Origin of the sequence: Phytohabitans sp. LJ34 (assembly GCF_052068095.1) — a bacterium.
Lineage (GTDB): Bacteria > Actinomycetota > Actinomycetes > Mycobacteriales > Micromonosporaceae > Phytohabitans.
In genome coordinates, this window is sequence record NZ_JBQHDG010000026.1 from 112,255 (window position 1) to 169,925 (window position 57,671).

The 57,671-nt window shown below is 70.0% G+C and carries 38 protein-coding genes and 1 tRNA gene (2 of these 39 only partly in view); 15 read left to right on the top strand and 24 right to left on the bottom strand.

What is annotated here, in order from left to right:
• A protein-coding gene (locus ACTMTJ_RS37285; RefSeq protein WP_441223421.1) for a stress response protein crosses the window boundary here: on the top strand, window positions 1-226 show its end. Its footprint begins 1,217 nt before the window's first position; the window shows 226 of its 1,443 coding nt (coding positions 1,218-1,443); its start codon lies off the left edge, out of view; it ends in the stop codon at window positions 224-226.
• A gap of 10 nt (window positions 227-236) precedes the next feature.
• On the opposite strand, the gene ACTMTJ_RS37290 is transcribed toward ACTMTJ_RS37285, so the two are convergent.
• Window positions 237-1,838, bottom strand: coding sequence for a sensor histidine kinase (locus ACTMTJ_RS37290; protein ID WP_441223422.1), 1,602 nt, complete (start codon window positions 1,836-1,838; stop codon window positions 237-239).
• Between the two features lie 29 nt (window positions 1,839-1,867).
• Window positions 1,868-2,554, bottom strand: a complete 687-nt coding sequence (locus ACTMTJ_RS37295) for a response regulator transcription factor (RefSeq protein ID WP_441223423.1) — start codon at window positions 2,552-2,554, stop codon at window positions 1,868-1,870.
• Window positions 2,555-2,765: 211 nt separating this feature from the next.
• Between ACTMTJ_RS37295 and ACTMTJ_RS37300 the strand changes: the two genes are divergently transcribed.
• The 4 genes from ACTMTJ_RS37300 (at window position 2,766) to ACTMTJ_RS37315 (ending at window position 6,956) form a co-directional block, all read left to right on the top strand.
• Complete coding sequence (locus tag ACTMTJ_RS37300) at window positions 2,766-3,521, top strand: DUF3152 domain-containing protein (RefSeq protein WP_441223424.1); 756 nt, start codon at window positions 2,766-2,768, stop codon at window positions 3,519-3,521.
• Window positions 3,522-3,607: 86 nt separating this feature from the next.
• Entirely contained in the window at window positions 3,608-4,246 is a 639-nt protein-coding gene (locus tag ACTMTJ_RS37305; protein ID WP_441223425.1) for a hypothetical protein, read from the top strand.
• Between the two features lie 236 nt (window positions 4,247-4,482).
• Window positions 4,483-5,220, top strand: coding sequence for a hypothetical protein (locus ACTMTJ_RS37310; protein ID WP_441223426.1), 738 nt, complete (start codon window positions 4,483-4,485; stop codon window positions 5,218-5,220).
• A gap of 851 nt (window positions 5,221-6,071) precedes the next feature.
• Complete coding sequence (locus ACTMTJ_RS37315; RefSeq protein ID WP_441223427.1) at window positions 6,072-6,956, top strand: hypothetical protein; 885 nt, start codon at window positions 6,072-6,074, stop codon at window positions 6,954-6,956.
• On the opposite strand, the gene ACTMTJ_RS37320 is transcribed toward ACTMTJ_RS37315, so the two are convergent.
• The 4 genes from ACTMTJ_RS37320 to ACTMTJ_RS37335 all read right to left on the bottom strand — a co-directional run bounded on the left by ACTMTJ_RS37320 (window position 6,932) and on the right by ACTMTJ_RS37335 (window position 13,106).
• On the bottom strand, window positions 6,932-8,326 hold the full coding sequence (locus ACTMTJ_RS37320; RefSeq protein ID WP_441223428.1) for a hypothetical protein: 1,395 nt from the start codon (window positions 8,324-8,326) through the stop codon (window positions 6,932-6,934). The two genes, ACTMTJ_RS37315 and ACTMTJ_RS37320, sit on opposite strands and share 25 nt — an antisense overlap.
• A gap of 44 nt (window positions 8,327-8,370) precedes the next feature.
• Complete coding sequence (locus ACTMTJ_RS37325; RefSeq protein ID WP_441223429.1) at window positions 8,371-9,081, bottom strand: YqeB family protein; 711 nt, start codon at window positions 9,079-9,081, stop codon at window positions 8,371-8,373.
• A gap of 193 nt (window positions 9,082-9,274) precedes the next feature.
• Entirely contained in the window at window positions 9,275-11,953 is a 2,679-nt protein-coding gene (locus ACTMTJ_RS37330) for a cellulose binding domain-containing protein (protein ID WP_441223430.1), read from the bottom strand.
• A gap of 271 nt (window positions 11,954-12,224) precedes the next feature.
• Window positions 12,225-13,106 (bottom strand): LysR family transcriptional regulator, encoded by an 882-nt coding sequence (locus ACTMTJ_RS37335; protein ID WP_441223431.1) that lies wholly within the window; start codon window positions 13,104-13,106, stop codon window positions 12,225-12,227.
• A gap of 79 nt (window positions 13,107-13,185) precedes the next feature.
• On the opposite strand from ACTMTJ_RS37335, the gene metE reads away from it, so the two are divergent.
• Window positions 13,186-15,309 carry a 5-methyltetrahydropteroyltriglutamate--homocysteine S-methyltransferase gene (gene metE / locus ACTMTJ_RS37340; protein ID WP_441223432.1) on the top strand — a complete coding sequence of 708 codons (2,124 nt, stop codon included), beginning with the start codon at window positions 13,186-13,188 and terminating at the stop codon, window positions 15,307-15,309.
• Here the strand turns inward: metE and ACTMTJ_RS37345 are convergent.
• The 5 genes from ACTMTJ_RS37345 to ACTMTJ_RS37365 all read right to left on the bottom strand — a co-directional run bounded on the left by ACTMTJ_RS37345 (window position 15,306) and on the right by ACTMTJ_RS37365 (window position 32,697).
• Window positions 15,306-16,508, bottom strand: coding sequence for a cysteine desulfurase-like protein (locus tag ACTMTJ_RS37345; RefSeq protein WP_441223433.1), 1,203 nt, complete (start codon window positions 16,506-16,508; stop codon window positions 15,306-15,308). The genes metE and ACTMTJ_RS37345 overlap by 4 nt on opposite strands.
• Window positions 16,509-16,533: 25 nt before the next feature.
• Window positions 16,534-17,133 carry a dihydrofolate reductase family protein gene (locus ACTMTJ_RS37350; protein WP_441223434.1) on the bottom strand — a complete coding sequence of 200 codons (600 nt, stop codon included), beginning with the start codon at window positions 17,131-17,133 and terminating at the stop codon, window positions 16,534-16,536.
• Window positions 17,134-17,227: 94 nt separating this feature from the next.
• Window positions 17,228-20,020 carry a BTAD domain-containing putative transcriptional regulator gene (locus ACTMTJ_RS37355; protein WP_441223435.1) on the bottom strand — a complete coding sequence of 931 codons (2,793 nt, stop codon included), beginning with the start codon at window positions 20,018-20,020 and terminating at the stop codon, window positions 17,228-17,230.
• 234 nt (window positions 20,021-20,254) lie between these two features.
• Window positions 20,255-26,005, bottom strand: a complete 5,751-nt coding sequence (locus ACTMTJ_RS37360) for an RHS repeat domain-containing protein (protein ID WP_441223436.1) — start codon at window positions 26,003-26,005, stop codon at window positions 20,255-20,257.
• Window positions 26,002-32,697 carry a LamG-like jellyroll fold domain-containing protein gene (locus ACTMTJ_RS37365; protein ID WP_441223437.1) on the bottom strand — a complete coding sequence of 2,232 codons (6,696 nt, stop codon included), beginning with the start codon at window positions 32,695-32,697 and terminating at the stop codon, window positions 26,002-26,004. The genes ACTMTJ_RS37360 and ACTMTJ_RS37365 overlap by 4 nt, the downstream gene beginning before the upstream one ends.
• 175 nt (window positions 32,698-32,872) lie before the next feature.
• On the opposite strand from ACTMTJ_RS37365, the gene ACTMTJ_RS37370 reads away from it, so the two are divergent.
• Window positions 32,873-33,499, top strand: a complete 627-nt coding sequence (locus ACTMTJ_RS37370; RefSeq protein ID WP_441223438.1) for a heme oxygenase (biliverdin-producing) — start codon at window positions 32,873-32,875, stop codon at window positions 33,497-33,499.
• A gap of 129 nt (window positions 33,500-33,628) precedes the next feature.
• Here ACTMTJ_RS37370 and ACTMTJ_RS37375 read toward each other — a convergent pair whose 3' ends face one another.
• On the bottom strand, window positions 33,629-34,177 hold the full coding sequence (locus tag ACTMTJ_RS37375; RefSeq protein WP_441223439.1) for a hypothetical protein: 549 nt from the start codon (window positions 34,175-34,177) through the stop codon (window positions 33,629-33,631).
• A 53-nt stretch (window positions 34,178-34,230) separates the two neighbouring features.
• Window positions 34,231-36,996, bottom strand: coding sequence for a helix-turn-helix transcriptional regulator (locus tag ACTMTJ_RS37380; protein WP_441223440.1), 2,766 nt, complete (start codon window positions 36,994-36,996; stop codon window positions 34,231-34,233).
• Window positions 36,997-37,173: 177 nt separating this feature from the next.
• On the opposite strand from ACTMTJ_RS37380, the gene ACTMTJ_RS37385 reads away from it, so the two are divergent.
• Window positions 37,174-37,641 carry a DoxX family membrane protein gene (locus tag ACTMTJ_RS37385; protein WP_441223441.1) on the top strand — a complete coding sequence of 156 codons (468 nt, stop codon included), beginning with the start codon at window positions 37,174-37,176 and terminating at the stop codon, window positions 37,639-37,641.
• A gap of 76 nt (window positions 37,642-37,717) precedes the next feature.
• Here ACTMTJ_RS37385 and ACTMTJ_RS37390 read toward each other — a convergent pair whose 3' ends face one another.
• Window positions 37,718-38,290, bottom strand: a complete 573-nt coding sequence (locus ACTMTJ_RS37390; RefSeq protein ID WP_441223442.1) for a hypothetical protein — start codon at window positions 38,288-38,290, stop codon at window positions 37,718-37,720.
• 383 nt (window positions 38,291-38,673) lie between these two features.
• On the opposite strand from ACTMTJ_RS37390, the gene ACTMTJ_RS37395 reads away from it, so the two are divergent.
• A complete protein-coding gene (locus tag ACTMTJ_RS37395; RefSeq protein WP_441223443.1) occupies window positions 38,674-40,182 on the top strand; it encodes a PKD domain-containing protein in 1,509 nt (502 codons plus the stop codon).
• 184 nt (window positions 40,183-40,366) lie between these two features.
• Here ACTMTJ_RS37395 and ACTMTJ_RS37400 read toward each other — a convergent pair.
• Window positions 40,367-40,438, bottom strand: a tRNA-Lys gene (locus ACTMTJ_RS37400).
• 482 nt (window positions 40,439-40,920) lie between these two features.
• Window positions 40,921-41,889, bottom strand: coding sequence for a hypothetical protein (locus ACTMTJ_RS37405; RefSeq protein ID WP_441223444.1), 969 nt, complete (start codon window positions 41,887-41,889; stop codon window positions 40,921-40,923).
• 222 nt (window positions 41,890-42,111) lie between these two features.
• On the opposite strand from ACTMTJ_RS37405, the gene ACTMTJ_RS37410 reads away from it, so the two are divergent.
• Window positions 42,112-42,243 (top strand): hypothetical protein, encoded by a 132-nt coding sequence (locus ACTMTJ_RS37410; RefSeq protein WP_441223445.1) that lies wholly within the window; start codon window positions 42,112-42,114, stop codon window positions 42,241-42,243.
• A 95-nt stretch (window positions 42,244-42,338) separates the two neighbouring features.
• On the opposite strand, the gene ACTMTJ_RS37415 is transcribed toward ACTMTJ_RS37410, so the two are convergent.
• The 3 genes from ACTMTJ_RS37415 to ACTMTJ_RS37425 form a co-directional block, all read right to left on the bottom strand.
• Window positions 42,339-43,103, bottom strand: coding sequence for a hypothetical protein (locus ACTMTJ_RS37415; protein ID WP_441223446.1), 765 nt, complete (start codon window positions 43,101-43,103; stop codon window positions 42,339-42,341).
• A 434-nt stretch (window positions 43,104-43,537) separates the two neighbouring features.
• Window positions 43,538-47,167 carry a WD40 repeat domain-containing protein gene (locus ACTMTJ_RS37420; protein WP_441223447.1) on the bottom strand — a complete coding sequence of 1,210 codons (3,630 nt, stop codon included), beginning with the start codon at window positions 47,165-47,167 and terminating at the stop codon, window positions 43,538-43,540.
• Between the two features lie 529 nt (window positions 47,168-47,696).
• Entirely contained in the window at window positions 47,697-48,431 is a 735-nt protein-coding gene (locus tag ACTMTJ_RS37425; protein ID WP_441223448.1) for a hypothetical protein, read from the bottom strand.
• A gap of 552 nt (window positions 48,432-48,983) precedes the next feature.
• On the opposite strand from ACTMTJ_RS37425, the gene ACTMTJ_RS37430 reads away from it, so the two are divergent.
• The 3 genes from ACTMTJ_RS37430 to ACTMTJ_RS37440 all read left to right on the top strand — a co-directional run bounded on the left by ACTMTJ_RS37430 (window position 48,984) and on the right by ACTMTJ_RS37440 (window position 51,346).
• On the top strand, window positions 48,984-49,634 hold the full coding sequence (locus ACTMTJ_RS37430; RefSeq protein WP_441223449.1) for a hypothetical protein: 651 nt from the start codon (window positions 48,984-48,986) through the stop codon (window positions 49,632-49,634).
• Window positions 49,635-49,766: 132 nt separating this feature from the next.
• Window positions 49,767-50,204, top strand: coding sequence for an Rv0361 family membrane protein (locus ACTMTJ_RS37435; protein WP_441223450.1), 438 nt, complete (start codon window positions 49,767-49,769; stop codon window positions 50,202-50,204).
• Between the two features lie 602 nt (window positions 50,205-50,806).
• On the top strand, window positions 50,807-51,346 hold the full coding sequence (locus tag ACTMTJ_RS37440; protein ID WP_441223451.1) for a GNAT family N-acetyltransferase: 540 nt from the start codon (window positions 50,807-50,809) through the stop codon (window positions 51,344-51,346).
• A 574-nt stretch (window positions 51,347-51,920) separates the two neighbouring features.
• Here ACTMTJ_RS37440 and ACTMTJ_RS37445 read toward each other — a convergent pair.
• The 3 genes from ACTMTJ_RS37445 to ACTMTJ_RS37455 all read right to left on the bottom strand — a co-directional run bounded on the left by ACTMTJ_RS37445 (window position 51,921) and on the right by ACTMTJ_RS37455 (window position 54,020).
• Window positions 51,921-52,361 (bottom strand): hypothetical protein, encoded by a 441-nt coding sequence (locus ACTMTJ_RS37445; protein ID WP_441223452.1) that lies wholly within the window; start codon window positions 52,359-52,361, stop codon window positions 51,921-51,923.
• A gap of 266 nt (window positions 52,362-52,627) precedes the next feature.
• Entirely contained in the window at window positions 52,628-52,933 is a 306-nt protein-coding gene (locus ACTMTJ_RS37450) for a hypothetical protein (protein ID WP_441223453.1), read from the bottom strand.
• A 67-nt stretch (window positions 52,934-53,000) separates the two neighbouring features.
• Window positions 53,001-54,020 (bottom strand): fibronectin type III domain-containing protein, encoded by a 1,020-nt coding sequence (locus tag ACTMTJ_RS37455; protein ID WP_441223454.1) that lies wholly within the window; start codon window positions 54,018-54,020, stop codon window positions 53,001-53,003.
• A 543-nt stretch (window positions 54,021-54,563) separates the two neighbouring features.
• On the opposite strand from ACTMTJ_RS37455, the gene ACTMTJ_RS37460 reads away from it, so the two are divergent.
• A complete protein-coding gene (locus tag ACTMTJ_RS37460) occupies window positions 54,564-55,031 on the top strand; it encodes a hypothetical protein (RefSeq protein ID WP_441223455.1) in 468 nt (155 codons plus the stop codon).
• A 92-nt stretch (window positions 55,032-55,123) separates the two neighbouring features.
• Here the strand turns inward: ACTMTJ_RS37460 and ACTMTJ_RS37465 are convergent, their stop codons facing one another.
• Both ACTMTJ_RS37465 and ACTMTJ_RS37470 read right to left on the bottom strand, forming a co-directional pair.
• Entirely contained in the window at window positions 55,124-55,723 is a 600-nt protein-coding gene (locus ACTMTJ_RS37465; RefSeq protein WP_441223456.1) for a hypothetical protein, read from the bottom strand.
• Window positions 55,720-57,042, bottom strand: coding sequence for a glycosyltransferase (locus ACTMTJ_RS37470; RefSeq protein WP_441223457.1), 1,323 nt, complete (start codon window positions 57,040-57,042; stop codon window positions 55,720-55,722). The genes ACTMTJ_RS37465 and ACTMTJ_RS37470 overlap by 4 nt, the downstream gene beginning before the upstream one ends.
• A gap of 159 nt (window positions 57,043-57,201) precedes the next feature.
• On the opposite strand from ACTMTJ_RS37470, the gene ACTMTJ_RS37475 reads away from it, so the two are divergent.
• Window positions 57,202-57,671 carry the 5' portion of a TetR/AcrR family transcriptional regulator gene (locus tag ACTMTJ_RS37475; RefSeq protein WP_441223458.1) on the top strand. The gene runs 103 nt beyond the window's last position, so the window shows 470 of its 573 coding nt (coding positions 1-470); the start codon lies at window positions 57,202-57,204; its stop codon lies beyond the right edge, outside the window.

The following is a 57,671-nucleotide window of genomic DNA, read 5'->3' on the forward strand; positions in this document are numbered from 1 at the left end:
AAACCTGAAGCCCTGGATGCCGGCGCCGCCACGCCTCCGCACAGCTGAAGACGTCCAGCCCGTCGAGCCGGTCTCGCCCAGCCTGGTGTCCACGGCGATTTCCTCCCAGGACGGCACCACCACCGTTACGACGGACGTAGATCGAAGGAAGTCCGACGAGCCGCAAGTGCCCGCCGAGCCGGTGCATGTCGGAGCCGCCCCGCAAAGCGAGAGTGACGACGTATAAGTAGAGAGCGCTACGTACGCAGGGCGGGGAGGGTGATGGTGAAGGTGGTGCCGACGCCCAGCTGGCTGGCGACCGTGATGGTGCCGCCGTGGTCGGTGACGATCTGGCGGGCGATCGACAGTCCCAGCCCGCTCCCACCAGTCCGCCGCCCGCGGGCCGAGTCCGCGCGCCAGAAGCGGTCGAAGACGTAAGGCAGCGACGCCGGCGCGATGCCCGTGCCGGTGTCTGCCACGCGCACCACGACGGCCGTGCGGTCGACGGCGCTGGAGAGGGTCACGCTGCCGCCGGCCGACGTCGCGCGCAGGGCGTTGGTGACGAGGTTGCCGAGCACCTGGCGCAGGCGGTCGGGGTCGGCGTACACCTGGGCCGGGCCGGGCGTCGCCACCACCAGCTGCACGCCGGCCGACTCGGCGACCGCGTGGTGTGCGGCGCGGGTGGTTTCGAGCACCTCGGCCAGGTCGATGATCCCTCGGTGGTACGCCAACGTGCCCGCCTCGGCCAGCGCCAGGTCCTGAAGGTCGTTGACGATGCGTTGCTGGAGCACGGCCTCCTCGTGGAGCGAGGCGAAGAGCTCGGGGTCGGGCTCGATCACGCCGTCCTTGAGCGCCTCCAGGTAGCCGCGCAGGTTGGCCAGGGGTGTCCGCAGCTCGTGCGCGACGTCGGCGACCAGTCGGCGCTGGCGTTCCTCACCACGCTGAAGCGAGTCGGCCATGCGGTTGAACGAGCGGCCGAGCTGGGCCACCTCGTCGCTGCCTGCCACCGCGACCCGGCTCGTGAGGTCGCCCCGCCCGAGCCGGCCGGCGGCCGCGGTGAGGCTGGCGATCGGGCGGAGGACACGGCGGCTGAGCAGGGCGGTGCCGGCGAGCGCGAGCAGGGCGACGCCGGCGGCCGCCGCGAGTATCGGGCCAACCGAGAGCGGCGTCTGCGGTTCACCCTCGAAACCGAGAGTGATGAGGAGCGGCACCGGGCCCACCTGGCTGATGAGGTCGGTGAACGCCTGCGACAGGCAACCGGCGGTGGCCGGTTTGCCGATGTTCGGGTCGCGGCACGCCTCGGTCCGCTGCCTGATGGACAGGTTCTCCTCGCCGGTCGTCGCCGAGCGGAAGGCGCAGTCCTTGACGATCGCGGGATCGCTCTCCCCCGCCGGCTGGAAGGTCGGCACGCCGAGCGCACCGGTCACCTTCGACACGAGGAAGCCCGCGCGCGTGAGGCATGCGGCGAACCGCACGCCGGACCGGTAGGTGCTGACCGCCCTGTTCGTCGCGCCGAAGGGCTCGGCCACCTCGGTGAGGTCGAGCTTGGGGCGGGGGTCGACAAGGGTTTTGGAGCTGCCGAGCGGGCGCGCGGTGATGCCGTCCAGCGTGTCGGTGTCCGACACCACTTCGCCCTGTTCGGTGGCGAGGTGGATCCGCTGGCCGGTACGCGAGCCGAGATCGAAGACGAGGCTCGGCACGCCTTCCCAGGTGCCGTGCGTCTCCCCGTACTCCCGCAGCTGGTTCGTGATCTGGTCGATCACCACGCGGTCGGCAGTCTCCGAGTCGGTGATCTGCTGCGACGCCTGGCGGAGCACGATCCAGGCGGTGGCGCCCACGGCCGAAACGGCCACGAGCATCACCAGCACCAAAACCCGGACGCGAAAACTCAAGACTCGGCCAAGCGGTAGCCACGCCCGTAGACGGTCTGCACGTAGCGCGGCTCGGCCGCATCCTCCTCGATCTTGCGGCGGAGGTTCATCACGTGCGCGTCGACCGTGCGCTCCAGCACGTAGTGGTCGAAGCCGAACGCCCGGTCGATGATCTGCGCCCGCGTGAACGCCCGCCCCGGCTCGCCCGCCAGCACCTCCAGGATTCCGAACTCCTTCGCCGTCAGCACGATGGGCCGCCCACCCACCCGTACCTCGAATCGCCCTGGATCGATCTCGAGGTCGCCCACCTTGAGGATGGCCTGGTTACCGGCGGTGACCACACCGGAACGGCGCAGCAGCGCGCGGACGCGCGCGGCCAGCTCCCGGGGGCTGTACGGCTTCGTGATGTAGTCGTCCGCCCCCACGTCGAGGCCGAGCAGCATGTCGTCTTCCGTGGTGCGGGCGGTGAGCAGCAGGATTGGCACCTCCGACTCGCCGCGCAGGATGCGGCACACGTCGAGGCCGTCGACCTGCGGCATCATCACGTCGAGCACCACGAGGTCGGGCTTGCGCACGCGAGCCTGCTCCAGCGCGGTGCGCCCGTCGCCGACGACCAGCACACTGTGGCCCTCCCGCTCCAGGTAGACCCGGACCAGGTTGGCCTGCTTGGGGTCGTCCTCCGCGACCAGGATGCGCGCGCTCATGGTGTTCCATAGTGCCTGGTACAGCGATGAAGATGCAGTGAAGAACGTTCCGCAGACAGCTTCTTCAATGGTTCTTCACGACCGCCTCCGTACGGTTCGGGCATGGGACGCGCACGGGAGGAACGGTGGCGACGCGCCGCCCGCCGGCGGATCAGGGAGACGCTCGCGTTGCGGCGGGCCGTCGCGGCGGTCCAGGAAGAGGAGCAGCGGCGTGCGGCATAAAAACCGCGTGCTGGCCTACATCCTGGTGAGCGTGGGCGCCGTCGTGGGCGGCCTCATGTTCGCGGCCGGCGGCTTCGCGATTCGCGACAATTCAGATTCATCCCCTGGTACCGGCGCGTGGTCCGACACGACGCCGCCGGCTCCTCCGACGACCAGCGAGTCGACGCAGGTGCCGCCGCCCACGACGGCTCCGCCGACGTTTCCACAGAGCGGGGAGGGCACGTTCCGCCGCGCGACCGGGAGCGCCAAGCGGGTCGGCACGGGCAAGCTGCTCCGCTACCGCGTCGAGGTCGAGCGGGGGTTGGAGCAGCAGCCGGGTGAGTTCGCGAAGTGGGTGGACCGCATCCTGGCCGACCAGCGGGGGTGGACGGCAGGCGGTCAGTGGGCGTTTCAGCGGCCGGCGGCCGGATCGGTCGACTTCGTCGTGCGGCTGGCCAGCCCGGACACGGTCGACAAGATCTGCGGCCAATACGGCTTGGACACCGGCGGCGAGGTCTCCTGCCGCGGCGGGGAGAACGTCGTGATCAACGTCAAGCGGTGGGTCCTGGCCACCCCGGCGTACACCGGCAATGTCGATATGTACCGCCATCTTGTGGTCAATCACGAGGTGGGGCATTTCCTCGGCCACAGCCATGTGACGTGCCCCGGCAAGGGACGCCCCGCACCCGTCATGCAGCAGCAGATCTACGGGATGGGCGGATGCGTACCGAACGGCTGGCCCTTCCCCAACGGCCGCCGGAAATAGCTCCCGGCTAGGCCCGTTGCGGGGGTTCGCAGCGGTCGCGAGACGGGCCTAGCCGGGCTGGCTGGTTGCGCCTATGCTCCGAAAACGTGTCTAGCGTCGGCGGGGGGCCGGGCGCGGGCCCGCGAGGGCTCGGCGCCCGTATTGTCGCTATCCCACTGCGGTGGCTCGGCCTGAGCGCCGGCGTAGCCGCTCTCGCGGCGTCCGGACTCTTCGGCGGCCTGGAGCCCGCAGGCAAGCCCGAGGTGCCAGCCGCCAAGGTCAACGAGCTAAACAAGGGCGAGCCCTGGAACGTGACGGTCACGGGCGGCCGCCTGGTCGGCGACGGCCTCCCCGGCCTCCGCCTGCAAAACTCCGCCAACCGCTGGGTCGTGGTGCTCGCCACGGTCGAGGTCACCGCGCCCGAAAGCCGCAACGACATGCGCGACATCGTCGACATCTCGGGCGTCGAGGGCCTGGTCAAAGACCCCATTTCGAACAGCCTGGAGCCGCAGTACGTAATCGGCCTGCGCGACGAGGTCGCGGTCAGCTACCTCCAGCCGGCCATGCCGGAAAAGCTCGCCTTCTTCTGGGAGCAGGAGAGCACCGCGCCGGTGCCGACCGAGATGGCCGTGATCATCAACAAGAAGACCTACCGCGTCGACACCCTCGCCGGCCACAAGGCCTGGCTAGACCTCGAGCCACGCGCCGAGCTCACCGTGCCCATCGAAGATCGGCGCGGCAAGTGACCACCCCACCCGAGCAACCACCGCCCGGCTGGCCCGCGCAGCCACCGCCCGGCTGGCCCGCGCAACCACCGCCCGGCTGGCCCGCGCAACCACCGCCTGGCGCGTCCGCGCAACCACCGCCTGGCCCGTCCGCGCAACCACCGCCTGGCTGGCCGGATCCGGCGGGGCCGCCGCCGGGCGGATGGACCGCGCCCGGTGCTGGCCCGCCCGCCGCTGGCTGGCCTGGCCCCGGCCAGGTGTCACAAGGCGCCACTGGTCCGGCGGACGCACCCGCACCGAGCGCCCGGTCGACGCAGGGCGATCCGGCGGCACAGGTCAGCGCCGCCGCGGCCGAGGCGGAGGCGATCCGCAGCCACCGGGCCCCGCCCGGCCCGGTCGAGCGAGTCGGCACCCGTGCGCGCGTGGGCATGCTGCTCGTCGCCGCGCTGGCGGTGGGCGGTGTGGTGGCCAACTGGCGGCCGCTCGACGGCGACCGCGCGGACCGCCGCGAACGGCCGTACATCGAGGTGGGCCAGGTTGGCGACCCCGTCTCCGCACGCTCCTTCGAGGCCAAGCTGATCAGCGTCCGCGGCGCACGCCTGCTCGGTGTGCGCAGCAAGGGCTACGAGACCGGCGGCGTGTGGATCCTCGTCCGCGTCCGGGTCACGGCCACCACCGAAGACACCGTCATCGGCTACGCCGCCCTCATCGACGACCGCGACCGCGAGTTTCTGGCCAGCGGCCGGTTCACACAGCTCTTCGCGGACAGCGCCCGCACCCTCCAGCCGGGGATCCCCGTGGAGGGCGAGATCGCGTTCGAGGTGCCGCGCGACGTGGCCACGTCGATGCGCCTGCGGCTGGCGTCCCGACCGTTCGACCAGCGGATGGACGGCATGGCCGAGATCACGCTGCCCAAGGTGGACACCGCCACGGTCGACGGGTGGGCCACCCAGAAGGACGCGGTGATCATGGAGAAGCCGGAGGTGGTGCCGTGACGCAGCCACCCCCGCCTCCCCCATCCCCATGGGCGCCGCCGGGATCCGCGTGGGCGCAGCACCAGGAGGATCCGCCGCGCCCGCCCGATTCCGACACCGCGATCATCCCGGCTGTCGAGCCCGACACGGCTGCCATCCAGGTCGACCCCACCCAAGCGGACACCGCCGCGCACCCGCACGTGACTGGTCGTAGCGCTTATCCGCGCGCGTCCCGGCCGGACGAGCCGCCACCGGCCGACCGATCGGCGCCGCCCTTGGGCCCGAAGCCGCCGGTGATGCTCAACCCGCTGCCCCGCCCACCAGGCGCACAGCAGGGCGGCTATCCGAACGTAGGCCCGCACACCGCGGCGGCGCCAGCACCGCATTCCGGCCCGCCACTGCACAACGGGCCGCCGCGGTCCGGGCCGCCGCCGCAGGTGTCTGGGCCGCCACCGCATGACGGGCCCCCACCGCATGACGGGCCGCGGGCCGGGTGGGGCGCTACGCAGGAGGTTGCCTCGCCTTGGAGCGCACCTCAGGCATCGCCGCATGCGACGGCTGTCGGACAGGCGTTCCAGGCGCCGCCACGCACGGCACCACCACCCACGATGCCGCCATCAGCGATGCCACCACCCACACCGGGCATCGGCCAGGCGCCGCGGAGCCCGGCACTACCGCCGTCCCCGCCCGCGCAGGCCTTTGCCGCACGGCCGCAAATGCAGGCTCCGCCGCCGACCGCCGGCCCACCACCCATGCCCCCAGCGCCACCGGTCGCCGGGATGCCACCTGCGGCGCCACCAAACGTCGGGCCGCCGCCATCGGTGGCCGGCGGGCCTGCCCGGATGCAGGGCTTTCCGGCCGCCGCACCGCCGATGCCTGTGCCGCCAATGCCGCCACCGCCCGGCCACACGCCACCGCCCGGCCACACGCCACCGCCCGGCCACACGCCACCGCCCGGCCACACGCCACCGCCCGGCCACACGCCACCGCCCGGCCACACGCCACCGCCCGGCCACACGCCACCGCCCGGCTACCCGCCAGCCGGCTATCCGCCAGCCGGCCAGCCGCCACCGCCCGGCCAGCCGCCAGCGCCACCGCCGGGCTTCGCGGCGCCACCACCGGGCTTGGCCACCGGGGCGGGCTACTCCGGCCACGCGGCGCCGGTGCAGGGGGCGCCGCCGGGCGAGGTGCGGGCGACCGCCACCAAGGGGTGGTGGCGGCGCAACCTGTGGGGGCTCATCGCCCTCCTGCCGATCCTGGCGCTCGCCCTCGGCCCCACCGCCAAGGAATCGCTCGACCTCTACAACGGTGTGGATGCGCACGAGGCGGTCGTGCCCGGCGCGGACGGCTGGGTCTCCTACTCCGGCGTACGCATGCGGCTCGTCGACTTCGGGCCGGCGACGGACCTGAAGTCGTACGACGGCGCGCCATGGCAGCCGCCGGCCAAGACCAAGGTGTGGAGGGCGAAAGTCGCGGTCGACGCGGGCGACAAGTGGGCTACGGACAAGTACGTCGTCGCCAGCTGCAACCTGGGGCTCGAAGACACCGAGGGGCGGCAGTTCACGGCCAACCCCAGCGAGCTGTCCGGGTCCGACCCCAGCCGGCGGGTGGCCAGTTGCTCGCCGGAAGACGACGACACGCCCACGCCGTGGGAGGTGGAGATCTACTTCGTGCTGCCGGAGTCGGCGCAGCCCGCTGCCCTGCGGATCGTCCGCGGCACGGAGCTGCCGCGCTACGCCCGGTTTCCGGTCTCCTGAGGGCTGTCTTCGGGCGAGTCGGAAGCCGCGGTGTCGGACGTGGCGGGAGCGGGCTGTAGCCGCAGCACCCGGTCGACGGCGGCGGCCAGCAGGCAGGCGAGCAGCACCACACCCACCGCTTCGTTGAAGATGCTGAGCGGCCCGGACAGCGGCATCCACACCTTCTGGAGGTCGTGCGGCCCGATCAGCAGCCGCTCCACCTCCCACATCCAGTCGCGCGCGGTCTGCGCCACAAGGAACGCGATGCAGAAAAACAGCATCGGTGCCAGCCCGGCCCGAGCGAGCGTGCGGACGCCGTGTACCAGCGGCGTAAACCGCTCGCGCACGTCGGAGCCCACGTTGGCACCCACCACGCGCACGGGCTTGGGCAGTGCGCTCCACCGCTTGCTGGCCCGCCGCAGCAGCTCCGAGGTGGACGGCGCGGGCGGCGCGAGCTTGTGCCCGTACACGACGGCGCCGACGGCGAGCCACGCCAGCGGCACGACGATGACGGTGTCGGCCGACGCGATGGCACCCATCAGCCACTCGCCTGTATTGCGCGCGATGTTGGTGAGCGGCCCGAGCGCCTCGACGACCCGGTCCCACAGGTCGAGCAGCCACTCCACCACCTTGCGCTCGCGCAGCCAGCTGGTGAGCGGGTCGCGCGCCTGGTTGAGCGTGGCCATGGTGACGATGATCCAGATGACCTCGAGGTACGCGGCGAGGATGCCGAGCGCCGGCCACCTGCGGCCGCCGCGCCAGATGTTGAGCAGCCAGCGCAGCACGATCGCCACGAGGATCACCGAAATCAGCGCGATCGACGTGTTGAACGGCAACCGCTCGCTAAGCTCCCGGCTCATCACCCCAGGGTCGTCGAAGACCCGCGGATCGTTGAATGACGCGTCTTCCCACACCTCGTACACGTAGTCGGAGACGTCTTGCTGGAGGTAGCCCCACGACGCGTAAACCGCCAGGAACGGGATGAGCGCGCTCGCCAGGTGGTCCATCAGCGTGGGACGCCGGCGGGGTGCCTCGCCCTCTTGCGGAGGCGGCGGGTCGGCGGTCGCGGCCGCCAGCCAGGGCAGCGAGGGGCGCACCACGCGCAGCATCAGGACCAGCGAAATCAGCGTGGCGACCGGACCGAGGATGATCACCATCGCGCCCAGGACGCCGCTGAGCTTACTGGCCTGCACGGCGCCGATCATGATGAATGCCCGCGCGGCCGCCCCCGCGAAGTAGAGCGCGAAGAGCACCGGCCAGTGCCGCCAGAGCAGCCGGACCGCAGACACCAGCACGGCGCCGGTCTCGACGACGGCGCTCGTGAACGTGCGGTAGCGACGCGGCCGCGGCGGTGACAGCGGCGGCGCCGCCACTCCCCCCGTGGCGGTCACGGGCCACAGGCTAGCCGAGCCGCTCCAAACGGGATACCCCCTGCTCAGCCACTGGTCGGGTGGGTGCGCCGCCAGTACTGCCGCTTGGCCTCTTCGCGCACGACCACGCCCAGTTTGGCGAGCTCGGCCCGCAGCTCGGCGATGTCCGTTTTGTTCCCGTCCTCCAGTGCCTTCGACCGCGCCTTGAGCAACGCGCCGGCGCTGCCCGGCAGCTCCGGGTCGTCCGGCACCCACCGGCGGAACTCGTCGCGGTACGGGTCGCCCGCCGCCGACCACGGGTAGCCGTGAGCGATGAAACCGTCGCGCAGCCGGTCGGCGCCGAGGTCGAAGCCCTCGCGGGCCAGCTCGTCGGCCTCCACGCCGAGCAACACCAGCTGCTTGCGGTCGATGAACACCGTCCGTACACGGGCACGGTTGATCTTTTGTTTGGTGTCACCACGACGGAGGGTGACCTCAGAATCGGTGATCCGCACGACGAGCGTCTCCATCGCCCCGATGACCGCGAGCACGAGCCCCACCACCGCGCCGGCCGCGAGGCTGACGATCGTGGCCAGCGGCTCGTTGTCGGCCACCGAGGCGATCCACTCGACGATTCCGTCGAAGGGCACCCACGGCAGCTCCGCCAGCCAGCCGGCGAGCGCCTGGAGCAGCCACCCCGCCCCGGCACCGGCGAGCGGCAGGCCCACCCACATCAGGCCAACCGCCCACGCCGGTTCGGAGACGACGGTCTCGTGACGCCGGTAAACCGCATCCACCGTGCCTACCCCCGCTCCGTCGCTCGGCGCTCGTCCGCCGTCGGGGTCAAGGCCCGTAGCCTCGCAACTCCCGCTCATGCGCCCAGCCTGCCCAGCAGCCGGGCGTACGCGCGTCAATCCCGGGTCGAGACGACGACCGACTTTGGTCTAACCCTGGGGCCGGCGAGCGCCGGCCCCAGGATTGACGGAACCGTCAGCTCACCGAGCAGGCCGAGCCGTTCAAGGTGAACGCCGCCGGGCGCGCGTTGGTGCCCGTCCAGCTGGCGATGAACCCGAAGCTGGCCGACCCGTTCGGCGCGATCGTCCCGTTCCAGGCCTCGTTTCGCGCGGTCACCGTGGCGCCGCTCTGGGTCCGCGTGGCGCCCCAGATCTGCGAGATCTGCTGGCCGTTCGCGAACGACCACACCAGGCTCCAGCCGTTGACCGCCTGGCTGCCGGTGTTCGTGATCTTCACGTCACCCTGGAAGCCGCCGCCCCATTGACCCGTGACCGCATACGTCACCGCGCAGCCGCTGCCCGTGGGGGGCCCGCTGGTCGGGGGCGTCGTGGGAGGGGTCGTCGGCGGCGTCGTGGGAGGCGTGGTGGGTGGGGTGGTCGGTGGCGTGGTGGGCGGCGTCGTTGGCGGGGTGGTCGGGGTGCCGCCGGTGCGGTCGGCGTAGAGGACGCCCCGCCCGTTGGTGCCGAGGTACACCCGCCCGTAGATGCGCGGGTCGCCGGCGAGCGCCTCGCCCATGTTGCCGTACTGGTGGGCGTTGTCGTTGATCCGCAGCCAGGTGCCGGCGGTGTCGTCGGACCGGTACACGGCCTTGACCCCGTCCACCGTGCCGACCAGGAAGAGCGCCTGGTACGACTGCCCCGGAGCGGCTTTCCCGAAGGCGACGTTGACCGCCTCGGTGACGTTGGAGATCTTGGTGAAGCTCGTCCCCGAGTTGGTCGACCGGAACAGGCCGGTGCTGCCGGCCAGCCAGATGTCACCCTCGCGCCCCGGCACGGCCTTGAATTTCACGCCGGTGGTCGGCAGGCCGGTGGCAGCCGCCGTGAACGACTGCCCGCCGTTCGTACTGACGTAGAAGGTGCCGTTGCTGACGCCGTAGAACTTGTCCGGGTTGACCCGGTCGGCCTCGACCACCGCGTTCGCCGGGATGCCCTGCGACTGCGACCAGCTGTTGCCGTACCCGACCGAGTAGACGACCTGGATCCCCGCGTCGCCCGGCGCCCACACGAAGCGGCTGCCGTTCGCCGCCGCCGCGACCGTGCCGCCGGAGTTGACCCCGCCCGGCTCGGTGCCCTGGAACCAGTTCGCCCCGCCGTCGGTGGAGAACGCGACGTGGCTGTCGTTCGGGCGGTCGGAGTCGGTGAAGTTGCCGGACCGCACCATGACGCTCGGGTTGGTCTCGGCGTAGTCGAGGCTGGTCGTACTGGTGAAGTACGGCTGCTGGAACATCATCGGCGGCACCGCGTCGAGGTTGGTGTGCCGGAAGCCGCCGATGTCACCGAGCCCGCTCACCAGCGGCGCCCCTGACGGCGGGCTGATCAGGTCGAGCACCGCCGTCTCCTCCAGCCCCTTCACCATCGGCCGGATGGTCACCGTGCCGCCGGTGTCCCAGTTCTTGAGGTTGGTGGCGCCGTAAATGGTGGCGCCGGTGCCGTACATGAAGCGGTTGCCGTCGAAGGGGTCGATCTCGACGGACTCGTTCATCCAGCCCAGCTTCGGCGTCTCCTCGGGCGGCTGCGGGTTCGCGCCGAGCGAGAGCCACGGCACCGACGTGATGTCCATCGTGTACCGCTTGGAGCGGTTGGGGTATGACGTAAAGTCCCAGATCCGGGTCCAGGTCGCGCCACCGTCGGTGCTGCGGAAGAAGATCGCGTCCGGCCACCAGGAGATCTGGGTGGCGACCATGATGGTGTTCGGGTTGGTGCGGTCGATCGTCAGGCCGCTGTACCCGAAGTAGTCGTCCGTGCTGCTCGACGGGATCGGGCTGATCTGCGTCCACGCGCCGGTGGCGGTGTTGTACTTCCACACGTCACCCTTGGCGCCGTCGTACGGGCCGCCGGTGTCGCTGGTGGCGATGTAGAGGAAGCCGCCGGTCGTGTCGAGGACGCCCTTGTGCGCGATGTACCCGGTCGGCTGCCCGGCGACGCGCTCCCACGAGGTGCCGCCGTTGGTCGTGCGGTACACGGTGTTCTGCTTGTCGGCGACGCCCACGTAGATGGTCTGCGTCGCGTTGCCGGAGGTGCCCGAGCGCTTGTCGAACGTCACCCACACGATGCCCTGGTTGTCGCCCTGGTACACGTCGCCGGGCACCGCCACGTAGTTGCCCGCGTTGGGGAAGTTGGTGACCTTCGCCCAGGTCACGCCGGAGTCGGTGCTGCGCCAAAGGCCGTTGCCGCTCGGCGCGCCGAGGTAGAGGATGCTGTTGCGGTTGGGGTCGACGGCCAGTCGCTCGCCCATGCCCCGGCCCGGCATGTTGCCGCCGAGCTTGAAGGGCAGCGCCGTCTCCGCCCACGTGTTGCCCTTGTCGCTGGAGCGCAGGATCGCGCCGTTGTTGGGATCCCAGTCGTTCGTGTACATGCCGGCGGCCACGTACACCTTGTTGGTCTGCACCGGGTCGGTGGCCATGCTGACGACGCCGTTATACCCCCAACGGTCCCAGCCGTACTTGTCCAGCAGCGGGATCCACGACTGGCCCGCCTGGTCCCAGCGGTAGGCACCGCCGATGTCGGTGCGCGCGTATATGAGATTGCGCTCGGTCGGGTTGAAGATGATGCCCGGCACGAACCCGCCGCCGTCGATCCGCACGTTCTTCCAGTTGTACGGGTCGGAGGCGGCGGCCGACGCGGGCGTCGAGGTGCTCACGGCCACCTGGGTCACGACCGCCGCCACACCGGCGGCAAGGACCGAGGCGAGGGCGCCGGCGATGGTTCTCCGGGGCCCCCGGGGAGACGTGGAGCGATGCGGAGCGTCTTTTTGGGGTGGGTTTCGCATTGAGGGCTCCTAGAGTGACGCACGCTGCCCCCGAGGGAGGCGTGCGAGTGTCGAGAGAGGAAGCTGCCCAGGCCTCCGCCGGCTCCGTCGCAGAGATTCACACAGCGAGTAGATGGCTGTCAATAGTTTGGCGTCTCAACTAACACCCTTTGTGCGATCACGGCACGCGGAGGATCTGGCGGGCCGCCTGCACCAACGCCATCAGCTCGGCCGACGCCCGTTCCGGGGCCCACACCAGGCCGTACGTCATGCGGAGCTCCCCGGCGTCGATGGGGATGAAGTGCACGTCCGGCCGGCGTACCGTCTCGACGAGCAGGTGGGGTGCGGCCAGCAGGCCGCGTCCGGCGGCGACGAGGTCGAGGGCCGCCGGTAGATCGTCGAGGTCGCCCACGACGGCGGGCGAGCGCAGCCGCGGCGCGAGCGCGTGCCACACGCTGCCCGGCGGCCGCAGGCGGGGCAGCAGCACCGCGGGCAGCTGCTCCAGTCCCAGGCGGGTGGCCGTCGCCAGCCGGCTCCGCGCCGGCACGGCCACGTGCGTCACGGGAACGTGGAAGCGTGCGGTCATCGCCACCCCGGTGGGAAACGGCGTGCTCATGAACGCCGCCGCGGCGCCGCCCTGCGCCAGGTCGGTGGTCGCGGCGCTCCAGCCGGCCCGGCGCAGCTCCACGTCGATCGCGGGCGAGCGTTCGGCCAGGCGCCGCACGACGCGGGCGGCGAGGCCGCCGACGAGGGGGCAATAAGCCAGCCTGACGGGGCGCCCGACCGGCTCGGCGAGCCGCGCCGCCTCGGCCGTGAACGCGGCGGCGTGCGCCAGCATCGCCTCGGCGTACGGCAGCAGGACCTTGCCCGCGTCGGAGAGCGCGACCTCGCGGCTCGTGCGGTCGAAGAGGCGCACGCCAAGCGTGCGCTCAAGGCGGGCGACGGCCTGGCTGACCGCCGGCTGGGTCATGCCCAGGACGGCCGCGGCCCGGGAGAAGCTCAGGTGCTCGGCCACCCGCACGAAGCAGGCGACCTCGCGTTGCGGCGGCCCCGGATCCACACCCCAGTATGGCCAGGAGATCGATAAGCAGCGGCTATAGACGGCCCGGAGACCCCCGTCCGGAGGCAGGATCGCCTGCGTGCTGACGCATTCGACAATCCTCGGGTATCCACGGATCGGGCCGCGCCGGGAGCTGAAGCGGGCGCTGGAGGCGTACTGGGACGGGCGGCTCGGCCGCGACGAGCTCGACCGGGTGGGTGCCGGCCTGCGCGCCGACACCTGGCGCCGGCTCGCCGCGCTCGGGCTTGGCGCGCTGCCTTCCAACACCTTCTCCGAGTACGACCACGTGCTGGACACCGCCGTGCTGCTGGACGCCGTGCCGGAGCGTTACCGGGCGGCCGCCGACCCCTACTTCGCGATGGCCCGGGGCGCCGACGGGCTACCGCCGCTGCGGATGACCAAGTGGTTCGACACCAACTACCACTATCTGGTACCGGAGATCGGCCCGGATACGCCGCTGCGGCTCGCCGGGGACAAGCCCATCCGGGAGGTACGGGAGGCGCGGGCGCTCGGCTACGAGACCCGACCGGTGGTGGTGGGCCCGGTCACGTTCCTGCTGCTGTCCGAGTCCGCGCCGCTCCACCGCCTCGACGAGGCCGTGGCCGCGTACGCGGACCTGCTCGCCGCGCTCCGTGCCGAGGGCGTCGAGTGGGTGCAGCTGGACGAGCCGGCGCTGGTCACCGGCGCGGGCGCGGCCGAGGCCCGGCGGGCGTACGAGCGGCTCGGCGCGCTCACCAACCGGCCCAAGCTGCTCGTCGCCTCGTACTTCGGCGAGCTCGGCGAGGCGCTGCCCGCGCTCGCCGCCACCGGCATCGAGGCGATCGGCCTCGACCTCGTGCGCGGCGGACCCGTCGATCCGGCCGCGCTGGGCGGCAAGACGCTCGTGGCCGGCGTCGTCTCCGGGCGGGACGTGTGGCGCACCGACCTCGACGGCGCCCTGCACGAGCTGTCCCGCTACCCAGACGTGGTGGTGAGCACCTCCTGCTCGCTGCTGCACGTGCCGTACGACCTGGACGCGGAGACCGACCTCGACCCGGCGCTGCGCGAGCGGCTCGCCTTCGCGGACCAGAAGGTGGCCGAGGTGGTGGCGCTCGCCGACCAACTGGCCCGAGGCTTCACCGGCGCGGCACCAGCGCCGAACCCCGCCGCGAAGACGACACCATCCACTCTGGACAGCCGGGCACCGTACGAGGAACGGACCGTCCATCTCGGACTGCCGGAGCTGCCGGTGACCACGATCGGGTCGTTTCCGCAGACCGGTGAGCTGCGCGCCGCACGGGCCGCGCTGGCCGCCGGCACGCTCGACGAGCCCGGGTACGAGCGGCTCATCGAGGCCGAGATCGAGCGGGTGATCCGCCTACAGGAGCGGCTCGGCATCGACGTGCTCGTACACGGCGAGCCGGAACGCAACGACATGGTGCAGTACTTCGCCGAGCACCTGGACGGATTCGCCGTCACCCGCCACGGCTGGGTGCAGTCGTACGGCTCCCGCTGCACCCGCCCGCCGATCATCCACGGCGACGTGCGCCGCACCGCGCCGATCACCGTGCGCTGGACCCGGTACGCGCAGTCGCTGACCGAGCGGCCGGTCAAGGGCATGCTGACCGGGCCGGTGACGATCGTGGCCTGGTCGTTCGTGCGGCGGGACATCCCGCTGCGTGAGGTGGTGGGCCAGGTCGCCGAGGCGGTGCGCGAGGAGGTGCGCGACCTGGCCGCCGCCGGCACGTCGATCATCCAGGTGGACGAGCCGGCGCTGCGCGAGCTGCTCCCGCTGCGCCGCGACCGGCAGGACGAGTATCTACAGTGGGCGGTCGCGGCCTACCGGCACGCCACCTCCAGCGCCGGCGACAACACCCAGATCCACACCCACCTCTGCTACTCGAACGCCAGCGAGGTGGTCGCCGCCATCGACGGGCTGGACGCCGACGTCACGACGATCGAGTCGGCCCGTTCCGGCGGGCGCATCCTCGGCGCGCTGGACGGCTTCGGCCGGGGCCTCGGCCCGGGTGTGTACGACATCCACTCGCCCCGGGTGCCCGGCGCCGGCGAGGTCGGCGACCTGCTCGACGCGGTGCTCGAGGTCGTGCCCGTGGAGCGGGTGTGGGTCAATCCGGACTGTGGCCTCAAGACCAGGACGTATCCGCAGGTGGAGGCCGCGCTCACCAACCTCGTCACGGCCGCCCGCCAGCGGCGGACAAGCTAGCCGAGGGTCGCCACGCCGTCGAGGAGGCGGTCGACGTCGGAACGGTCGTTGTAGTGGACCAGCCCGGCCCGCACCGCGCTGCCCGCCTCCCGGATGCCGAGCGCGGCGGTGACCTCCCAGGCGTAGTTGTGCCCGTCCCACACGTTCACCCGCCGCCCGGCGAGGTGGGTGGAGACCTCGCGCGGAGTGCGCCCCGCGACGGTGAAGTACGCCGTCGCGGTGCGCCGCGCGGCCTTGCCGTACACGGTCACGTGCGGCATCGACTCCAGCCCGGTCAGCAGCGCGGCGAAGAGCTCCAGCTCGTACGCCTCGGCCGCGGCCAGCGAGGCGAGCAGCCGCTCCCGCCGGGTGCCGGTGGCGGTCGGGTCGAGCCCGGCGAGGTGGTCGACCGCGGCCACCACGCCGGCGAAGTCGGCGAACGGCGACGTGCCGGTCTCGAACCGCCCCGGCACCTCGTCGGCCGAGGAGGCGAGCTTGTCCGGGATCAGCGCGTCGAGCCGCGCCGGGTCGGCGACCACCGCGCCGACGTGCGGGCCCGACCACTTGTACGCGCTGGTGGCGTAGAAGTCGGCGCCGAGCGCGGCCGCGTCGGTGGGCCCGTGCGCGCTCGCGTGCACCCCGTCGACGTAGGTGACCGCCCCGGCCGCACGAGCCTTCGCGGTGATCGCCGGCACGTCCGGCCGGGTGCCGAGCACGTTGCTCGCGGCGGTGACCGCGACGAGCCGGGTGCGGTCGCCGATCAGCCCGTCGTACTGCTCGACGCCCAGCTCGCCGGTGGCCACGTCGACCTCGGCCCAGCGCACCGTCGCTCCGGCCCGCGCCGCCACCTGCACCCACGGCCGCACGTTGGCGTCGTGGTCGAGCCGGGAGAGCACCACCTCGTCGCCCTCGCGCCAGTCCCTGGCCAGCGCGTACGCCAGCCGGTACGTGAGCGTGGTCATGTTGGGCCCGAGGATCACGCCCGCCGGCACCCCGCCGACGAGGTCGGCCACCGCGGCCCGGGCCTCGGCGACGATCGCGTCCGAGCGGTGGCTGGCCGGGAACGCCCCGCCGACGTTGCCGATCCCCCGCCGGTACGCGCCGGCGATCGCCTGGATCACCGCTTCGGGCACCTGAGTGCCGGCGGCACCGTCGAGGTAGGCGTATCCGTCGGAAAGGGCGGGATAGGTGGCACGGACCACACTCACGTCGAAGGCCATGCCACCAGTCTCCCCGCAGAGCCGACTACTTCCGCACCACCCGGTACGCCAGGTGGGTCACGCCCTTCCCTTCGGTGACGGAGATCGGCCCCTCCAGGGTCACCGGCGCGTCCTTGATCTGGCCGAGCAGCGGGATGCCGGAGCCCAGAAAGACGGGCACGAGGTCGACGTGCACCTCGTCCAGCAGCCCCGCGTCGAAGCACTGGCGGGCGATCTCGCCACCGTTGACGCCGACCTCCTTGTCCCCGGCGATCTCCCTGGCCTTCGCGATAGCGTCCTCGAGGCCGGTGGTGACGAAGACGAAGTTCTCGTCGTCCTCCGGCCGGTCCTCCGGACGCTGGTGGGTGACCACGACGACCGTCTTGTCGATCGGATGGCGGCCACCCCAACCGTTGGTGATGTCGTAGAGCCGCCGGCCGACCACGAGCACGCCCGTGCGCTCGATGAGCTGCCGGAGGTGCTCCGCGCTGGCCGCCGAGACCTTGAACGTCATGTCCGGAAAGCCGGTCGGGACTTCCACGTCCCCCGCGCCATACCACGCGAAGAGGTGGTCGAAGCCGCCGTGGTTGGCGTCCGCGATGAAGCCGTCGAGGGACATCGTGGCGCCGGTCGTGACCTTGCTCATCGTTTCGCTCCTTGGTCGTATGAGGTCCTTCTACCAACGCGTCGACCGGTCCCGCGTGGATTCGACAACCTCTCCCAAGTTTTTTCTCAGCGCGTCAGGCGGCCGCCGTGTGCAGGGCCCCGATCGCCTCGTGTATCTGCTGGGCGCCCGGGTCGTCGTACTCCTTGAGGGTCGCCAGCGCGGTCTCCAGGAAGCTGCGGGCCAGCCCGCTGTGGCCGGCCTCCTGGAGTGTGGCACCCACGTCGACCATTACCAGCGCCTCGAACCGGCGGTTGCTGAGACCCCGGTACATGTCGATGGCGGCGCGGAACGCGCGCAGGGCCGGGCGCGGTTGACCCTGCGCGGCGTAGGCGCGGCCGAGGTGGTGGCGGTTGATCGCCTCGCTGTTCACTTCGCCGAGCTTGCCGTTGATCTCGCCGGCCTCCAGGTGGCATTCGATGGCCGCGTCGTAGCGGCCGGCCGCGTAGAGGGCCACGCCGAGGTTGTCCAGGTTGAGCGCGCAACCCCGTTCGTAGCCGAGGGACTCGTACATCTCCAGCGCCCGGGTGGCGTACCGGCGGGCGGTCAGGTGGTCGCCCCGCTCGCCGTAGATCGTGCTGAGGTTGCCCCACAGCATCGCCTCGCCGCGTACGTGTCCGGAGCTGCGGAACCGGTCGAGCGCGCCGCGGAAGTGGCGGAGCGCGGTGTCGAGGTCGCCCTTGAGCAGGCACATGTAGCCGAGGCCGTTGAGGACGTAGCCCTCGCCGGTGCGCTCGCCGGCCGCGCTGGCGGCGCCGAGCGCCCACTCGTGAAACTCGATCGCGTCCTGCCAGGGGATGCGGCGCTCGAAGAACGCCGTCATCGAGGTCAGCATCCGCCACGCGTGACCGCTGAAGCCGTTGTTGTCCGCCCACCGCATCACCGAGCGGATGTTGTCGTACTCCCGCTCGAACCACGCCACGGCGGCGGCCGCGTCCGCGAACTCGGGTGGCTCGACCTCCGGCTGGTACGGCGCCAGGTAGTCGCGGCGGCGGTGCGGAAGCATGGCGCTGTCGGCGGCCACGGCCGCGTGCAGGTACCAGTCGACCACCCGGCGCTCGACCCGCAGCCGCTCGGCCGGCGTCTCGTCCCGCTCGGCCTGCTCCCGCGCGTACCAGCGGACCAGGTCGTGCAGCTCGTACCGGTGCGGGCGGCGCTGCTGGAGCAGGTGGGCCGCGACGAGCTTGTCGAGCGCGTGCTTGGCCCGCCGCAGCGGCACACCGGCGAGCGCCGCCGCGGCGTCCGGCGAGATGTCGTCGGCCGGGTGCAGGCCCAGCCGGCGAAACATCGCCGCGGCCTCCGGGCCCAGCGCGCGGTACGACCAGGAGAGCGCCACCCACAGGTCGGTATGCGGGTCGCCCTCGCCGTCGCCGAAAACGTCGAGCCGGATCCGCTCGTCCATCAGCGCCTGTACGACCTCGGTGAGCCCGCCGGCCCGCTGTGCCCGCTCGGCCACGATGGCCAGCGCCAGCGGCAGCCCGTCGCACAGCTCCACCAGCCGGGTGGCCGCGTCGCGCTCGGCCGCGACCCGGGCCCCGCCGAACGAAGCCGCCAGCAGCGCCAGCGCCTCGTGCGGCGGCAACGGCCCGAGCGTGACCCGGTGCGCACCGTCGCGAATGGACAGTCCACGGAGCTGGTTGCGGCTGGTGACCACGACGAGGCTGTCCGCGCCCGGCAGGAGCGGGCGGACCTGGTCGGCGTCGCGGGCGTTGTCCAGCAGCAACAGCACCCGGCGGCCGGCGAGCACGCTGCGCAGCAGGGCGGTCCGCTCGTCCGCGCCGGACGGGATCATGTCGCTGTGCACGCCCAGGCCGCGCAGCAGCGTCTCGGCGGCGGCCGACGGCGTCATCGGCTCCCCCGGCCCGTACCCGCGAAGGTTGAGGTAGAGCTGAAGGTCGGGGAAGGCGCGGGCGACCAGGTGGGCCCAGTGCACCGCGAGCGTGGTCTTACCGATGCCGGGCGCGCCGTCGATCGCGACGATATGGGTGACCCGCCGCTCGTTTCGGGTGATCGTGGCCATCAGCCGCTGAAGCTGCGCCAGCTCCGCGCGGCTGCTGAAGTTGGCGATGTCGTGCGGCAGCTGGCGGGTGGCAACGCTCTCCGGCGGCGGGGCCTCGACCGGGGCCGGTGCGGCACCGTCGAGCAGCACGCCGCGGTGCATCTGCTGGAGCGCGTCGCCGGGGTCGATGCCCAGCTCGTCGGTGAGCACCCCGCGCACCTCCTGGTACGCGTCGAGCGCCTCGGCCCGCCGCCCGCAGCGGTGCAGCGCGTCGATGAGCCGCAGCCACAGCGACTCCCGCGTCGGGTACGTGCGGACGAGGTCGCGCAGCTCGGCGACGAGGTTGCCCGGGTTGTCCACCCGCATCTCCAGGTCGATGCGGCGCTCGGTCGCGCTGAACCACTCGTCGCCGAGGCGAGGCACCACCTCGCGGTCGAGCCAGCTCGACTCCATGTCGACGAACGGCCGTCCGCGCCACAGGGCGAGCGCCTGGCGCAGCAGGCCCAGCTCCTCGTCGGGCGCATCGGCCGCACCAGCCTTGCGCAGCAGCTCACGAAACGCCCACAGGTCGATCGCCTCCGCCGGCACGGCGAGCTGGTAGCCGCCGGGCGCGGTCTGGATGACGTCGTGCCCGAGCAGGCGGCGCAGCCGGGCGACGTAGGTGTGCACGGTGGCACGCACCCGGGCCGGCATCCGCTCGGGCCAGACCTGCTCGGCGAGCGTGTCGGTGGGCACCGAACGCCCCACCGAGACCATCAGCGAGGCCAGCAGCACCCGCATGCGGCCGGCCGGGATCACCACCGGCCGGCCGGCGTCGGTCACCTCCCACGGCCCCAGCACCTGGAAACAAACGTCCACGCCCCTGCTCATCGTCCCCCCTAGATGATGCGGCCCCAACCCCTCTACACGATTTGGGTCCGGCCGGCGTTGCAGGCTTTGCACGTATCCGTCGACGACCTTTCGATGGAGTCAAGCACGGGAGCCAGATACAAAGGCACATACAGGGTGGTAGCCATTCGTAAAATCGCAAAGCCGCTGTCGTAATAGCGCAAACGGCCATGCGCCGCCCCTCCGTGGAGGGACGGCGCATGAGCGTGGAACGGGCTAGATGGCGCACAAACCTCCGCCGCGGTTACAGATGCGACCGTCCGAGGTCGTGTAGGTATCCGGGTTCTTCGCCGGCGGCGGTGGCGGCGCGGCGGGCTGTTGCGGCGGCGCCGACTTCCCGGGCCGCGACTGGACCGGCCAGTGCTTCTTGGCACGCACCGCACCGACCGGGATCGGGCCGACGAAGTTGTACGGGTAGATCGACACCGAGGGCGGCGGCAACCAGATCGGGAAACCGCTCGGGGTCATGGTGACCCGGTCGGTGTCGGCGAAGGGTCCGGACGTCTTCGGCCACGTGTCACAGATCTGCACGATGAACTCGCAGCCGCCGGTCGTCGTCGCGCTGGCGTAGGTGATGGCCCTGCCCACCTGCTCGACACCTTGGCCGAGCGTGGGGTTGTACAGGTATCCGCTGGTACCCGGGCCGAACTCGCCCACCTTCTCCTCGGCGCGCGCCACCCGGCCGTCGGCCCACCTGCGCACGCCACCGCCGTTCGGCAGGAGCCGATGCTGATCGGTGAACGCGCCCGCGTCATGGGCTCGCACGCTTGTCTTCATCTTCTGGGTGAGCCGCAGCTGCCGCCATGCCGTCCGTGCGGCTCCGGCCACGATCTTCCCGGCGCCGAGGACGGAGCCCGCGACGTCGAGACCGCAGTCCACCGCGTTGCCGCCGCCCGAGCAGTTGTAGGCGGCGTTGTACAGCCCGGCGCCGAAGGCCACCCCCGCGGCGAGCAGCCCGACCGGACCGGTCGCCACGATGGCCAGCAGCCCGGCGGCAGGCGCGACCCACTTGGTGACCTCGGCGACCACCTTGACCGCCTTCTTCACCGTCCGGCCCAGCCAGCTCCAGAAGCCGAGTCCGGTCGGGTCGGAGAGGGTGACCGGGTTGTTGTTGCTGTACGTGTACCCGTGCAGCTGCTGTGGATCGGTCGGGTCCATCAGCGGGTCGACCGAGACGAACCGGCCGAGCAGCGGGTCGTACTGGCGGGCGCCGATGTTGGTGAGGCCGGTAGAGGAGTCGATCCGGCCGCCCACGAAGCCCTTGTCACCCACCCACGGCACCGGCGCACCCCGCGGCGCGCCGAACGGGGTGAGCCGCCGCTGGGTGACCTTGAGGCTCGCCGCGTCGATCGCCACCTGTGCGGTGCCCTGGTGGTCACCGGCCTCCCAGCTCACGCCGGCCGCCGTGCGCGTCGCCACGGTGTCGTCGCCGTGCTGGTAGTACCGGGTCGCGGCCAGCTTGCCGGTCGCCTTCGTCAGCGTCAGGTCCTGCCCGTCCAGGTACACGGTGATGGTCGTCGGATCTTCGCGGAGCAGCCGCTCGCCGTCCGCGTCGTAGACGAATCGGGTCTTCTTGTCGCCCTCGCTGAGCTGCGCCAGCTTGCCCAGCGGGTCCCATTCCAGCACCTGCCCGGGCCGGGTGAGCGTGTTGCCCGTGCCGTCGTAGGTGAAGGCGTCCGTCTTGGTGCCGGAGGGTCCGGTCGTGGTCACCGACGCCAGCTTGTGCGCGCCCGCCGCCGGGTACCCGTACGTGCGCTCGGTGTCGCCCGCCGCCGCGTGCTGGGTCTCGGTCAGCCGGTTGCCGACGGTGTCGTACGTGTACGAGTGCCAGTAGGGTGCCGCCCCGGCCAGCGAGCCGGTGTCGGGTGCCGCGCCGCAGCCGCCGCCCGGGGTCCACACGTCGGTGAGCCGGCGCAGGTGGTCGTACCGGAAGCACTGCACGTCGTGCGGCAGGTCCATCGGCGTGTTGGCGATGGACGTGACGTTGCCGGTCGGGTCGTAGGTGTAGTTGACGTCGGTCTGCATCGGTCGCGGCAGCTCGGCGTCGACGATGGCGCGGGTGAGCCGGCGGGTGCTGTCCTCGTAGTAGAACGACAGCCAGGCCCGCTTGCCTGTCGCGCCGAGCTGGATCCGCTCGGTTTCGCCGTAGCGCGTGTAGCTGGTCTTGGTGACGTACTCGAACGTGCCCGAGCCCTCCGGGCCGCCGGTGAGCTTGGTCGGGTTGCCGAGCTCGTCGTACTCGTGGGAGACGGTCTCCTTGCCCAGGTCGCCGATCGCCGGCAGGGTCGTCCCGTTGGCCGAGCCGTCCCAGTTGAGCGTGCTGTACGTGGTGTAGGAGCGGGCGAGCGTCTGCGTCCGGGGGCTCTCCGGGATCGTCACCGTGGTCTCGTACGGGTGGTAGAGCTCGGTGTAGTTCGCGATCGACCGGGTGTAGGCGGCGCCGTCCACGTAGCGGGTGGACGAGGCGAGCTGCCCCAGCCCCTTGAACGCGGTGTCGTAGGTCCACAGTGCCAGCAGCGTGTCGCCGGTCTTCACGGTCAGCTTGCGCCCGAGCTTGTCGTACGCCGTCGTGAGCGTGACGCCCTTCGCGTCGGTCGCGGTGACCGGCTGGCCGGCGTCGTTGTACGTCGTGGTCGAGACGCCCCGGTCGGGGTCCTCGTGCCGGACCTTGTTGCCACGGATGTCGTACCCGATCCGCCAGACGTTGCCGCCGGGGTCCTTTGTGGACGCCAGCTGCCCGGCCTTCGTGTACGTGTAGGTCGTCGAGTCGTACGTGCCGGATGGCGTGCCGCCGCGGTACTGGCGCAGCTCGACCGTCTGGCCGCGGCCGTCGGTGATGGTGGTGGTGGCCGTGCCGCCCGCGGCCGGGGTCAGGTGCACCCGGTCGCCGCCGTACGTCGTGGTGGTACGCCACCGTTCGACCGCGCCGGCCTTGTAGACCTCGGCGACCGTGCGGCCCGCGCCGTCGTAGAGCGTGACGGTGTGTCCGGGGATCTCGGTGTCGCTGGCCACCCAGATGTTGTCGTCGATCGCGGCGTCGTTGAAGTACGGCTGGGTGTTCTTGTAGGCCCGGCCCTGCGAGTCGTACCGGGTGTCGGTGAGCAGCCGGCCGCCGCCCACCGCGGGCACCTGCTTCTGCCGCAGCCGCAGCAGCCCGTCGTAGATCTCCTTGGTGGTGAGGTAGTTGCCGTTCGCGTTGAGCGTGCTGGTCGTCACGACGGTCGGCCCGTTGCCCCGCACGAGGTACGAGAACTTGGCGCTCCCCGCGTCCGGGTACTTGGTCCGGGACCGGTTGGGCAGCCAGACCTGGGTGGAGCGGCCGAGCGCGTCATACGCGGTCTCGGTCTTCCGCTTGTTGGCGTCGACGACCGTGATCGGCAGGCCCCAGGCCGGCTCGAGCGTGGTCGTGACCGCGTGACCGAGCGGGTTGGTGGTCACCGTCTGGGTGACCGGGCCGCCGGTCGCCGGCGTGTAGACGGTCCGGGTGACCTCACCCATCGCGTCGCGCGACTCCACGACCCGTCCGTGTTCGTCGTAGACGCTGCTGCCGGTGGTGTAGTACCCCGGATCGCCGGAGGCCGGTCGGGTGGACAGGCTCCGGGTGCGGGTCAGGTTGCCGGCGGCGTCGTAGTCGTTGAGCACGTCGGTGACGGCGTCGCCGGGAAAGGACGGTGTCTTGCCGCAGCTCGTCGCCACCGTCTCGATGCGGGATGCGAGGTTCATCAGCCACGGGCCGGTCTTGCGGGCATACGTGGTGCGGGTGCACCGGTCGTCAGCCGCCGTCGCGACGTCACCGAGGTCGTCGACGGACTCGATCTGCCCGCGATCGTCGTATGTGGACTCACCGCGGGTGGTGCGCCAGCCGCCGGCGGCCAGCGCGGTCCATTCCTCGGTCACCCCGGTGCGCACGATGTACGACTTCAGCGCTCCCCGGGTCGCGGTCGGCCCGCGCCAGGTCGGCTCCTCGATCTTCTTTTCGACCACCCGGTCGGTGTCGCCGTCATACGTGATGGTCTCCAGCCGCACGCCCTGGAGCCAGTCCTCGTCGTCGCGCGCCGGACCCTCGGTCGCCTGCACCTTCACCGCGCGCGGGCCGCCGTTGGGCAGCTTGTCGCCGTGCATGCCGCGGTAGAAGCGCTGCTCGGTCCGGCCGATCGGGCCGCTGGGGTCGCCCGGCACGCCGGTGCGGATCCGCACCTTGCCGTAGCCCCGGTACTCGTCCCAGGTCTTCTTGTCCTCCTTGGTGAACTCGGAGGTGTCGTAGTGCCACGCCGCGCCGTCGAGGTACTCGTACGTCGTGACCTGCTGGATGTTGGCCACGATCGGGTCGGGCAGTCCGGTGAACTGGTCCGACTGGGTGACGCTCGCGACCACGTACTTGTGGAAGTAGTCGGTACGCTCCGGCACGTTCTTCGGCGCCCAGCGCACCGGGAAGCAGCGCAGCGTGTTGGTCTCCGGGTTGGCCGGCATCGAGCTGCCCTCGACACAGTTCGGGTTGGCGTAGTGCACGGAGAGGGCGCCGCCGCTCTCCGAGACGACGGCTGTGACGCGGTACCGGTTGAGCGGCGCCAGACCATCCACCTTGAACACCCGGTTGGAGAGCATCCGCCCCTCGAACGTCACCGCCGGAAGCTTGAGCTCGCCGCCGACGTGTCCGGTGTGGACGATGCTCTTCAGCCACAGTGCGGCCTTCTCGCCGTCACCCGGGTTGGGGAAGATCTGCTCCAGTGCCCAGGAATCCACGTCGCTGAACGCGCTACCGGCGTCCCGCACCCGCGTGACCACCTTGGCGAGGCGCTTGGTGGACCAGAACGTGGGCGAGTAGTGGTCTTTGCACGTCGCCGTGTCGCACTTCTCGTCCCAGGGCACGTCCGGCCAGTTGTCTTTCTTGTCCGGGGTGCAGTTGCTGCCGGGCACGCACCGGTCGGCCACGACGAACTCGACCTGGCCGCTCGCCTGCTGGCCCTCGCGCATGCCGTACTCGATCGTGCGCAGCGTGCCGCCCCGCACGTAGGAGACGGCGGCGTCCTTCTTGTTCATGCCGTACGAGTTCGTCTCGGTGTCGTACCCGTACAGGATCAGGTTGCCGTTGCGGTCGACGACCTTGTCGAGGTTCCAACGCCAGCCCTGCACGCAGTGCGACGCCGCGAATCCCTCGGCCTTGTTGCACGGCTCGTCCTTGTCGTCGCCGAAGACGGGTACGGTCCACGTCGACTTCGCGGCGGGACGGGACCCGAAGAAGTACTGGGTGCCGTCGACCGTCGTGATCTTCCAGTACTCGCCGTCGTCGTCCCCGTTTCCGGCGCCGGTGAGTCGCTCGATCCGCGAACCGTCGTCGCTCTTGGTCCGCCAGCGGCCGTCGCCGTCACAGCAGATCAGCAGCCCGCCGCCGCCGTTGAACGTGGCGACCGCGTTGTCGCTGCGCCAGCAGAGGTCACCGGTCTCCGGCGGGGTGGTGCCGCCCATCGTGTCTTCCGCGCAGGCGCCGTAGACCCGCTCGATGAAGCCCGGCGCGAGGTCCCATCCGTCACCGATCCAGGAGGCCTGGTTGTTCGTCGCGCTGGTCCGTCCGTCCACGGCGGACGAGGTGTACGACAGCGCGAGGTCCGGCTTCAGCCCGCCCGGCGCCGGTGGCACCCGCAGCGGGTACGACCAGGTGAAGTCGCCGGTCTGCGCGGAGACCTGCCAGGTCGCCGAGGGCGACAGCGACGTCGCCGTCGGGGTGCCGGCGCCCTGCTTGGGCGTCCCCGACGCGGGCTGATCGCCGCGCAGCGCGTTCTTGCTGGCCTGGTCCTGCTCCCTGGTACCTGACGTCTCCTGAGTGACCGGTGTGGACGGTGTCGTCGGTAGGTCGACGGACGGCCCGCCCGCGGCGAGCGCCGGTGCCGGCGCCGCCACGGCGCTGAGCAACGAAGCCGCGAGCACCGCCACCAGCCCGGCGGCCACCCGCCTACGAAGCGCTCTCATGCTGCCTCCCCTATCGGCCGGCTCAGCTGCACGAAGCCGAGCTGGCGATCCAAGACGGTTCCCTCACAGTCGGCGGCCACGGAGACAAACCGCTGACCGCCCCCGACGCACCGGTAGATCGGCTGGCTCGTGACGCCCGCGGGAGCGGCGGTCCAGACGTGACCGATGGCGGCCAGCACGGTCTTGCCCTCGCAGGCCTGGTCGGTGGAGACGAAGTAGTCGAAGTCCTCCTGGCAGCTCATCAGCGGCACGGTGCCCGGCTGGGCGACCAGCGGCACCCACCCCGCGAGGTACTCCCGCTTGTACCCGGGCGGTCCGCCATCCACTGTGGACGCGTGGTCGAATGGCCCGGTGTCGTACGCGTAGCGCATGAGCTGGGCGTACGCGACTGTGTGGCCGAGCACGCGTTCGTTGGTGCCGCCCTCGCAGTCGGAGCGGCGCGACTCGAAGTGGTCCGAGCCCATCCAGCAGCGGTAGATCGGCATCGTCACCACGCCGGCCGGTGGGTCGATGTAGACCCGGCCGACCTCGCCCAGCCCGGTCTGGCCCTCGCAGGCCGCGTCGACCGAGGTGAACGTGTCACCGCTCTGGGTGACCCGGCACGAGTAGAGCAGCCTCGTGTTCGGTTGCCCGTCTCGCACCAGCAGACCCAGGGTCAGCTCGTGGTGGTATCCGTCGGGCGGTGTGGTGGTCGTGCCCGTGTAGCGCTCGCCGGCGGCGTTCACGAACCGGCCGAGCTGTCCCTCCGGCGGTGCCGGCCACGAGCCCTGCCGGGCGATCGCCGCGTCGGACATCGCGCCGAGTGTGAGGTTGACGTCGTCGAGCGCGCCCAGGAAGAAGTCCGCCGGCGCGCCGTTGAACCGGCCTCGCCCGACGGTCGTCGGCCCGGTCGCCCGCCAGAGCGCGACGTTGTCCCGGACGGCACCCAGCTTTCCGTCCACATAGATGCGTAGCTGCCGGGCCGGGTAGTCGTAGACGCCGGTCACGTGCGTCCACTGTCCGGCCACGGCCGGCGCCGGGGCCGCCACGTAGGCCAGCTCCGCCGAGTCGGAGTCCTCCACCGGCCCGCCGAAGACCCACCGCTTCAGGGCCGGGCGGTACTGGAGCAGGTAGCCGCTCATCCGGCTGCCGTCCTGGCCGACCGCGGTGGCCGTCCGGTCGGTGCGGTCGAGCTTCGTCCAGGCGGAGACGCTGAAGCTGTCCGTCATGCTCAGCGAGGGCTGCTGCGCGACGCCGGCGCCGGACACGCCGTCCAGCTGGAGCGCCTTGCCGCTGACCCCGGCCACGTAGGACGCGCCACCGGAGACGGTCAGGTCGTTACGGGTACCGGTGTAGTCGCGGCCGGTGCCGTCGTCGAACTCGTAGACGTCCATGTTCGGCGCGGCGACGTCGTCGTGCACCTTGCGGATCTCGCCGTCGGTGAGGGCCCGCGAGTACGCCCGCACATCGTCGACCCCGCGGCTGAAGAAGTCCGCGTTGCCGCCCTTCCACTTGGCCCGGCCGATCGACAGCGGCCCGGTCGCGGGAAGCACGGTCACGCCCACCTCGGCACCGACCAGCGCGCCGTTGACGTAGAACCGGACCTGGTGCGAGCCGGCGTCGTAGGTCATCGCCACGTGTGTCCAGCTGCCGACCACCGCCTGCCCGGGCGCGGTCAGGATGACCACGTTGGTCCCCGGGCTGTCGTTGTCGACGCCCGGCACCACCAGGCCCCAGGCCTTTTCCGGCCCGCGGTACTGGAGCATGAACGTGCTGAGCCGGCCGCCGTCCTGTGCCACCAGCGTCTGGCTCGCCGTGCCGGCCTGGGTCAGGTAGGCCCACCCCGCCACGGAGAAGCTCCGGCTGGTGTCGACGACCGGGCCGGCCGTTTCCGCGTAGGCGGTGGTGCCGTCGAGCAGCACGCCGTACCCGTTGCGGCCACCGGTCCACGTGACGCCGCCCTTGAGCGTCGCGGTGCGCCCGCTGCCGCTGGAGTCGGCGAGGGTGGTGCCGGTGTTCTCGTCGACCTTCCAGTGCCCGAGGTCCGCCGCCGGCAGCGTCGCCGGGGGCCGCTCGGCGGGGTACGAGGTGAACAGCGACCAGACCCGGTCCTTGTCCAGCGCGCCGGTGTGGAGGCGCACGTCGTCGATCCGGCCCCGCCACTGCTCGCCGGTCGTGCCGCCGTCCCTGCCCTGGCCGATCCGCACGCCGCCGGAGTGCGGCCACGGGTTGTTGAGTGTGCCGTCACCGATGCGGTTGCCGTTGACGTAGAGCCAGAGCTTCTTCGCCGGCGCGTCGTACACGCCGGTGAGGTGCACCCACTTGTCGAGGTCGGCCGGTTCGGTGCTCACCACCGCCTTGGTCGCCGCGGCGCCCGGCGCGTCCGACTCCGGCATCTCGAAGATCCAGGCGCCACGCCAGCTCTGCCCGTCGTTGATGACGTGCCCCAGCCGGAACTTGCTCGTCTTCTGGCCGTCGACCGTGACCACGTCCGCCTTGCACTCGCTGACGGTTTGGAGGTCGCACTCCGTGGAGTCGAGGAACGCCCACGCGCTCACCGTGAAGCTGGCGTCGGTGCGCAGGTCCACCGCGTCGGTCGTGACGGCGCCGGTCCCGTCGAAGTCGACGCCGTTGCCGGCCCGGCCGGGTGCGAACGCGGCACCGCCGGAGAGCTTCGCCCGCTGCGCGCCGACCGCGTCCGCGGCGCCGGTGCCGCTGGACTCGTCCAGCGCCCAGTTGTGCGCGAGCGTGAGGTCCCGTCCGGCCATCACGCGGATCTCGTCGGCGAAGAGCGTGCGGCTGTACACCGCCACGTCGTCGATGGCACCGGGGAGGTAGTCGACCGGCACGCCGCCCATCTTGTTGCGGCCGATCTGGATCCGGCCGGTCGTGTGGTCCCAGGCGTTCGTGTGGTCGCGGGTCGCCGCGAGCACGCCGTTGACGTAGAGGAGCAGCTTCCCGGCGTCCGCGTCGTACACGCCGGCCAGGTGCGTCCAGACCCCGATCTGCGCCTTGCCGCCGATCGCCCGGTGTGCCTCACCGCCGCTGTCGGTGTCCTGGCTGAACATCGTGAACGACCAGCCGCCGCCCGGATCCGCCTCGATCTTGAACGAGCTGGCCCGGTTGCCGTCCTGCGACACCACGCCGTAGTGGGCGCCGACCTTCTCCAGCCGCACCCAGGCCGAGGCCGAGAAGCTGCGACTCGTGTTGATCGCGTGCGGCGCGCTGGCGAACCCGGTGCTGCCGTTGAACTGCAACGCCATGTCGGACGGGTCCGGGTACGCCGTCTGTCCGCCGACCAGGTCCACGCCGCCCTCGGCCTTCGCGGTGAGCCCGCGGGTGGACGAGTCGGGCGTCTCACGGGTCGTGCTGTCGAGGCCGTCCAGGCGCCACTGGCCCGAGGTGACCCCGCTCTGCGCGACGAGTCCCTCGATCTCCGCCGCGGAGAGCGCCCGGCTGTACGCCCGAAGCTCGTCGACGGTGCCGGCCCACGCGTTGGTCTGCGCGTTCTGCCACAGGGCGCGCCCGACCACGAGTTCGCCGGTCGCGTGGAAGCCACCGTTGTACGGCGCCGAGCCGGCCTTCTTGCCGTTGACGTATATCTCGATCTTCTGGGTCGACGCGTCGTACACGCCCATCACGTGCGCCGGTGCGCCCAGCGTGGCGGTGTTCGGCCCGCTCGCGACAACCGAGTCCCCCGGCCTGGTGACCGAGTCGGCGGAGGGCACGTAGAGCTCCCACCTGCCGCCGTCGGTGTTGCGGTAGCCGAGGAAGAACGCGGAGTTGACGGCGCCGGACTGGGAAACCGCCGTCGAGGTGTGCGTCGCCGCCGGCGCGGTGTCCAGGCGCAGCCAGCCACCGATCGTGAAGCTGCGGTCGGTACGCAGCACGCTCGTGCCGGTGCTCGCGTAGTCGTCCGGGCTGTCGAGCAGCAGCGCTCCGTTGACCGGGCTCGGCGCGAGCCGCGCGCCGCCGTGCAACACCGCCGCCGCACCACCCGGCACCGCGTTGGGCACGGTGCGGTCGGCGTCCTCCGGCCGCCTCGGCAGGTCGAACTTCCAGTGTCCAAGCTGGACGTTGTCCCGGCTCACCTCGGCCGTCACCTCAGCGGTGGTCAGCGCCCGCTCGTAGACCTTCACCTCGTCGATCCCGCCGGTGTAGCCGTAGCCGATCCGCAGCACGTCCGCGCCGTGCCACGGCGCATTGTGCGGCGCCGAACCGACCAGCCGGCCGTCCACATAGAACTTGACCGTCTTGGTTACGGCGTCGTGTATGCCGGCCAGGTGCACCCACTCGCCGGCGATCGCCGGCGACTGCACGAAAGACCACCCCGGCGGGTTCGCCTGGTCGGCCTGCGGCAGCACCCACACCCAGGCCTTCTTGTCCGCCTGGTACTGGATGCAGAAGGCGCAGGTGTTCTGGCCGTGCTGGCTGACGACCGTGTACGACTGGTCCTCGGCCTTGTCGAGCTTCGCCCAGGCGGTCACCGAGAAGCTGCCGTCGGTCCGCACCGTGTTCGGGGCGGTGATCTGGCCGTTGCCGTCGAGCCGCAGGCCGGTGCCGACCGCGCCGCTCGCGTACCGCACGGTGCCGTGCGGGGTGCCGTCCCGGTCACCGAGGAACGCGGTGTCCTCGGCGTTGCCGTCCAGCGACCACTGGGCCAGCGGACCGTTTCCGGCGCGCACGTAGATGCGGTACTCCTGCGTGGGGCTGGCGTGCCCGGCCCGGTCCTTGCTCTGTACGTAGAGCGTCTGCGGGCCGTCGTCCGTCGGCGCGATGTTCACGGTCGCCGGGCCGCCGAGCGCCGAGGCGTCGACCTTGTTCGTCGGCGGGTTCTGGAAGCCCCAGAGGTAGTGGTCGATGTCGTCGACCCGGACGCCGGGCTTGCCTGGCTCCGTCGGCGTGAAGGTGAACTGGTCGGGCTGGCCGATGCCACCGTGCCAGCGGTTGTCGCTCTGGTAGATCCGGGCGCTGACGCCGGGCTTGGAGCCGGGCGGGTCGAGGTCGACCCGGAACGAGAAGCCGCCGGCCGCCTCGCTGCCCCAGTATCCGTCCGCGCCGTGCACCCACCAGCCGATCAGCTTGCCGTTCTTGTTCTTCAGGTTGACCGGGGCGCTGTGCCGGGTGCCATTGGCCTGGGTGCCACCGTCCCAGGCGGTCTCCACGCCGTCGGCCGAGTAGCGCCACTGCGGGTACAGGTTGTCGCCGTCCGGGTCGGTCAGCGTCGCCTGAAGCGCGATGTTCTCCTGGCCCATGTACGGGACGCCGGCACACCAGCGGCACGCCGGCTTCAGCGGCGGGTCCATGCCGAGGTTGACCGGCTTGTCGGGCCGGCTGTTGAAGTGGACGACGAGACCCGTGGCCCAGCCGTCGTACTTGCGCCAGGTCCACTTGTCGCCCTCGGACGCGCCCCCGATCGTGTACGTCGACTGTCCACCGGCTCGCAGGCCGCCCGTCACGTTGAAGCCGATGGGCTTGTCGCCCGCACAGCCTGTGTAGTTACTCTCCGCGACCCGGGAGTCCAGCGGATGCTCGAGGTCGATCGGCGGCTGGTTGCCCCACGTCGTCCCGCTGTCGATGCCCCGCTCGGCGAGGTATACCTTGTGGACGGTCGTTCCGCAGCTCGGTCCGTAGACGATCTTCGCGTTGAGGGTGGCCGAGAGGATCTGCTTCCCGCCGAGGAAGCCAGTGTCGAACTGGAAGATGGAGCGGGTCTCGCCGATTCCGGCGCAGCCGCCCCAACCGCAGTACCCGACCTTCGCCCAGCCGTCGACGTCGTTGGCGCCCTGCCAGTACGACGTGCCGGCCGCGCCGCTGAAAACCTTCGTCCAACCTGGACGGTGTGGGTAGCCGAAGGCCGGGTCGATGGTGACCGGAAAGCGGGTCTTCGAGCCGCGCAGCAGGGCGGCGTCGGGCGAGAGGACCAGCGCGCCGCGTTCGAGGGCGACGCCGACGCGCGCCGACTTCGACGCGCTGTCCCACATCGCCGACGGTGGCGCCGCGAAGAGCACCCGCCCCTTGGCGTCCCGCGCCTCCAGCCCGCCCTTGCGGGTGACGGTCAGCTTGACGTCCTGTGTGGACAGGCCGAGCCGAATCCGGCGCAGGGCCGGCTGCTTCGCCGCCGACGCGTTCTCGACGACGAGGTGCTGCGTGTACCCGTCGAAGTCGGCCCGCATCCGCAGGTCGACACCGGGCAGCACATCCGGGTACGTGGCGGTCGCGCCGGAGAGCACCGGCTCGGGCAGCTTGCCCGGCCAGGTCAGCGCGATCGTCTTACCACCGCGGCCGTAGCGCACGAGGGGCGACTTGGCGCCGCCGCCGGAGAGCACAAGATCGGCCTCCACCGCGCGCGGCGCCACCGTGCCGTCCGGCCGGCGCACGAGCGTGGTGTCGACGCCGATCCAGCGCCCGTCCCGCAGCACCCGCTGGGGGGACGCGTGGAGCGTCGCGGTCATCGTGCCGTCGGGCTGCGCGTCGACCACCCGCGTCGGGGTGGTCATGTCCGCCACGCGGACCGGAGCCTTCTGCGCGATGGCGGCGCGTACGGCGCTATCGGTGTCCGGCGCTTCCCGGACGATCGGCGCGGCGGCGCGCTCGACCCCCGGCGTGTTGACGACTACCGAGGCGGCCGGCAATAGAGCGGCCGCCAGAAGGATTGTGAGCGCCGGAACAACGCGCCGGCGCAGGGGGTACCGAAAGGACAACTGACGCACGTGGACTCCCCGGATCGGGCTGTGGTGCGGTCAGTTTGTCTGCGAGCCCCATTCACAAACCTTTCATCGACCTGGTACCACGAGCGCCGCCGGGGACGGATCATCCGTTTAGTGGATCACTCACCGGGGTATCGGAGCTTAGGCTTACCTAAGTTGGCGGCGAAGGGGTGGGGCCGTGGGGTTCGCGTCGAGGGTGCGTGAGGTCACCCGCTCCGACCACGCCGCCGCGCAGGCCATGACCTACTTCGACGCGCTGCTCAGCGGCAGTCTCGACCGCGCCGGATACGCCGCGCTGACCGCTCAGCTCTTCTTCGTGTACGAGACGCTCGAGGAAGCCGCCACCGAGATGCGCGCCGATCCGATCGCCGGTCCGTTCGTCGCCGACGAGCTGGCCCGGCTCCCCGCGCTCGTCGCCGACCTCACCCACCTGATCGGGCCCGACTGGCCCGCGCACGTGGCGGCCAGCACGGCCACCTCCGAATACCGGGCCCGGCTCCGCGAGGTGGCGTTCACCTGGCCGGCCGGGTTCGTGGCGCACCACTACACCCGATACCTCGGCGACCTGTCCGGCGGTCAGATCATGCGGCGCGCGCTGCTCCGCGAGTACGGGCTCGACGGCCCGGGCACCCGCTTCTACGAGTTTCCCGGCATCGAGCCGCGCGCGTTCAAGCAGCACTACCGGCACCTGCTCGACACCGCGCCGTGGGACGCGGTCGAGCAGGACCGGTTCCTCGACGAGGTCTCCCTCGCGTACCGGCTCAACACCGCGATGCTCGACGACCTCGGTAAGGTGGTCGCGTGACAGCCCCGTTCACCCCCGACGTGATCGAGGCGATCAAGCGGCACATGAATGGCGACCATGCCGACGACCGCGAAGCGTGCGCCAGCCTCGGCGTGGAGCCGCGGGCCGACGCACGCTCACCGCTGGCTCTTACGCGGCGGGTGCGTAACCCACGACCCGACAGACCTCGAACCGGTCCGGCCCGGGCAGCAGGGCCGGGTCCTCACCGGGCAGCAGCTCGGTGTCCATGACCGCCTTGCCGATGCCCTCCAGCGCCGGCATGCTCGTGGCGAGCGTGACAAGGGTGACCTTGGCCTCCTCCGGGTCGAAGAGCACCAGCGAGCGCACCCGTCCCGGCAGGTCGCGGACAGCGGGCAGAATCCGCTCCCGGCCGGACCACCGTGCGGCCTCCAGCCGGGCGGCGCTGAGCGGTCCGTCGAAGTAGAGCAGCGTCGCCACCTCGGGACGCTCGCCGGCCGCGACGCCGGGCCAATCCTCCTCCACCTCGTACACGTCGTCGCTGTGCAGCGTGGCCGGCCGGGGCTCGCGCAGCGCGTCTTGGCGGGTCTGCCAGAGCGTCACCGTCGCGCTCCAGCCGATGCCGATCTGTTCGAGGAGGAACAGCCCGGCGAAGCCCGGATGCCCCTCGGCGTCGAATCCATTGGGAACGTTTCGCGTGGTCTGAAGTCGTGCGTACATGCCAAACACGGTGCGCCTTTCCAGGCCCGCTGAAATCAGTGGTGGCACGTACTTCAGGTACGTAGTCCGTGCTTGAGCGCCCACGCCGCCACCTGCGTGCGGTTGGTCAGCCCGAGCTTGCCGAGCAGGTTACGGACGTGCGTCTCGACGGTCCGCTCGGAGAGCACCAGCTTTTCGGCGATGGCCCGGTTGGCGAGCCCGTCCGCGACCAGGCGGGCGATCTCGCGCTCCCGGCGAGTGAGCGCCGTGCCGTCCAGCTCGGCGGCGAGCGCGTCCGCCGCGGCCAGGGTGGGCGCCATGCCGAGGCGACGGGCCGTGTGCGCGCACCGCTCGGCGAGGCTGGCGGCCCGCTCACGGTCGCCCGGCCCGTCGCGCGCCACGAGCACGCGGGCGAGGTGGAGGCGTACCACGGCCTGGAAAGGCGGCGCGCCGGCCCGCTGCTCCATCGCCTCCGCCTCGGTCAGGTGCCGCACGGCCGCGTCAAGGTCGCCGAGCGTGGCCGCGAGCCGGCCGACCACGCCGGCCGCCGCGCCCAGGTATCCGGTCGCGGCCGCGAGGTGGTACCTGGCATGTGGCAGCAGCGCCCGGTAGCAGAAGTCGGCGACCTCCCGGGTGCCGTCGCCGGTGAGCCCGACGGCCAGCTCCGCGGTGTACCCGAGCGTCGGCATCCAGCGGGGGTCCTTCGGCAGGTCGGGCAAGGCGACCCGGAGCCGCTCGAAGTGCGCCCAGGCACGCGCGGTGTCACCGGCGGCGAGGCGGTAGGCGCCGTGCACCGCCATCACGATCGGCAACGGCACCTCGCCGAACTCGCTCACCCCCGGCTCGTACTCGCCGAACCGCCCGGTCAGCCGCAGGACATCCATCATGAACGGGTAGAACAGCCCCGCCGCGCTGACGTCCTGGAGGCCCCGCATCACCTCGAACGCGGCGAGGGCGAGCCGTTCCGCTTCGGCGAAGTCACCGGCGGCCAGCTCTCGCGTAGCTCGAGTGCGCAGCAGGTGCCAGCGCGCCAGCGGCCAGCCGAGCCGATCGACGAGACCGGCGAGGGCGGCGATCTCGACGTCGACCTCGGCGAGCCCGCCGAGCTGGAAAGCGGCGTCGATCCGCCAGATCTGCCCCCACAGCGGCGCTTCCGGCCGCCCGGGCACGGCGCCGAGGTCACGCAGGCGCGAGCCGAGCTTGAGCCGCTCGGCCACGCCCTCCGGCCCCGGGATCAGGCGGTGGCGGGCGTGCGCCACGTCGACAAGCGCAGCCGGGTCGCCACTCCGCTCGGCCATCGCGGTGGCCCGCCGGCTGAGCTCGTCGGCGGCCTCCACCTGGCCGTACTCCGAAAGCGCGACAGCATGCTGCGCAAGCACCCGGGCGTGCGTGGCACTCTCCTCGTCGCGCAGCAGCGTCCGGGCCCGGCCGCACAGTCCGGCGATGGTCTCGTTGGGCGGCCCGTCGATCCCTCGAACCACGAGCGCCGCGCGGGCCACCAGGTCGGCGCGGCCGCCCTCCTCCGCCAGATCCGCCGCTGCGGTGCAGTGCGCCAGCGCCTCGGTCACCTGCCCGTCCGCGTAGGCGGCGTCGGCGAGGTCGAGCAGCAGCTCCGCGCGCCCCACGCCGCCGAGGCCCGCGCCGCCGGCGAGGTCCAACGCGCGCGCGTACCAGTGCGCGGCGTCCGCGAAGGCCAGGGCCCGATCGGCGGCCGCGGCGGCCGCCCGGCAGGCTTCGATGGCGGTACGCCGGCTGGCCGCGTCCACCGCCGCCCGCACCCGATGCCGTGCGAGCTCGCCGGCGTGCGCTCCTTGCGACGCGTCCAGCGCGTCGGCGATCCGCCGGTGCCAGTCGATCCGCTCGGCGCGGGGCAGCTCGTCATACCGCGCCTGGCGTACCAGCGCGTGGGCGAAGCGGAGGCGGTCGGGTGTGTCCGGGTCGTCGACGAGTACGCCCGCCGCGATGGCCTCGGCGAGCTGTTCCGCGGTGCCGGCTTCGACGGTCCCGCCTTCGGTGGCCGCGGCCAGGATCGCGACGTCGAACTCCTCGCCCATCGCGCTCGCGCCGCCGAGCAGTGCGCGGCAGGCCGGGCTCAGCCGTTCCAGGCGGTACCCGGCCATGGCCCGCACGTGCGCCGGCACCGGCAGCTCGGTGGCCGGTCCGGCGAGCCGCTCCTCCTGCACCAGCACCCGGGCCAGCTCACGCACGAAGAGCGGGTTGCCGCCGCTGACCCGGTGCACGTACGCCGGCCAGGAAGGATGGCCCTCCCGCAGGTAGGCGGCCACGTCCGGCTCGGTGAGCGGCCCCAGCGCGAGCGTATGCGCGGGCAGGCCGGCGAGAGACGCGGTCACCTCTCGGGCGGTGCCCAGCAGCAGTACCCGGGCACCGCCGAGCTCGCCGCACGCGTGGCGCAGCAGCCGCAGCGAGGCGTCATCCGCCCACTGGAGGTCGTCCAGCAAGATCACAAGCCCGTCCGGCTCGGCGGCCGCGAGCAGCGCGCGCACCGCCCGCTCGACCGCCAGAAACCGCGCCGCCGCCGGTGGCCCGTCACCCATCTCGAGCAGGGCCGGTGACAGCCCGAGACCCCGCCCTTGCTCCAGCACCCGCACCCACGGCCAGAACGCCGGCGCACCCTCGTCGGCCACCGCCCGCCCGGTGAGCACCGGCACCCCGGCCGCGGCGGCCCCGTCGGTAACGCGGGCGGCCAGCGCCGACTTGCCGATACCCGCCTCGCCGTGCAGCAGCACGAACCCACCCCGCCCGCCATCCGCCGTGGACCGCAGCCGGGCCAGCTCGGCCAACTCCCGGTCGCGGCCCACGAGGCGGCCGTGGGTACTCACGCCTCGTATTCTGCGCCCGCCGCCGGACGCAGGGCCCTACTACGGCGCGCGTACCCGCCGAAGAGCGGATGCGCAGGATTCCGTACACCCTTTGCCCGCACTCGACGGACGCCCCGAAGCCCTGTGACACGGAGTCTGGACGCATCGACGAAGACGACCAGAAACGGAGCGACCGCCATGACAGTCACGACCCCTCCGATGTCCCTCGACGGAATGCGCGCGATCCTCACCAGGTGGCTGGCCAAGCACAGCATCGCCCTGCTCCGCGTCAGCCTGGGCGTGGTCTTCCTGGGCTTCGGCGTCCTCAAGTTCTTCCCCGGCGCCAGTCCGGCCGAGGCCTTGGTGGCCCGCACGCTCGACACGCTCTCGCTGGGCATCGTCTCCGGCCGCGGCGCGGTGCTGCTGACCGCGGTCGCCGAGTGCTTCATCGGCATCACCCTGATCACCGGCAAGTTCCTCCGCGCCGGCCTCCTCGTCCTGGCCGCGTCGCTGGTAGGCATCATGTCGCCGCTCGTCCTCTTCTGGGGCGACATGTTCCCCGGCACCCCAACCCTGGAGGCCCAGTACGTCTTCAAGGACATCGTCCTGGCGACGGGCGGCCTGGTGGTGGCGGCGAGGGCCCTGGGCGCCCGCCTGGTGCCGTAACAAAGGACCACCGACCGGCGGGCCCCACCTCCAAGGGAGGCGGGGCCCGCCGGCGACGTGTTGTTGTCGACGCCCGTCAGGCTGTGACCCGCAGAGAGAGCAGATGATCGTTCAGGTGGTCACCGATATACGCCTGGTTTCCGCCTTTCCAGCCGCCCGAGCTCTGGTAGTCCCGCTCACGGAAGCCGTGGACCCAGTAGCAATTGCTATCGACCTTCCAGGAAGACGCCGTGCTCCACAGGGAGGCAAACGATGGATGCCCGGTATTGGGAAAACTGTAACCAGCGCTGTCGCACGGCCCGTCGTAGCCAAGGAGGCTGTAGCAGAAGTTCCAGCCACAGCCGTAGTCCGCGTCTCCAAAGATGCGTACGAGCACGTGCGGCCCATCGCCGTTACTGCTGGCCACCAGGGGCGGTAGCTTCTGGCCCGCGCGGACGCATCCGTGGTCGACAACCTCGGATTCGGATTGGCCCGGGACCAACTTCCTGACCACCGCATAGCAGTGAACGCCTGCGCTACCGACTTCGTCGGCCGCGTACACGTTTTCGCTCGCCGCCGACGCGCTGGGCGCGACGGCAGAAACAGCCGTAACGATGCCCACCCCCAGCACCGCGGCGATCCGGACAGCTACTTTTACAGGACTCGTCATGCCAGTCATCCCTCCACGAGGATTTCGCGGAAATGCTTCGGCGCGTATCCAGTCATCGACGTTAATCGACGGCTCTTGCGGCCGACTTTCGTCGTTCTGACGTTTCGCTGTACCGGGCCGGGCCATGGCTTATCGGTCGAACCGGGCGATCACTGGCATCTTCGTCCGCAGTGGGCAAGTGCCCCAAATGACCGTCTGATCGGTTGCTGCGGGCCGCTGCGGCATGGTCGAATCTGCACTAATTTTCGGCGTGAGCCGGCTCCCCTCTTCCAGACGAGGACGAGAATGCGCGCATTGCTCCGCGGCGGCATCACCGCGCTCGCGTTGACCAGGTCAACGGCGGCCCGGGCATCGGCATCCACAACAACGGCGCCGCCGGCACGGTGATCACCAACAACACCGTCCGGCAGCGCTGCACCGACGGCATCCGCGTCGACGGGCCGTCGTCCGGCGTGTCCGTCCAGAACAACTTCGTTCAGGACAACGGCAACTACGACCAGAACTTCTGCCTCGGCGTGGTCGCCAACGGCGCCGACCTCGGCATCTACGACGGTGGAGTCGGCAGCACTGTCGCCGACTACAACAACACCATCGCGCGGTCCGGCGACCTCGCCTACGCGTGGAACGGCACCCGGATGGACCTGGCTGGCTTTCGGGCCGCCTCGGGACAGGCCGCCCACGACCGCGCGATCGTGAACCTCCGCGACAACTACGACTCGGCGAACTCCGCCGCACCCGGCTACCCGGCCACCGACCGCATCGGAAGCGCCCGGGTCGACGACCCCGCGGTGCCTAACACGGGCGCTGGCCCGGTGACCTACGCGGACCGGGGCTCCATCGAGACCGCCCGCCTGCCGGCGCCGCGGACCAACGTCGCGCTGGACCTCGCCGCGATGTCGGTGACGGTCGACGCCTCCGCGTCCGAGCCGGGAATCGTCCCGATCGCGTCGTACGAGTTCGACTTCGGAAACGGCACGGTCGTGAAGCAGACCTCGCCGCTCATCACATACCGATACGGCAGGACGGGCCAGTTCTCGGTGAAGACGACCGCCGTCGGGACGGACGGCCGCTCGGCGTGGCGCTCGGACTTCGTCGAGTTCCTCCCGGTGACGGCGACGATGGGCCTGCTCTCCCGGCCGCTGCTCAAGTACGTGGGTGCGAGCGGGACGCAGACGATACTCGATGTCAGTCAGGCCTCGCTGACCGCCGACGCGCAGTTCGACCTGGCCGACGCGGGCTCGGGCCAGGTGGCCCTGTTCCACAAACGTTCCGGCAAGTACATCTCCGTGGGCGGCATCGACGGCTCCTGGATGCAGATGAACGCCCTCTCGGTCGACAACGCCGCACGGTTCACCCTCATCCGCAACGCCGACGGCAGCATCTCCTTCAAGTCGATCCACAACGGGTTCTACGTCGGCCTGCACGCGCTGGACATCCCAGTGCTCTCCGTCAGCCGCAACACAATCGGCGCGTGGGAGAAGTTCTACCAAGTGAAGACAAGCGACGCCGGGCGGGCGTTCAAGGCCAGTGCCAACGGCCTGTTCGTCAGCGCCCAGCAGGCGGGCGCCCAGCCGCTCAAGGCCGCCGCGCGCATAGCCCAGTCGTGGGAACGATTCGACATCATCGACCTCGGCGGCGGAAAGGTCGCGCTGTTCGCCCGGATCAACAGCATGCTCGTCGCCGCCGAGAGCGGCGGCAGCAAGCCGCTGCTCGCCGGCCGGGTCGCGGTAGGCACCTGGGAAACCTTCACCCTGATCCGCAACAGTGACGGCACCGTCAGCTTCCGGGCCGCCGCGAACAACCTCTACGTCTCCGCCGAGCGGGCCGGTGCCCAGCCGCTGATCGCCAGCCGGCCGGCCATAAACACGTGGGAGAAATACACGATCTTCTAACCCACCCCACTGGTCCAAGCCCTCCGAGCACCACCGACGTCAAGCGGAGCCGACGTCAACGCGAGCCAAATCACCCCATAGCTAGAGGACCCTCATCGGGCTACTCGCAGATCGTGACCTCATAACGAACAGACCACGCTCCACACCAGACAGAGTCGACACGAGAAAGAGCAGATCAGAAGGGTGGGCCGCCGGGGACTCGAACCCCGAACCTAAGGATTAAAAGTCCAACCACGGAACCGCTGGTCTACGGCACGACTGCCATCGACGTCGAACGGAGTCAACGCCCGTACGAGCTGGAGATCCAGGATGTGCACCGCTGGTCCGTCCAGCTCCGGAACACACGAGCACCCACGGAGCACCCAAGCCGAACCTACGGCTCAAGCCCAGCTGTGTCCGACGAGCCCGCTCATCGTCCGCTCCCCCGGGCCGGCCGCACGGCTACCGTTACGTTCAGTAGCGCGCGGATCGCGCCAGATGCGGTAAGCCCTCCGCGTGCCAGGGCACACGGGATCGCTAACCGGGGACGTCGCCACCAGCCGCTGTCGCCGGTCGCCAGAAAGGCCTGGTCACGTCGTTCGTGCCGCACGGTCAGCCCGGCGACAAGGCAACCTCAGCTTCCGCGCCCGCCCCATCCGCGCGTCGCCGCTATCAGGGCCGGCCAGCACCAACTCCCCGCCGTCAGTGAGCAGCCGGCCAAACGTCTGGGATCCCATGGGGGTCATAGAAGGGCCTCGCTCAGGACGCCAGCAGGTCGAAATGAAATCCCACGATGAACAGGGCAAACGCCAGCACCTTGAGCATGTGCGCCGGGCGCGGCCGGTCGAGTAGCCACGCGCCCAGCCGAGCGACTCCGGCAACAGGGGCGAGCGCGATTCCTAACAGGACGAACGGAAGATAGTCAATGGTGATCAGAAGTGCCATGCATCCGAGAATCAGCAGCACGTTTCCCCACCACGGCCAAGCGTCGCCGAAAAATGGTCGCCCGCCTGTATACAGCAGCACGACCGGCACGGTGAGAAGGATCATGAAGAGCGTAACGCCGATCAGGTTGTCCAGGCGAACCCACCGGCTGAGCACCTCGACCCTGACCCGTCGCTCGGCCGGCAGCTGATCGCTGATGAACTGGAAGATCATGGAATGGCCCACGGTCCAGCTGTCACGGGGCGTGTCGTGCCGCCGCGCGAGGAGGAAGGCCAACAGCTCGCGCTGGAACGCGGCGAGCGTGTCGGGGGCGATGTCGAAGCCTGGCTTTGCCAAGGGAGTCGGCTCCCCCGGCCACAAGAAGGAGACGGTGCGCACATTCCCGCGCCCGTCGCTCTCTTGGTAGGAGTGGTGCAGGCTCCAGAAGATCGCTCGGCCGAAACGCCAGATCCGAACCATCTGGATGAGCCGGAAGTAGTCGCGGTAGCGGCGCCACAGCGCGCCGGTTCGGTCGCCGAACACGCGAAGGGACTCAGGCTTGATCAGATCGAGCACGACCGCAAGTCCGGCGGCGAATTCCATCAGTTTGCCGATGCGTCCCCACCAGAGTAACGACAGTCCCCACAGCGACATCGAGGTGGTCGAGCCCCCGGCCGACCAGACCGACCAGACCTCGAGGTATCCAGGGAACACGCGGCGACGAAGGATCCACAGCGCGAGGAGACCGCCCAGGATCAGAGCCGTGAGGAGAGTACGTGCTGCTCTACCAGACAGCAGATGCATGCGAGGCACAACCGACTGTCTCACGAGTCGACGACGGTCGCCTGGACGCCCGCCTACGGCGAACATGGCCCCGGCCTCGGTGCGGCCAGGGCCTTCGAGCAGACTTGGCAAGGATTCGGAGAGGGCTACTCGGCAACAGGTCGGGCGGCGTCAGTGCTCAGCCGTGCGGCGCGTGCCCATGTATTACTCGAACAGCAGGCCGCACGTGGCAACGTCACCCACATGGCGATTGTCCTGGCCGCCCTGTTCGCCCTCGGGCTCGCGGTGGTCGGCGGGCCGCTGACCGAGCGCGCGATCTGCGGCAGATCCGGACATCCGATCATGTGCACTACGGGAAACCCCGCGAGCAGATGAACGGTCGGCTCGGCAGACGGTGCGATCACGGGCGACTGTACCGAGCGGTCTTCTTTCTCCGGCACCTCCATCAACAATCGCCGAGGCATCTTCGCTCAGCTGCGGCAGACGATCGTCGCGTCGTCGGTGGCGACGCCGTCGCGGATCTCGGCCTCCCTGACCCGGCGGATGATCTCGCCGGGTCCGTCGGTCTCCAGCAGGTGCAGCAGTCCCGCCCAGCCGGTGAGCCCGAAGGTGTCCACGAGCCGGCTCGCGCCGTTGCTGAGCAGCGCCGTCGCCGTCACCTCGTCCGCCGGGCAACTGCCGGTGATCGCCTCGTCCACCACCCGCGGGTCATCCTTGGCCACCCAGAAACCGCCTGGGCTGTTCCGTTGAGCCCGCAACTCCAGCAGCAGCCGCCGGTACTCGTCACTGCCCTCGGGAATGCCCTTCAGCCGGGCCTCGAAGGACCGGGCAATCACCACCTCGCGCGGATCGTGGGCGACGAACGGCTCGACCTCAGCCCGGCTAACGACCACCACCGCGTCGCCGAGGACCAGGTGCTCGACGAGCCCGCCGGAAAATCGGAGCATAGCCACGGCTGCGTACGGGCTGATCGAGTGGGCGACGTCGCAAGTGTCGCGGTGCTCGTCGGTGATCCGCTCGATACTCTCGGCCAGCACGTCGCGCAGGCTCCGGTCCTGGGACAGCGTGCCCAGGAGGGCACCGCCGAGACGGCTGGCGTACCAAGTCACGCCGTGGTGGCAGACCTTCTCGGCGCCGGCGATGCCACCCGCGCCGTCGACCAGGACCATGCCGGACGGAACGGCGCCGGCGAAGTCCTCATTGGTACGCCCGGGATGTCCCGCATCGGTTGCCATCCTTACCCGCATAACCCGATCATCACACGGTCGGTCCATCGCACTCCGCGACGATCACCGCCGACGGGGCGACAGGGCCCTTTCTCACCGATGCGCTGCCGGCGCCGTGATCGAGTATCCACTTCTCGGCATGTGCGTACGCCTGAGACGCTGGCCGGACACTGGCGCTGGCTGCGGGGAGTGAAGGGGCCGGGAGGCCGGCGCGCTTCGTCGCGGCTTGGAAACTCCAAAAGGACGAGGTCGCCGTGTTCGGCTGATGGACGACCATGTCGCGGCGGGACGTACGGTCCGTGACAGCCGCGTAGCCCGGACAGGTGGGTGGGGTGTCTATCGATGAGATTGTCGCGTGGAGCTGGGGCTGCGTTGCTGACTGCATTCTGGCTGGTTGGCGGTGGAGCGCGGTTGGGCGCTGGTGGCTTTCGTACAGGTGTTGATCAGTTGTCGGGCTGCTGATGATGGATGCCCATGATGCCGCGGACACCGCCGATGACGACGTTGCCGTTGGAGTCGGCCGCGATGGACCAGATGTGGGAGCCTACCCACAGATGGCGTTCCTGGCCGGTGGCGAGCTCTAGGAAGCCGAGCGTGCAGGTGTGTCCGCCGGTGAGGATGTACGTCTCACCGCGGATGTTGGCTACTTCGACCGCGTTTATCGCCATGTTATGTCCGCCGGCAAGGTCACCTGACCATAGGACGCCGCCGTCGTCGGCGTCCCAGACCTGAACGTGGGAGTTGCTACCGGCGCCGACCAGGACCCGGCGGTCGGCATGCCAGCCGTATGCGAACTCGCTGATGCCGTAAGGCCACTCGGCGTCGTCGGGTGCTTCATCCAGCACTAGATCGGTTCGCTCAACGGTGCCGTCGTCCGTTAGCGTCCACCGGACGACCTCGGGAGTGGGTATTGTCGTGGCGGTCACGAAACGAGTGGTGTTGGCGGGTCGTACCGGGTCGATCGCGATCCAGAAGGCCCCCGTGTGGCATTGAATCCTCGGGCGCACTTCGACGCCGGTGACCAAGTCGAAGAACGCTAGGGCTCCATCTACCCCGCACAGGACCACTGTCTGTGGCATCACCGGATCGACCTCAACCGCCCACCAGTCGCCCCGCGGGATCGCGACCTTCCGACGCTGTCCGGGTGCTAATGCGGGCCCGATAGTCAACAGGTCGTTGCTGCGGTGCAACGTCACCAGCGAGGGATGCTCGCCAGGAATGATGGCGATGTCGGATACGGGCGGATCGGGCGCCAATGCATGCTCCGCGAGTACGTCGCCGCTGCTGGCATCGACGACGACGTATCGGTCAGCACCCTCCTGGAAGACGGTAAGCGCGGGCACGTCAAGTGATCGAGGCATGTGTCGGATGTGCTGGTAGCGCCGTGTCGGCGAGCTATCGGGTGTCCTGTTCTGGTGGACCAACCGAACCGTCCCGTCACGCCCGCCGGTGACCAGGACGTTTCTGGTGCCGACGCGGGCGATCGCCACCGCGTCTATCCCGTTGTCGTGGACCGCGAGCCGGCGCCAGCCCGAATCCGGCGCCTCCCAGACATGGATGTCGCCAACGCTGTCGCCAACTGCCATGACTTTGCCGCTTTCGCCGAGCAACGCGGTGCTCATTGCCCCAGCGTGGTTCGAATACCCTTCCTCGCCAGCGGGAATGCCATACTCGGGTTCCCAGTGGAAGATCTGCCCCCCGATCGAGCCGCCGACAAGGACGGTCAACCGCCCACTGACTGAGGCGATCGCTGCGGACCAGATCCCCGCGGTGGGATGCCAGCCTGGCACCGCCGCGGCGGGGCGTAGCGGTTGACCCACCAGCGCACCCGTGGCCAGGTCCCGTACCTCGACTGCCAGGTCCTCGCGGCGGAGCCGCACGCTACGCGCGCCCTCATCCGCGAACCCGAGCACGACGAGTGGACGGCCATCGACCGATGCCACTGTGGTCACCAGTCGTCCGGACACGTCGACCGGCGGCCATGACAGTGGTTCGCCGCTGTCCGCGTCGTACGCCGACAGACGGTCATCGGATGTCTGGAGCAGGATCTGCCGGTCGTGATGCCGAAGCGTCCAAAGTCCGGACTTCGGTTGCTGCCGCATGATCGTCCGGGGCACGGTAGCGGAGAAGAGTGTCGCCCGGCGCACCTCGCCGTCTCTATGTGCGGTTAGGACGACGACGTCCTCGCCCTCGCGGAAAGCGACCATCCGCTGGATTTCGTCGTGCGGGTAGCTGATGCCGGTCGTAACGCGGGTGCCGTCCCGTAACCACCAGGCCCGGACCGCCCATTCGCTGGCGGCGACAATGACTGCACCGGCCCGGCTGTCGACGATGTGCACGGCCAGCACATACCCGTCGTGGTGGCCGAGGACCTGGGAGTCGTCGAGGTCCACCCACCGAGCCCAACGGGACCGCCACGGCCGGTCGGGGTCGAGCCGCCCAACCCGCTCGGCCAAGGCGTCGTCGCCCGCCATGCGTGCGGCCATCTCAAGGTAGCTGACGCGCTCTTCAGGTCCGGCAAGCAGGAGTTGCTGACCGACCCGTTCGATCAGACGCGCTCGACGGTGGCCCTCAGTCGTGCGGGCCGCTGGAAGCGCGAGCAGCAGCGGTGCTGCATCGGCGACGACCAAGAATCCGGCGTCGGCAAGCAGCTCGTCGAGGCATGCCCCGCGGGCGGCATGCGTGCACAGGTGCCGCCGTGTGTATTCGTCGTCGCCGGACCAGAGCCGCTCCCCGTTCTCACCCACCGACACACGTCCGATGAGCACACCGGCGATCCGACGCTGGATCTCATTCTCGGACCGCAGACGGAGGGTTTCCGCGCGCAGGTGTTCGGCGAGCGCCTCGTGGAACATGCGCGTAGCGATCCGGTCTCCGTTGGCGCTTTGCGCCACCAGGTCAACCGCCGGCGTCCGCAACAGCCGCACAACGTCCTGCTCGGTATATGCGGCCGTGCCCAGAGCCGTCGCCACGGCGGCCCAGGTCGCGAAGTCCGTTAGGCCGTCACCCTCAGCCCAGGCCAACGCTGTCAGCAGGTCCCGTGCCACCTCGTACTCCGGCTCGACCTCCCGCAAGTACCGGTCCATCGCGGCGCCCACCCCCGCCGGAAACGAGCTGATCGTCGCCGGATCGCCGATGTCGACCGACTCCGGCGCCGCCATCAACGCGAGCGCGGTCAACTGCGCGACGAGGAAGTTCGACCCCGCACGCGAGGCCACGGCGTCCGCGACCAGTCCCACGAGGTCGGGCCGATCCCGATACGGCGTGCGGACATCCCGATCAGCTTCAGCCAGCAGCGTCCGGCGCACGTAGGCCGCGACGTCCGAATGATCCAGATACTCATCACTGTCAAGATCGCGTATCACTACCGAATCGCCAAAGGCCCGCAGCAGCCCACCCTCACCACCTCTCCGGCTACCGAAGACGCACCTAAGACCGGTCGCCGCAGCACCGGCAGCCAGCGGCTCCAGCAAGTCCTGGATGAGCTGATAAGGCTGAATCGCCTCGTCCACCGCGTCCACGATCAGCACCCGACGCCGGCGGACGGACCGCAGCGCCGCGAGGAGACCTGTCGCACCGACAGGATCCAGACGAAGCCCAACCGCGATCTCGTCGCCGACTTCGTCAGCGGTCCTCCCGCGGGCATGAACAGCGACAGCCGACGACCGCCGGTCCAATTCCAGAAGGCGGCCGAGCACCGCGGACTTCCCCGATCCCGGGTCGCCGGTCACCAGCCGGCCACGCGGATCAGCAAGAGGATCGCCGCACCAAGCGATCAGATCCGCCAGCACCGCCCGCCGACCGGTGAAATAACTGCCCTTACGAAGATGTGTCGGCAGCACACCCCGCGCCCGCGGCTCAAAATGGTTGTGCAGCTGGACGACCTGCCTACCAACCACTGCGGACACCCGCTGCTGGCGATCGCGAAGCCGGTCAACCACCGGCGGGACCACAAAGCCCAGACCGACGAGCACCAAGGTCAGGACGAGAACGGGGAGTCGCACCTCGTCACCGGAAAGCAGCCCGACCAGCGCTCCAACCCCGGCCACTGCTCCGGGCAGCAGATAGACCAACCACCGACTCCACCGCACCACACCATCCTCTGTGGAATCGACGCCCCGGCACAACGCAGTCCGACCCCGAACCGCTCGGCGGCCTAACCCAGCCCAAGAACATCGGCAACGCGTCCCGCCGGGTTGTCACCCTCGGTGACGAGCGGATCGCGGCAGATGAGGATGGGCTGTCACGTCCGGTCAAACGCGTCGGCGCATTGCCTTCGTGGCTTAGAACGCGATCTCGGTGTCGCCCTACGACGCTCGTTCGGATGTCATAGCTCATGTCGAGGGAGAAACACTCATGTCGAAATCCGCAATGGATCGGCCGGAGTATTTGGGCGACCCAGCCGGTCTTCGCGATCTCGCCCGCGGTGCCTCGCGCTCTCCGATACCCCGGCACCAACCGGATCACACGTTCACCCTCGACCCGGCCGAGCACAACACGCTCGACGTGTCCTACGCGGTGGTGCGCGCGACGTCTGTACTGGTCATCGTCATGGGACGGTACCAGGGTCCGGGCTCGTCCGGACCCTGGTACGTTTCCCAGTCAGCTGGTGCTGAACCGCCAGCCTTCAAGTACGGTGGGCGCCACCGTGGATCCGGCCACGTTGCTCCGCTCCCAGCAGTGGCCGCCGAAGCCGCCCGGCCGCTGGGCGTTGTAACTCTGCCAAACCAGCTGGCCCGTGTAGGCGACGTTGAACACCTCGACGCCGTACCTGCCGACGACGCGGCTCTGCGGCGGAACGGTGACCGTCGCGTTGATCCCGATCTGGGTCGTCCGGGACTGTACGATCTGGACACTCACCGTCGACTGGAGCTTCTCGGTGAGCTGCGCCGACGTTCCGAGCGTCACGGTCACCGTGAACGTGTTCGACACTGACGAGGTGAAGGTAGCGTCGATCGGCGAGGTCAGCGTGTTGTCGACAACCCGCCCGTCGCTGACCGCGAACGTCGGCGAGGCGGAATTGATCGTGTAGTTCACGCCTTCCCAGACCAAGACGTTCCGGCTCGCGGCCCGGACCTTCCAGACGATGCCCGGGTCAGTCGGGCACGCGATGTCGGGACCGTACAGACCCGCGTGCGCAGGTGTGGGCGCGACCAGCGTCGCCACCCCCGCGGCGACCGCGACGAGCGCGGCCGAGGTGGATCGCCGCCGCGACAGGATTCTCAACATGCTGGTGACGCAGACCGTAGCAAGGTTGGCCATCAGCCGGATACTCCGTCTGGTGTGCGATTTCGACAGTTCACGCCCGGTATTCGCCGAGCGTCTCCGGAAGACCATGAAGCCTCCATATGTGGATGGATGAGCGTGGTGCGTCGTGGGCCGCCTGTATGTATTGCCACGCATCACCCCGCGACTGGTCAAGGAATTGGCTGCGGTCAAGCGCCCGCGAACCGGAGGCTGCGTTTTCGCGCGGGTCGAATACTGCGCGATCGCGCAATGGTCAAGACGGATAGCGCCCAGCCCTGGACCGCCAACTGAGTCGATCTTGACGCTGTCGACCCGCACCCCGTCCTGATCCAGACGATCGCACGCGCCTTGGACGTACCGGAGGAGGATCTCGCCACGATCGCCGGCCTCGACGACGCACCCACCGGCATGTCACCGCGTATCAATGCTCAGCACGGCGGACCACAGTAGCAACACACCCACATCGTCACGGTCACGCCGCCGGCGGGCGAATGTCGTCACGCCTCGTACCGAGCACCTCGCGGCATGAGCGTAAGTTCGGTCGCGTCGGGGTGCCTCGTGCCCGTGCTACCTTGAGCGGGTTAGAGACCCCTTCCGCGCGTCGGACGTGTCTGTATCGTCCTGCGGAAGGAGTGGCAACTCATGCCACGTCTCTATGGTCCCGGGCACTTCACCGAGGACCCTTACTCGCAAATCGTTTCGCCCCACGGCATTCCGGTGGACGATCTCGTCGCTGTGCTCCAGAAGGAGATCAGGCGCAGCCGCATCGACAACGCCGTGCTCGCCGCCTACGAGATGTTCACCACCTCGCCGGATGTCGCTCAGCACCTGTGGCGGCGCCTGCGGCTCATCGCGGTTGAAGACGTGGGGATGGGTCTGCCCCTCGGGCCGGTGCTGATCGACGTGCTCCACCGTAATTTCAATGACGCCCCGGGTGGGGACTGGATGATGGCGTGTCATGCCGTGCGTCTGCTCGCTTCCGCGCCCAAGGACCGCACCAGTTCCGAGCACGCCGACTGGGTCGCCACGAAGGTCGCTCTCGGCGAAGCGTTGGTCGAGGTCCCTGACTACGCCCACTGCGTGCACACACGCGCCGGTCAGGAACTCGGGCGCGGTCTGACGCAGTGGTGGGACAACGGCGCTCTCGTGCGCGAGGAACTGCCCGCGGCGGATCACCGATACCGTGACGAGCTGATCGAGATCCACCGCCGCGACGAAGCGGAGAACGGGACCGCACCTCGCCCGTCCCGTTGGCAAGCGCCACCGCGGCTCCCGACTGCGACTGAGATGTAGGCGTCGCTTACGCACTCTCATCGGCAAATGAGTGACTTTGCCGCGCCGCACCGCGGATCCCGCCGCCAAGGCCGCGGCGCCAGATAGCGAACACCACGTACAAGGTGGCAGGAAGCCTCTACCCTCGCTGCCATGGCCGGCAAGGCAGCAGACTCCACCCGTGGCTTCATGATCACGATCCTCGGCGCAGGCATGCTGCTCTGCTGCGGCGTCCCGATCGGCACCGGCTACTTCTACCTCAAAGACTCAGGAGACGAGCCCGGCATGCGCGCCGCCGGCCAGGCATACCTCACCGCCGTCGTCCATGGCGAGAACGAAACCGCCTACGACCTCCTCTGCGAATCCGACCGACGCAAACAGCCACGAGCGACCTGGGAACCCGTCCGCGACCGGCGCACCACCCCGACCGGCTTCCGCATCACCGCCGTCACCGTCACGCGCCAGCGCGGCCCCACCGAACGCGCCGTTACCGCCGACATCACCTACGCCAGCCACCCGACCACGGAGGTAAACCTCTACGTCGAAAAGCAGGACGGTGCCTGGAAGGTGTGCAACCCTCCGCCACTGTGATCCCCCGACGCAGATGTTGAGGTCATGCAGTTGACATCAGCGGTTGACGGCTCGATGAAACACTCCGCCTTTCTTGGTCATGTCGACTACCGCACCGACGTGTTATGTCTCAAGGCGCGGTCCATACGCGGCTGGCTAGTCGACCGCAAACTCTGCGCGTCAAGCGGTGCATTTAAGGGCGGAACCTGCGGCTATCTGGCCGATGTCCGGCGAGGACGCTTCCGAATCCCACTACCAAAACGCTGACGAGTGCCCACCCGAATACGGTCCACATCACAGAACCCATTCGGCCGCATGTCGGGGAATCCAGAAGGTTGCTTGCTTAAGATCTACGACCGGCAGAAGGATGTCAAGCGCATAGACCCACGAATTGAATGGCAGCGAGCCGGCGGGCGAAATGTCAGCTCCAGCATCAATAGACTCACGATAGTACTGGGCCTCACCGCCATCGACGGCAATGCCAGCACCGCCGGCGCCAACGTCGCATGACCCGACCCGCCCGGCAGCCGCAGACAACCGGCGCCACCTGGAGCCGCTTACGCCATCGGCGACCACCGCCGGTAACTCACCCCGAAGGGTCGAGGTCGAATACGGTCGCGCCCGTGCTCCAAGTCCTCGACCATGAGATGGTGCCTCGGATAGAGATCCGCCCGCTGACCGCAGCCGATCCCGTCCCGATCGCGCAGGCGTTCAGTGCGCTCGGTTGGCCAGGAAAGTCTGTCGACCAGTACCGGCGTTACCTCGATGACCAGACCGCCAAGACGCGCGCCGTGCTCGTCTCATTGTTCGAAGGACGCTTCGCCGGCTACCTGACCGTGCGATGGAGCAGCGACTACACACCGTTCCGCGCTGCCGGCATCCCCGAGGTCGTGGACCTGAACGTGCTTCCACAGTTCCGCCGCAGACGGATCGCTTCGACGCTCATGGACGCAGCCGAGAACCTCATCGTCTCCAGGAGCGACACCGCAGGAATCGGCGTCGGCCTCAATGCCGACTACGCAGCCGCCCACCTCATGTACCTACGCCGCGGCTACCTGCCAGACGGTCGCGGCGTGGCTTATCGTGGGATCACCGTCCAGCCCGGCGCCCCGGTGAAAGTGGATGACGATCTCGCACTCATGATGACCCGCCGACTTCGGTAGCGACAGCGACCGCTAGCCGGTCACTGGTACGAGACCGGTGTCGGCCTCACACAACGTCATCACCGCTGCCAGCCAGGTGAAGCCCCCGTACGCAGCCCTGTGCACGTTTATCGGGTCTGTCGCCGATCTTGTGACGGCGGGCGACGCCCGCCAAGATCTGCGCCGTGCTCTCGGGATTTCTGACGACGGTCTTTCCTCATCTGTCCAATGTGGTTGTTGACCTGGTCGAGCGGTCGGCCAACGTTGTCGTGATGCGAGGGCGGTCTCGGGCTCGGCGAGGCCACTGTCCACAGTGCTCCACGCCCTCGACGCGGGTGCACGGCCGGTATCTGCGGCGGGTGGCTGCGCTGTGGTGATCGAGTTGTTGGTACGCCGGTTCAAGTGCGTGTCCGACGCATGCTCTGCGGTGACGTTCGCCGAGCAGGTCGAAGATCTGACCCGGCCACACGCTCGTCGTACCCCGCTGCTGCGGCGCATCCTGGCCCAGATTGCGGTCGCGCTTCATGCCGAAGCGGCGGCCGGCGACGAGCCGTTCGTGAGACTCGGCGGGCACGCAGTACCAGGGCATCTCCCATCACGACCCGACCCGATCGGCGGGCGATTGGTCAGTCGGCCATGGGTGACGGCGCATCCTCTGTTGTACCGGCCACCGCCTCGTGGCGATCGCCACGAGGAAGACAGCGGTGAGGACGAACCAGATGCCTCCGTTGATGCCGTCTTCCAGGTTGCCGCGCGGTCCGCCGCGGTGGGCCACCGTCGCACCGATCATCGCGACGATGAAACTGCCGACGAACATCGCGACGGCGCCAACGATCGCGACGATGAGTCGGACGACGAAGGGCGCGCGGAACGCGCCGACGACGAAGATCGCGAAGGCCGCCAGGGCACCGAAGAGCAGGTTCATGTAGTCGGTCAACTCGGCCACGTAGCGGTCGGCGCTGAAATAGATGACGGCCTTGACCACCTGCGTCGCTCCACCGACGAGGCCGATGACCGAACAGATCCCGAGCAACACCCGGCCGACGATCACTGAGACATTCACGGGTCACAGTGTAGTCGTCATAATCCGGGAGGGTCCCGGCCATGCGCCTCCGGGTCTTCGCTGGAGAGGCCGCAGCAGGCGACCAGGCGTAGCAAGGTGTCCTTCGCGAGACCACATTGGACAGACGAGGAAGGATCGTCTTCAGAAATCCCGAGAGTGCGGCGCAGATCTTGGCGGGCGTCGGGCGCCGTCACAAGATCGGCGACAGACCCCGTTTATCCGTAGTTGATGGACGTTCGCTACCGAGCTCGGCGAGGTCGGATCTTCCGGGATCCGCTCGAGCTTCCCCAGGTGTTGAGGGCCGTCACGCGACTGGTGAGCAGCAGGGTGCCCCGGTGGGAACCACGCACGATCCCGTTTCCGTCGCGCACCAGCGCACCGGGCTGTACCAGAACGCTTGGGTCGTCGGCGTTGTCCACGATGAGAAGCCAACGATCTGGTAGCGCCTCCAAACGCGCCCAGACCAGGTCGATGAGGCTGAGCGGACCGGAAAGCGCCTGCTTCACCTCATCCGATGTGGCCCCGATCCGAAGTGCCAGGTCCATCAGGCCAGCATAGGGACGGTGATCGTCGCGCCGACGCCGCCACGAGTACGCATCGACGGCTTTGTGCTTAGGCCTGCCGGACGGTGCAGGGCTCCCCACTGATCGCGAAGTCGCCGGGTAGCGTGGCGTCGCCGTTCTGGCTGACGAAGGACCAGAACATCGCCTCCGTACCGGACGGGAGGCTGCTGCCGGGTTCCGAGAACAGGACGGCGTCGGCGGCGTCGCGCGCCAGCCGGGGCGAGGTGAGCGTATGCGCGACGGGCATCCGGAAGGTGACCGCCCACCGGTCCAGCGCCGCCGCCGTGGTGTTGTACACCTGAACGGTCAGCTGGTAGTAGTTGCCGTCCGGGTCCAGGGTGATCAAGCACTGGGGCAGGTGGGTGTACGGCGCGGTGGTGAACAACAGCGGCTCCGACCGCGGAGACCGGTTGCCGCTCGAGTCGATGGCGCTCACCGCCACGATGTACGACGTCGCCGCCGTAAGTCCGCTGAGGTGCATGAGCGTGCCGGACGAGGTGGCGACCCGGGTCCAGACCCCGTCTTGGAGTACTTCGCCGACGTAGGACGCGACCCGCGCGTTGTCCGTCGCCGGAGGGAAGGTCACGGACACGCCGAATATGCCCAACCGTTGCATCGTCGGGGATCCCGGCGCGGTCGGTGGCTCGGATTCCGGCGTGGGTGGGGTGACCACATGGGTGTAGGCGGATGGTGTGCTGTCGGCGCGGCCCGAATCCGGTATGGCGTGGGCGATCAGCCGGAAATTGTGCGCGCTGTCCGGCGCGAGACCTGTCACCGTCGCTGACAGCGCCGTCGTGGTCAGGATCGGCACGAAGACGGAGGGGCTCGCCCGCTCTACCGTGTACGCAGCCACCGGGCCCGCGACGGCGGTCCAGGTGAGCGCGACGCTGGTCGGGCTCTGCGCGACGGCGCTGGGGGTCTTGGGCGTGGGCAGCCGGTCGGCCGTCGCGGCCGAGGCGGCGTCCGGCGCCGCGGCCACCATCGACAGTCCGATCAGGACGATGATGGCGGCCGCCCTGGTACGACGCGTCGCGCGGGCATACGTCTTCGTGGCGCCGAAGCGGGTCATGCGCGGATCGTACCGATCGGTGACGGCTTCGGATATAGGCGTTCTTCTATCTGAAACGGATCCGCGCCTTCACGGGTGTCTGCCGGGAAGCGGTGGCCCGATCATGACCCGTTGTTCCCGTCCGCCTGGTCCGACCGGCTCGACCAGTTCTTCGCTGACGTTCGAGTGCAGCACGTCGACGGCGGGCACATTCTGCCGCTTGAGCGCCCCCGGGAGTTCGCCGCAGCCCTAGCCGCCGCAGCGGCTGCGGCTGCTTGAGCAACAACCGCGGGAACTCCGGCAACTACAACATCCGCAACTACCGCGCCTGAGGGCCACGCCAGGCCGTCAGGATCACGGTCGCCTTGCTGGCGGCGACCGGTAGCGGGTAGGTCAGCTCGGCTCGTCGCCGGGCACGCGTATCTTCTAGACGAGATCCAACCTCAGGCCCGAAATCGGCACTTCTGGATCCGTCGTGCTAGAACGATGGGTATGCGAATTCCGCCCGGATATCTATTGCTATTTGTGGTCACCGCTCTGTTCGCGGCAGGGTGCTCATCGCCGATGGCCGGACCGGACACGACTTCGACCAGCGGCCCCGCGTCCACACCCAGCGAGGCCGGCTCGACGTCGGCGTCCGCCACTGCCAGCGCGCCGACGTCGTCGGCGTCCACGCAAACGCCGCTCACGGCCGCCAACGGCACCGACGTACGTGCCTGCCGGAACGCGGACTGCGAGATTCTCATCAGTGGCCAGGTCGAGATCCCCCTCGCGCCGAAGTTCGGCTGCACAAGGTTCGCCGTCGTCTACTTTCCCCCAAACCGGGTGGCATTCAACGTCGACTGCGCCAAAACTGGCAACGTGACCGGCTACTTCCTCGGCAGGGGCACCCTCCGCCTCGTCATCGCGGTCACCCTCGAGGTCGACAAGATCGACGGTACCGGCGCCGTGCTCCACTTCCTGCCCAAGAACACGACAGAGGATCCAACGAGAAATCAGGTGTCCGGACAAGATGGCGCCGCCTTCACCTGACGCCCAAGCATTCGACGCCTTCCGAAGCCTCGGCCCACAACCCTGCTGACCTACCGACGACTCCGCAAGGCCGCCACCAACTGAGACACGGCCTAATGTCCGCGACCGCCGCGGACGGTTTCGCCAAGCCGGGCTTGGGTGGCCGTGGTCGAGCTGGTTGTTGGTTGGCTGGAAAGGGTGGCGATGCCGACGGCGATGGTGGGTAGGGCCCAGAGGGCGATGGAGGGCTCGACGGGTGCGTTGGTGGCGGCTAGCGGGAACATGAATACGACGGGGTAGAGGCCCATGGTGAGCGGGGTGAAGCGGCGCCAGCCGTGCCAGCGGTGCTCGCGGATCACGGCTGCTCCGGCCATGGTCATGCCGATGGCGGTCAGCAGCGCCCCGATGGGCAGGATGGTGTCAGCGGTCTCGCCGGTGGTGATGGAGACCAGTTCGGCGGCGATGAACACGACTCTGCCGGCGGCGGCGGTGCCGAACCCGGCTTTTCCGAGTCGTCGGGTTCCGTGGGGTCGTTGTTGGGCGAGCCCGATGATGCCGGCCAGTAACAGCGCCTGGGTGGGTAGCCAGATGGCTTCGGCGATGTAGAAGCGGGTGCTGCCGTCGTCGGCGGCGGCTCCGGCCAGTGAGGCGGCGAGCCAGCCGGCGCCTGCCGCGATCCAGGCGCCGGCGGTGAGGCGGGGGTGGATGGTCATGAAAACCTCCTCGGCTGTTGGTCCTCCCGCTGTCGGTTGGCGACGATCAGCTCGTCGATGATCTCGGCGAGTCGGTGCACGCCGCGGCTGGCGGCCATGTGTTGGGCGATGCGGCTGGCGGCGTCCCGGTACCGGCGGTTGTCGAGCACGGCACGAACGGCGCGGCGGATCGCGGTTGGTGTTGGGGTTTCGGTCTTGAGGCGGCGTCCGACGCCGGCCCAGGCGATCCGGGCGATGACTTCGGGCTTGTCTTCCTGGCTGCCGGCCGCGACGATCGGCACGCCGTGGCGCAGGGCGTACTGCACGCCGCCGTACCCGCCGTTGGTGACGAAGACGTCGGTTTTGGGCAGCAGGTCGTCGTACGGCAAGAACTCAGCGGCGCGGGCGTTGCGGGGCAGCGGCGGCAGCGTGTCCACCGGACGCCCACCGGTCGCGACGACGACCAGCACGTCCTGGTCGGCGAGCCCGTCGAGGGCGGGCGCGATGAGCTGGCCGTAGTCGCGGTTGGCGAGCGTGCCCTGGGTGAGGTGGACGACCGGTCGCGAGCCGTCGAGCTCCGGCCACCACGCAGGACGCGGCGCCTGCGAGCCGGAGGCCGAGATCGGCCCTACGAAGTGCAGGGTGGCCGGGGCGTCCGACCGCGGATACTCGAACTCGGGCACCGTGAACTGCACAATCGCCTCGGTGTGCCGCGGCCAGTCGAGCACCGCGAAGGGGATCGAGCGGCCGTGCAGCCGGTGGAAGGTGTGCTCGGCGATCCGCTCGGCCGGCGGAAAAACCGTCTTGGCGGCGACCGCGGCGAGCATCGCGTTGCGCAGTCTGCCGAGTGGGCCGCGCAGCGGGAGCAGCCCCATGCCGAACGGCGCCGTGTCGCGGCTGGAGATCGTCAACGGGCAGATGCCGCCCACCACGATCGGCGGCCGGAGGCTGAGCGGGTGGCCGAGCAGGAACGCACCACCCACGAATCCCGGTTCGGTCAGGAGCACGTCGGCCGGCTCGGCGGTGTGCGAGGCCATCACGATGTCATGTTGCGGCAGCCCGGGGCGTACGAAGATGTGCTCGATGTCGTGGGCGATCGCCTTCGTACCCTTCAGGGCGGCCCGTTCGGGGAAGGTGTGGTTCCAGTCCTGCCGGTCGTCGAAGTCGGCTTCGGCGGGCAAGGCCAGATGCTGCGCGCCGGTGGCCTCGACGGCTTCGGCGAACCTGGATCCGGTGAGGAACCGCACCCGGTCCCCGCGCTCGGCGAGATGCCGGGCGATCGCGAGCAGCGGCGTGACGTGCCCGTGGATGGGCACAGCCGCGATCAAGATTGACGACATGGCGACCCCAGGTGGCTCCGGAGCGGTGGGATAGATTGGGACCCATGGAGCAGTATTCATCTGCATGCCGTGGTAGTCAATATGACGGGGGCTGACGGCCGCACCCGTAGCTACCGTTCCGAGCTTCGGCAGCGGCAGGCGGCCGAGACCAGGAGGCGTGTGGTCGAGGCCGCCGGTGAGGTGTTCAGCGAGCATGGGTACCAAGCCGCGACGTTCGCGCAGATCGCGAACCGGGCCGGCGTCTCGATCGAGACGGTGCGAACGAACGGCCCGAAGGCGGCCCTCATGTGGGCCGCGGTCGAGGTGGCGTCATTGGGCGTCGAAGGACGCGACACCGACATCTTCGCCACCGATGTCGGCAAAGCCATGCTCGAGGTCGCTGACCCGGACGGGTTCGCGGCGTTCCTGGGTCAGACCATGCTCGCGGTCAACGAGCCGGCGGCCGGTGTCTGGACCGCGGTCACCGGCGCCGCCCACGGCGACCGCGAGCTGCGCGACCACCTTGCGCAGCGGCTCGCCGCAATCAGAAAACAGGTCGAGAACGTCCTACGGGTGGTCGCCGAGCGCGGCTGGCTACGCACTGACGTGCCCTTCGACGACCTCGTCGAAGCCTGCTGCGTCATCACCAG

Bases quoted from the DNA above. Each gene is read 5' to 3' on its own strand.
- ACTMTJ_RS37290 (WP_441223422.1), bottom strand. From the start codon at position 1,838: ATGCTCGTGGCCGTTTCGGCCGTGGGCGCCACCGCCTGGATCGTGCTC.
- ACTMTJ_RS37295 (WP_441223423.1), bottom strand. From the start codon at position 2,554: ATGAGCGCGCGCATCCTGGTCGCGGAGGACGACCCCAAGCAGGCCAAC.
- ACTMTJ_RS37315 (WP_441223427.1), top strand. From the start codon at position 6,072: ATGCCTGTGCCGCCAATGCCGCCACCGCCCGGCCACACGCCACCGCCC.
- ACTMTJ_RS37345 (WP_441223433.1), bottom strand. From the start codon at position 16,508: ATGGCCTTCGACGTGAGTGTGGTCCGTGCCACCTATCCCGCCCTTTCC.
- ACTMTJ_RS37350 (WP_441223434.1), bottom strand. From the start codon at position 17,133: ATGAGCAAGGTCACGACCGGCGCCACGATGTCCCTCGACGGCTTCATC.
- ACTMTJ_RS37355 (WP_441223435.1), bottom strand. From the start codon at position 20,020: ATGAGCAGGGGCGTGGACGTTTGTTTCCAGGTGCTGGGGCCGTGGGAG.
- ACTMTJ_RS37360 (WP_441223436.1), bottom strand. From the start codon at position 26,005: ATGAGAGCGCTTCGTAGGCGGGTGGCCGCCGGGCTGGTGGCGGTGCTC.
- ACTMTJ_RS37375 (WP_441223439.1), bottom strand. From the start codon at position 34,177: ATGTACGCACGACTTCAGACCACGCGAAACGTTCCCAATGGATTCGAC.
- ACTMTJ_RS37385 (WP_441223441.1), top strand. From the start codon at position 37,174: ATGACAGTCACGACCCCTCCGATGTCCCTCGACGGAATGCGCGCGATC.
- ACTMTJ_RS37390 (WP_441223442.1), bottom strand. From the start codon at position 38,290: ATGACGAGTCCTGTAAAAGTAGCTGTCCGGATCGCCGCGGTGCTGGGG.
- ACTMTJ_RS37405 (WP_441223444.1), bottom strand. From the start codon at position 41,889: ATGCATCTGCTGTCTGGTAGAGCAGCACGTACTCTCCTCACGGCTCTG.
- ACTMTJ_RS37410 (WP_441223445.1), top strand. From the start codon at position 42,112: ATGGCGATTGTCCTGGCCGCCCTGTTCGCCCTCGGGCTCGCGGTGGTC.
- ACTMTJ_RS37415 (WP_441223446.1), bottom strand. From the start codon at position 43,103: ATGGCAACCGATGCGGGACATCCCGGGCGTACCAATGAGGACTTCGCC.
- ACTMTJ_RS37425 (WP_441223448.1), bottom strand. From the start codon at position 48,431: ATGGTCTTCCGGAGACGCTCGGCGAATACCGGGCGTGAACTGTCGAAA.
- ACTMTJ_RS37430 (WP_441223449.1), top strand. From the start codon at position 48,984: ATGCCACGTCTCTATGGTCCCGGGCACTTCACCGAGGACCCTTACTCG.
- ACTMTJ_RS37435 (WP_441223450.1), top strand. From the start codon at position 49,767: ATGGCCGGCAAGGCAGCAGACTCCACCCGTGGCTTCATGATCACGATC.
- ACTMTJ_RS37450 (WP_441223453.1), bottom strand. From the start codon at position 52,933: ATGGACCTGGCACTTCGGATCGGGGCCACATCGGATGAGGTGAAGCAG.
- ACTMTJ_RS37455 (WP_441223454.1), bottom strand. From the start codon at position 54,020: ATGACCCGCTTCGGCGCCACGAAGACGTATGCCCGCGCGACGCGTCGT.
- ACTMTJ_RS37460 (WP_441223455.1), top strand. From the start codon at position 54,564: ATGGCCGGACCGGACACGACTTCGACCAGCGGCCCCGCGTCCACACCC.
- ACTMTJ_RS37465 (WP_441223456.1), bottom strand. From the start codon at position 55,723: ATGACCATCCACCCCCGCCTCACCGCCGGCGCCTGGATCGCGGCAGGC.
- ACTMTJ_RS37470 (WP_441223457.1), bottom strand. From the start codon at position 57,042: ATGTCGTCAATCTTGATCGCGGCTGTGCCCATCCACGGGCACGTCACG.